This is a genomic window from Ruegeria sp. AL1, assembly GCF_056540905.1.
The window spans coordinates 169833-225911 of record NZ_JBQFXP010000008.1 but is presented as its reverse complement, the minus strand read 5'-3'; the positions used below and the strand labels follow the sequence as shown (position 1 = coordinate 225911).

Genomic DNA, 56079 nt, shown 5'->3' with positions numbered 1-56079 from the left:
GTCCTACTGTTTTTCAAAAGGCCGCCCCCTTGGCGCCTCACTCATGATGCTGGGGGTAAAGCAAGGCGATCCCAGGCCACCACTGACGATGATCGCGGATCCGACTGACATGCCCTCAGCGCCAGTTGCAGGCAGAAAACGGGTGAAACGACCCTCGCGCACAGAAGTAGCACGCGAGGGGAATGCATTGTTCAAAATGCGTTATTCTGCCGGGACCGCCTCGACTTCAGCGGTCAGAGGATGGCTGAGCTTGTTCAGCATCTCTTTCGGGCAAACCTGCAGGAAGTTGGACTTCTCGACGTCCCAATGCTGCAGGATATCTGCGGCTTTGCGGCTGTTGGTTTCGGCGTGATGGGTTTCGATCAGCGTCTTCAGCTGATCGACCCAATGATCGACCGTCACCGGACAAGTCACCAGCGTCTCCATGTTCATCAGCGCCTCGGCCTTGCCATCGGGGTCGTAGAGATACGCCATGCCTCCGGTCATACCCGCACCGAAATTGGCCCCGATATCGCCAAGAATAACGGCGACCCCACCGGTCATGTACTCACATCCGTTCGAGCCACAGCCCTCGATCACCACTTTCGCACCCGAGTTACGCACAGCAAACCGTTCACCCGCGCGCCCGGCGGCAAACAAGTGGCCGTCGGTTGCACCATACAGCACCGTGTTGCCGATGATCGTGTTGTCGTCGGCCTTGAGCGGGCTGACCTGTGGCGGGCGCACGACGATCATACCGCCCGACAAGCCCTTACCGACATAGTCATTGGCGTCGCCCGAGACCTCAAGCTTGAGCCCCGGCGCGGCAAACGCGCCCAGCGACTGACCGGCCGAGCCCTGCAGCTTCACATGCAGGTGGTCGTCCTGGAACGTGTTCCGCATCCCGAAATTCTGCACGATATGGCTGGACACCCGCGTACCAACCGTCCGGTGCGTGTTTTGAACCGCGTAGGACAGCTGCATCTTTTCACCGTCTTTCAGGAATCGCGCCGCATCGCGGACAATCTCGGCGTCCAGAGTATCGGGCACCGCGTTGCGATCCTTGTCGCGGTTGTAGACGATGTCATGCGCGCCATCGACGGTAATCAGCAGCGGGTTCAGGTCCAGATCGTCCAGATGCGCCGAGCCACGGCTGACCTGCGCCAGCAGATCGGCCCGGCCGATGATCTCATCCACCGAACGCGCGCCGAGGCTGGCCAGCAGCTCCCGCACTTCCTGCGCGTAGAAGGTGATCAGGTTGACCACCTTGTCGGCGTTGCCAGTGAACTTGGCACGCAGGCTCTCGTCCTGCGTACACACGCCGACCGGGCAGGTGTTCGACTGGCACTGACGCACCATGATACAGCCCATCGCGATCAGGGCGGCAGTGCCGATGCCGTATTCTTCGGCACCCATCATCGCGGCCATGACGATATCGCGCCCGGTCCGCAGGCCACCATCAGTCCGCAGGGTGACACGGTCGCGCAGGTTGTTCATGGCCAGAACCTGATGCGCCTCGGTCAGGCCCATCTCCCACGGAAGACCCGCATATTTGATGCTGGTCGCGGGCGACGCGCCGGTGCCGCCGTTGTGACCCGAAATCAGGATCACATCAGCCTTGGCCTTGGCCACACCGGCAGCAATCGTGCCAACGCCCGAGGACGCCACCAGTTTCACCGTCACCTTGCAGCGCGGGTTGATCTGTTTCAGGTCATAGATCAGCTGCGCCAGATCCTCGATCGAGTAGATATCGTGGTGCGGCGGCGGCGAGATCAGCGTCACGCCCTTGGTCGAATGCCGCAGACGCGCGATCAGGTCGGTGACCTTCATGCCCGGCAACTGACCGCCCTCACCGGGTTTCGCACCTTGCGCCACCTTGATCTCAAGCTCTTCACACTGGTTCAGGTATTCGGCGGTTACACCAAACCGGCCCGAGGCCACCTGTTTGATCTTGGCCGACGGGTTATCACCATTGGGTTCCGGCACGAAATGCGCCGGGTCTTCGCCGCCTTCACCCGAGTCGGACTTGGCACCGATCCGGTTCATCGCCACGTTCAGCGTCTTATGCGCCTCGGGGCTGAGCGCGCCCAGCGACATGCCCGGCGTGACGAACCGTTTGCGGATTGAGGTGATCGACTCGACCTCTTCAATCGGAACCGGTTTGCCCAAAGGTTTGAAATCCATGAGGTCGCGCAGGTGGATCGGCGGGTTCGATTGCATCTTAGCCGAATACTGCTTCCACAGCTCATATGAGGCCCGATTACAAGCCATTTGCATCATATGCATCGAGGTCGCTTCCCACGCATGGGTCTCACCCGATTTGCGCGCCTTGTAGAAACCGCCGATGGGCAGCACGTCCAGACCGCTGTCCCAACCCTTGGCGTGGATCTCTTCGGCCTTGGCTTGAATGCCGGTGACACCGATGCCGGAAATCCGGCTGGTCATGCCCGGGAAGTACTCGGCCACCATCGCACGGCTGAGGCCCACGGCTTCAAAGTTCAGACCGCCACGGTATGAGGAAATCACCGAGATGCCCATCTTGGCCATGATCTTCAGCAGACCCTGATCAATGGCCTCGCGATAGCGCGCCACGTTTTCGGTCAGTGTACCGTCCAGCAGCCCGCGATCAATGCGGTCAGCCAGCGAATCCTCGGCAAGATAAGCGTTCACAACGGTCGCGCCACAGCCGATCAGAACGGCAAAGTAATGCGGGTCGACGCATTCGGCGGACCGCACATTCAGCGAACAGAAGGTGCGCAGCCCTTGACGGGTCAGATGCGAATGCACGGCACTGGTCGCCAGGATCATCGGCATTGCCACCCGACCCGCGCCCGAGTTCATGTCGGACAGCACCAGATGCCCCGCGCCCGAACGCACGGCCTCTTCCGCTTCGGCTCTAACACGGGTCAAAGCGGCGCTCAGAGCACCGCGACCGGGCTCAAAACTACAGTCGATTTCCGCCAGCGGAGAATTGAACGTCTCGACCAGCTTGTCCCATTGCGCGTTACCCACAAAGGGGCTGCCCAGCACGACAATCTCGGTCTGGCTGCTGTCTTCGTCCAGCACGTTTTTCAGGTTACCGAACCGGGTTTTCAGCGACATCACACGGTACTCGCGCAAGCTGTCGATGGGAGGATTGGTCACCTGGCTAAAGTTCTGCCGGAAGAAATGGCTGAGCGGGCGGTATTGCTTGGACAGAACCGCTGAAGGCGTATCGTCACCCATCGAAGCCAGCGATTCCTTGCCGTCCTCGGCCATGGGCGACAGGATTTGTTCCAGTTCTTCCACCGAGTATCCGGCTGCGATCTGCCGCTTGCGCAGCGCCTCGCCCGAGAAGATCGGCGTTTCCGTCACGCCGGCTAGCGACTCATCCACATCGTGAATCTTGCCGACCCACTCACCAAACGGAAGCGCGCGCGCCAGCTTGTCCTTGATCTGCTTGTCGCGATAGAGCTTGCCGCGCTTCATATCCACGGCCAGCATCTGCCCGGGGCCCAGCGCGCCTTTTTCGGTCACCGAAGCCTCATCAATCGGCACCATCCCCGCTTCGGACCCGGCAATCACCAGACCATCGCCGGTGACCACATAGCGCATCGGGCGCAAACCGTTGCGGTCCAGACCGGCGCAGACCCAGCGGCCATCGGTCATCGCCAGCGCTGCGGGTCCGTCCCACGGCTCCATCACCGAATTGCAGTAGGAATACATGTCGCGCCACGCCTGCGGCAGTTCCACCGCCTGCTTGGACCAGCTTTCGGGCACCAGCATGGTTTTCGCCATGGGCGCGGACCGGCCCGCCCGCACCAAAACCTCAAAAACCGAGTCTAATGCGGCAGAATCTGACGATCCACCGGCGATGATCGGCTTAATGTCTTCCGCATGATCGCCAAAGGTGGCACTGGCCATGCGGATCTCATGGCTTTTCATCCAGTTGATATTGCCCTTCAGCGTGTTGATCTCACCGTTATGGGCCAGCATACGGAACGGCTGCGCCAGCCACCATTGCGGGAAGGTGTTGGTGGAATAGCGCTGGTGATAGATCGCAAACGCCGATTCAAAGCGATCATCCATCAGATCGGGATAGAAAACCGCGACCTGTTCGGCCAGCATCATGCCTTTGTAGATGATCGACCGGCAGGATAGCGAGGCCAGATACAGACCGGAAATCCCGGCCGCCAAAGCCGCTTTTTCGATGCGGCGACGGATGACGTAAAGCTCGCGCTCAAAGGTCTCTTCGTCCACGCCCTTCGAGTTCGAGATCAGAATCTGTTCGATCTCTGGACGGGTCGCATTGGCCTTGTCGCCCAGACAGGTCACATCGACCGGAACATGCCGCCAGCCATAGATATAATAGCCCATGCGCAGAACTTCGGTTTCTACGATGGTCCGGCATTGTTCCTGCGCACCAAAATCGGTGCGCGGCAGAAAGACCTGACCGACCGCAATCAACTCGTCCAGATTGGGTTCATGCCCGGTGCGGCGGATCTGGTCATAGAAGAACTGAACCGGGATCTGCACATGGATACCCGCGCCATCGCCGGTCTTGCCATCTGCATCCACCGCACCCCGGTGCCAGATCGCCTTGAGCGCGTTGATCCCCGCATCCACAACCTTGCGGCTTTTCTTGCCGTCGACCGAGACCACAAGACCCACACCGCAAGAGGAATGCTCTTCTTCTTCAGAATAGAGACCGTTTTCGGCCATCCACTGGCGCTTGGTTTCCTCGGCTTTGACCCAATCGGCATCATATTTGGTCATTGGCTGTCTCCTTCTTCCGAGGGTGCAAACATGGCCTCAACTTGCGCTTTGGTCATTTGCTTGCGTTCACCTGCGAACGCGTACCCATTGGGTTTCTTGTCGATATAAAGTTCCAGTTGCAGATCATGGCCTGTGTCTTCAAACAGGCCCGCCGCCATTTGCGTCTGTCCGTGCATCTCGCCCGGCAGGGTGATCCGGTACCAAAGCGCCGACCCGCATTCGGCACAGAAGGCCCGCTCGGCCCAGTCGGACGAGGCGAAGGTTTTCACCGGGCCCAAAGCGGCATATCCCTCTTGCGCCTGAAACGTCACCAGCATGGAACTGGTCCAGCGGCGGCACTGATCGCAATGGCACGCGCCCAGCGCGTCCTGCGCGGGGGTGGCGGTCACGGTGACCGCGCCACACATGCATTGGCCTTGCAATTCGGGCATCCAAGCCTCCTGATCGCTGGGATTATTCGGCGGCTATGGCTGCCTTGGCGTTGAACCGGTCGATGATCGCATCGGCACAGTCGCGCCCGTCGCGGATCGCCCACACGACCAGAGACGCCCCGCGCACGATATCTCCGATGGCGTAAACGCCGTCCATCTCGGTCTCGCCAGTCTGAAACGCGGCTTTGACGGTACCCCAGCGGGTTACGGGCAGATCAGGCTCGCCGAAAAGGGTGGGCAGGTCTTCGGGCTCAAAGCCCAACGCCTTGATAACCAGATCGGCGTCTTCGACATAATCTGCGCCTTCGATCACTTCGGGTGCCTGACGGCCCGAAGCATCGGGCTGTCCCAGACGCATTTTCTGCACCATCACGCCGGTGACCGTGTCATCACCGGTAAAGCCCTTGGGTGCGCTGAGCCATTCGAAGATCACGCCTTCCTCTTCGGCGTTCTGGGTTTCACGCAACGAGCCGGGCATGTTGGCCCGGTCGCGCCGATAGAGACATTTGACCGAGGTCGCCCCCTGACGGACGGAGGTGCGCACGCAGTCCATAGCCGTGTCGCCGCCGCCAATCACCACGACCTTTTTGCCTTCGGCATTCAGACGGCCATTGTCAAAATCTTCAACCGCATCGCCAAAGCTTTTGCGGTTTGAGGCGGTCAGGAAATCGATTGCCTTCTCGACCCCGTCCAACCCGCTGCCGGGCATGGACAGATCGCGCGACTTGTAGACGCCTGTTGCGATAATCACCGCATCATGCTTGCCGCGAATATCTTCAAATTTCGCCGCGTCCACGTCGCAGTTCAATTCAAACGTCACACCGCCATCGGCCAGCAGATCATTGCGACGCTGGACCACATCCTTTTCCAGTTTGAAGCCGGGAATACCATACATCAAAAGCCCGCCTGCGCGGTCGTGGCGATCATAGACAGTGACCTGAATGCCTGCCTTGCGCAGCATGTCCGCAGCCGCCAACCCGCCGGGACCGCCGCCGATGATGCCCACGCTTTCGCCGCGCTCGGTGTCCGGCTGCACAGGTTTAACCCAGCCTTTGTCCCACGCCGTATCGGTAATATACTTCTCGATAGACCCAATCGTGACCGTCCCATGACCCGATTGTTCGATCACGCAGTTGCCTTCGCACAGACGATCCTGTGGACAAATGCGTCCGCAAATCTCGGGGAATGTGTTGGTCGCCTGGCTGGTTTGATACGCCTCTTCCAGCCGACCGGTTGCGGTCAGGTTCAGCCAATCCGGGATATTGTTGTGCAGCGGACAGTGCGACTGACAATAAGGCACACCGCACTGGCTGCACCGGCTGGCTTGCTCGGCGGCTTTCTCGGCAGCATATTCGGCATAGATCTCATCAAAGTCTTCCGTGCGATCATTGGCGGCACGCTTATCGGGCATGACACGGTCGATCTGCACAAATTTCAGCATCGGTTGCTTGGCCACGGGTCAGACTCCATGAATTGGCTTGGTCGAGCCTCTTTAAGAGATGATAGTTTCGATTAAAAGTCAATTTCACTGACCTAAATTGAAAAATATTTAGATTTTCCCTCTGCTCGACCAAAAATATGTGAATTTTTAGTTCCGATTCGGACCTACTTGCGTCCTTTCCTTTTCCACACTGCGCTTATACCCATTGATCACAAAGAACACGTGACGGCAGCACGGGCAGTTTTAATGAGTCTATTTCAGTTGATTCTTGCGGCGATTATTCAGGGTGTTACCGAATTCTTGCCAGTCTCCTCTTCGGGGCATCTGATTCTGTTGCCCAGCCTTACAGGGCTGGACGATCAGGGGCTGGCCATTGATGTAGCTGTCCATGTGGGAACACTGGGCGCGGTCATTCTTTATTTCTGGTCAGACGTACGACAGGCAATTGCAGGACTGCCCGCCGCACTTATTGGACGTACCGAGACCCCGCAGGCGAGGTTGGCGCTTGGCCTGATCGTCGCGACGATTCCCACAGTGATCGTCGGTGCAATCCTGTATGTCACCGATCTGAGTCAAGCCATGCGGTCCATGACAGTGATTGGCTGGACCATGCTGGGGTTTGGCCTGTTGCTGTACTGGATGGACCAGCAAGGCCCCCAAACCAAGGACGCAGAGGACTGGGGGCCAAGGGACGCCATCATAATGGGCCTGTGGCAGGTTCTGGCCCTGATCCCCGGCACGTCGCGGTCCGGCATCACCATTACCGGGGCCCGCCAACTGGGCTACACACGCGAAGATGGGGCTCGCATCGCAATGCTGATGTCGATCCCGACCATTCTGGCCTCGGGCACGCTTTTGTCGGTTGACGTCATACACGAAGCGGACGCCCAACTGGCCAGAGACGGAGCGATTGCCGCCCTGTTTGCCTTTGTCTCGGCCCTGCTTGCATTGACCCTGATGATGCGCCTGTTGCGCAGCATCAGCTTTACGCCTTATGTGATCTATCGCGTGATATTGGGCGTCATTCTGCTGATCATCGCCTACAGCTGATCAGATCCGCAGGTTCTTGGCTGAATTCTGAATGTCGTCATACTGACCCGACGGGCGGAACTTCCACAGATAATCGGGCAGCACGGATTCCATGGTCGCAGGCTCGATACCAAGATCGGCAAAGCCCTTGGCCTCTTCCGACACCACGTTGTCCTGACGCAGATTTTTGACCTGGTCCCGAGTCAGAATGCTGTTCGGGAACAGCTGAAAGCTGACAAATTTTGCAATATCCAGAACACCTGCCATGATCTTTGCGATCCCGAACGGCATTCCCACAATGACCCGACGCCGGTGAATGACCTCCAGCATCTGCTCCATCAACGCCCGGAAACTTTTGACTTCCGGCCCGCCCAGTTCATAGACACCAGCCGCCTGACCCAAAACGCCAAGAACAGCGGCTTGGGCCACGTCATCCACATAAACAGGTTGAAACCTTGTGTCAGCCCCGACCAAAGGCAGAAAGGGGCCCATCCGGGTCATCGTCGCAAAACGGTTGAAGAACTGATCTTCGCTGCCGAAAATCACCGACGGGCGCAATATCATAGCATTTGGCATATGGCTCAGCACGCCGGCCTCGCCCTGTGCCTTGGATCGCGCATAGTCACTGTCCGCCTCGGCATCCGCGCCAATGGCAGAGACATGCACCATGCGCTCGATCCCCTGCCCGGCAGCGATCCGGGCAACCCGCTCGGCCCCTTCTGCCTGGACGGCACCAAATTCGTTCTTACCCAGCTCATTCAGCACACCGACACAGTTCACAACCGCATCGGCCCCGTTCATTGCCGCCGCCACCGAGCCATCGTCGCGGATATTGCACAAAACCGGTTCGACCTGTCCGACCACCCCATAGGGTTTCACGAACATCGCCTCGTTCGGCCGCCGGACCGCAACACGTACGCGCCATCCCTCATTCGCCATCCGCCGCGCAATGTAACGACCGACAAATCCCGACCCGCCGAATATGGTGACCAGTTTGGACATATGAGGGCTCCTACCCGAGTGCTTCCTGATCGATCTAGCGCCACACCGTGCTTCAAACAAGGCGCAATAACGCCGCGCAGAGTTGAAAATGTCGGTTGGCTCGGACACATCCGGGCATCGGTCAAAAAACTTTCAAAATTCTTCCCGAATCTGGTTGACGCTTCCCTTCAGTGGGCTTAAACGCCCCTCCACGACACCTGCCCAGGTGGCGGAATTGGTAGACGCGCTAGCTTCAGGTGCTAGTGTCCGTATGGACGTGGAGGTTCGAGTCCTCTCCTGGGCACCAAAACATCCCGCTTTATTTCCTTAATGTCAAATGGTTGAGCGATATTGTACTTGTCGTGACCTCACGAAGTGCTCCGTTCCCTGACTGCCATAATTTACTATTCCCCAGCATTCCTAAGAATCACGAAAGCGATGCAGTCGCAGACAGCGCCATGCAATAGTGTTTACTTATTTAGTTACGTTATCAACCAATTGCCGAAAATGCATCTTCCGGGCACCGCTTCTTCCCGATCGTGCGGCTCGTGACCGGTTATTTCCGAGGATATTTTACTCGGTGACAGAGTGTTGCAGGATCATCAAGGATTGCACCGTAAGCTGCGGGCAAATCGTCGAACTCGGTTTCGCCGGAAATCAATGTGTCAAGCACGGGATCAGCCAACAGATCCATCGCCTTTCTCAACCGCCTGCTATGAGTCCAACGTGGTGCCATATGCGCCGGGACGCGACCCACTTGGCTGCTGACGATGCGCAAACGTTTCTGGTGGAATTGCGCGCCAAGTGGCACCGTGGTGGGGTGGTTGCCGTACCAGCTGGCCTCGACAATGGTTGCCTCGGTACCGGCAACGGAAAGTGCGGTGGTCAACCCCGCCGAGGTTGCCGAGGCATGGATGACCACATCCGCATTGTCCTGCGCGGACTCGGGTGTCGCAAATGCGCATCCCAACTGTTGCGCGAGGGTCTGGCGGGCGGGGTCTATGTCAACCAGGCACACCTCGGTTCCTGGAAATTTTGCACACAGATACGCCGTCAGAGCGCCGATCACACCGCCCCCGACAACTGTGATCCTGCTGCCCGCGCTGACGCCCGCATCCCAGAGGATATTAAGCGCGGTTTCCATGTTGGCCGCCAGCACGGCACGCGCAGGCGGCACGGATGGATCGACTGATATTACGGCTTCGGCAGGAACACAGAATTGCGTTTGATGAGGATGCAGCGCAAACACAATCTCGCCCGCCCGCGCACCTGATTGTATTCTGCCAACCGTCGCATAGCCATATTTGACGGGGAACGCAAAGCTGCCGTCCTGGAACGGAGCCCGCATGGTCTCAAACTCGCTGGGCGGAACCTGGCCTCGAAAGACCAGCCGCTCGGTTCCTCGGCTGATCGCGGAATACATGGCGGTGATCCGCAGAAGGTCGGGCCCCTCCGGGCACTCAACCTCGCGGATTTCTGCGGTCTCGGCGGCCGTGATCCACAATGCACGTGCACGCTTGTCCATCATCTTATCGCCAGTTCAGGTTTCACTTTGGCCTCCGTTTCAGCATGGCTGGGCCGAGCAACCTGAGGCGCCATAAGACATAAGATACAGGGATTTCATTGCGCAAAAGATCATGATTTCACTTTTTAGACTATTGTTTTCCCAGCTCCGAACTCATCAGGCGGGGGACCCGACATAAGCATGGCGGGCTGTGCGGCAAGGCAGAGGGTACGGCGCGATCTGCGCATGTGCAGGTTCGAATGTGCAGTCAAACAATACGTCCGAGCCAAGACCGTAGACACCTGTTTTTGGCCGCAATGCCTGCGCCAGGGTGGCAACAGGGGAAGTTGTCAGCCCCTGTGGTCCGGCGCCGATCAGCAAAGGTGCAACCGCAACGTGCAGGCGGGTCAGCAGTCCGGCCTCGAGGAACTGCGCGATCGTGATCCCGCCGCCTTCGATCAAAATGCGGTTTAGACCGCGTTGCCGAAGAGCTCCAAGAATATGGGACGGAGAAATCCAGTGTGTGCGCGGCAGGTTGATTACCTCGACATGTTCTGGTCGCGGTCTGTTTACCGACTGGATGACGATGCAGCGCGCCTGGGTGTCCTGCATCAGACCAATGTCGTCAGGCATACGGCCACTGGGATCGATTATCACCCGCGCGGGGTTTGTTCCATTGACCATGCGCACGGTCAGACGCGGGTTGTCGTGCAGGGCCGTTTTCACACCAATCACCACCGCATCCGACAGGGCCCGCAGACGGTGCAGATGCATCAGACCATCCTTACCCGAGATATCCTTGGCATCCCCTGACTCGGTGGCGATACGACCGTCCAGAGACTGCCCGATCTGCGCCACAACCTGACCGGACGATTGCGGCTGGGCCAACGTGCCATAAAGGGCAAGCGCCTGCTTTTCGCCCGTGCTCCAGTCTTCGCTGCAAAGGCAACCCTGTCCTGCGCGCACGGCAAGGATACGGTTCCAGACCTTGTGGGTCACATCAACGTCACGCATGGATTTCTCCGCATTCTGAACATTGCATTCCTTGGTCTTTCATTGTGGGACCACCAGCAAATCCGTATGGCCGATCAGGACGGTTGTGTCGTCAATCGCGCTGCGTCGATCCCGGCCCCAGGATTGGGCAAAAGGCGCACCGGCCTCACAAGCGGCAGTTTCGATCCCGGCCAAAAGCGCATCGTGCAGCGCCGCGTGCGCAGGGCCAAGCTGCCACGGGCTTTGCGCCATCTCGACCTCATACCCTTGCGCCAAGCAGAGCCGTGAAAAGGTTGAACCAGCATCCGGGCCGAGGGCAGGGCCCACGCCTTTGTCCTGTTTTTGATGACGGTTAAACGCGCATGTAACTGCATCGTCGCGGGCATCAACGGGCGACCAGCGCATATCGCCATTATAGTTCAACGCAGTGTAGATCGGTATGCCCGCGTGACCGGCCCTGACACACAGAGCCGAAAGCCAATCTTCGGGCATCAGATCGAACAAGGCTGACGCTGTTATCAGCCCCACCCCTTGCAACGGTAAGGCGTCGATATCAGCCAGTTCGCCCTGCACGGTTTCCGAATTGGGATGGCGGGCCTTGGCCAGTTTCAGCAACCCAGGGTCATTGTCAAAAAAACGCCAGGGCAAATCAGGGTACCCTGCCGCAGCGAAAGCCCGCGCCGTTGATCCGGTGCCGCTGCCCAGATCGAGGATTGCTTTCCCGCTGTCTGCAATAATGGCAGCGCGGGACAACAACGCCGCGTCCCGCGCGCTGTGATCTGCCGGTTCGCGCAGGCTCAGCCAATCAGGTTCAAAGCTGGTCTCAGATGTCTGCTTCATACCATCCACGCGCCACATGGCTTTCGTGCAATTGCACCCGGATACGCCGAACCCGGCCATTATCGCCAAGCCCGCTTGTCTTCACCACTGTCCTGAGTTGATCCCAGATGTGATGGCACAGGAATTCGGTCGTGGTGATCTTGCCTTTGAACGCGGGGATGTCGTCAAGGTTGGAATAGCGCAGCGGTGCAAGCGTTTGTGCAAGCGCTTCGGTGGCCAGTCCGATATCGACAACCAATCCATTCTCATCCAGATCTTTCGTGTAAAAGGCAGCATCAACCACAAAGGTCGCGCCATGCACGCCTTGGGCAGGACCAAAGACAGGTGAAGGAAGGGAATGTGCGATCATCACATGGTCGCGGACTTCAACAGCAAACATAAGTGCTCCGGTTTGTTATGTGGGAAAAACTGCAGGTCACGGGGTAGCCTGCGCAATCACGTCGGCAATTTTTCGGGCGGTGTCGTGCCAGCTTGGCAAAGCTGCCGCACGCGCGGCAGAGGCCCGGCCAGTCTCGGTTGCCAGATCGGGGTTCTGCAAAAGGGCACGCAGTTTCCTGGCAAAGGCTGCGGGTTGATCAGGAGGCACCAGACATGCCGCATCTCCCACCGTTTCAGGCACAGCACCGACGGCGCAGGACACTACGGGCAGGCCGTGAAGCATGGCCTCGCTCAGTACCATCCCATATCCTTCGTATCGGGTCGCCAGCGCAAAAATGCTGGCCCGGGTATATGCCGCTCTGATCTCGGCCTCTCCAACTTCACCCATCAAATTGATGCGTTTGCCCAATCCGGCATGGGTAATCTGTGCCGTCAACGCGGCAGTATAGTGTGCGTCCTGAGGCCGCCCTATGATCTGAGCCTGCCAGACCAAATCGTCTATCAATCTCAAGGCCTCGATCAGAACATCATGCCCCTTGCGGGGCGACAATAGGCCCACGCTGAGGATAAGCGGCGGTGTCGCAGCCGCGCGCTCTGTCTTGGGACGATCGAACCCGGGCGTGGCGACCGTGATGCGGTCCGGAGAAACGGAAAACTCTGCGCTCAGTGTCTGGCCGATATGCCCGCTGGTCACGATCACATGCGCCACGTGTTGCAGAACCTCGGTTTCATTGCGGATCAACTGGGTCGCACATGTGCCATCGATCCCTGTTTCCAAACCCAGCGGGTGATGCACGAGAGCAATGACAGGTGCCGGAATTTCGGCCACCCTGTTCGGGTCCATCGCACCCAGCGCCAGCCCGTCCACGATGATCGGGTTCCCGTCCGGCACAGCCATCAATGCAGCCAGCGCCGTGTCCATATCTGCCGGGGTCGGGTTGGGAAAACTGCCCGGCAATTCCAGATGTGACGTCGCGCATCCGATTTCGTTGAGCAGATCCAAAACGGTTGCGTCATAGATATACCCGCCGGTGCGTTGATCCTTATCTCCGGGAATTGCGAACACGGCAGGCATTATGTGTTCTCCACTGATTTGGCCGCAACCGGGTGCGAGGCAGGTACGAACAGGAATCCAATCGCGGGCAATGCCGCCACCAGCATGACAGCACCATAGCATATTCCCATGGCGATCCCGGCCTCGGACGAGGCACCCAGCAGCGGAAAAAGCGCCGCAGCCGCGCCTTCGCGCCATCCCCACCCGGCAACTGAAATCGGGACCAACATGGCGCAAAGAACCAGTGGCAGAACCGTAAAGCAGGCTTCCAGCGGCAAGATGGTGCCGGTCGCCCTTGCGCTGGCGTACAAGCCCAGAATCAACAATGCAGTTGCAAGTATTGCCTGCGCACCCACTTCGGGGCGGATCATCAAACGCAGACAGAACCGGGTAAACTCCGCCGTCGACCTTATGCGAAGAGACCAAGCAGCGACGGTTCCCGCTAACCCAAGACCCAACACCAAGACCCACCCCGTGCCACTCGGCCAGACAACGCCGCCCGGCAATATCACGGCCGCGGTCATCCCCAGGGCAAGTACCAGCAGCATGGCGGCCTGCCCCATCAGGCGCTCGGCCAGCACGGAGTGCGCGGCGCGTTTCAGATCTCCGTGGTGGCGGGTTCGAACCGCACGGCTGACATCCCCGACCACCCCACCCGGCAGAACGGAATTGGCGAGCAGCGACAGGTAATACTCCTTGAGCGCCGCGCCAAAGGTCAGCTCCAGTTCAAGCGCGCGGGCGGTGATCTGCCATCGGCGCGCCATCGAAAAGGTGCTGAGGCTGAGGGACAGAATTGCGACCAAGACCCAACCCGGATCAGCTGCGCGCAGGCGCGACCAGACGACATCTGTCGCGCCCCACCACAGCACGCCACCCAGCAGTATCAGCGATCCAAGAAATCGAATGATCCGGCCTGTCATTGATTGACCTCCGCCAAGAGGTCCGAAGAGGTGAACGCCGTCAGAAAATCATCCCGAAACGCGTCCATCCGGCGCACCGGCCCGTTCTTTGAAGGTATGATGCCGTCGGTCCAGCCCCATGTATCAATCATCGCCAGTACACGCGACGGGCCGATGATATGGACCGGCACATCGTGATTGTCGCTGCCAGCCACAAAACCAGCCGCCTGATGATCACCCGCAATGATAACCAAAGGCGCGCGCGGTCCCAGATCAGCGACATGGGAAAAGACCGCTTGCAAGCTGTAATCAACCGCGCGCCGATATGCGTCACGCACGTCGTCGCGGTTCTTCCAAAGCGCGCGTGGGGTTGGCCCCGCCGCTGCCATCTCGTCAAACTCCCCACCGTCACCAATTTCGTCCCACGGGATCATGTGCGGGATTGGTGTCCATGGTGCATGAGACGAGATCAACGCGATCTGCACAAAATCCGGGCGTGAGCCGGCAGGCAAAAGGCCTGGATAGGCTGCCAGGGTGAACTGATCGGGCATGGTGACCCAATTGAACCGCTTTCCCTTGTACGGAATGTCAGCCGCCGCAAAAACATGATCAAACCCCATGACGCGGCTTTCCGGCCATGCCAGCGTGATCGCAGGCATGACAGCCGATGTGCGGTACCCGGCATCCTGTGCAAAGTGAAAAAGCCATCTGCGACCGCTGGCGATCATGGCATTGTAACGACCATTGCCCGAGGTCCACAGGCCAGTGCCCAGCGCGCCGTGTGCCAACCAGCTTTGACCGCCTGCTGTAGGAGCGGTCAGCCATCCGCTTTTGACCGCCAGTCCGCTTTGGGCGATGGCGGCCTCGGCGCGATGCAAGGTCGGTAGATGAGTCCGGGCATAAAGCGGGTTGTCGAAACTTGCGCGCCCATAGCTTTCGATCCAGACAAGCAAAACGTCGCGCCCCTCAAGCCGGTCTAGCGGGTTTTCAATGTGCCGCATCGGATCCGATTGCGCATCACGGCGGAACCGGGACAGATCTGCCGCCGTCGCTTGCATGTCGATGCCCCGTTTGACGACAAGCCGGGTTGCCCAGGCGGTGCCCGGCGGGCTTTCCTCGAACCGCCAGAATTTCAGATGGTGCCCGACATCCGCAACCATCCATGTACCCGCAATCAGAACGCCCGACCCCGCCAGCCACCGGGCCCAGGCGGGAACAGGTAGAGCAGCCCATGCGCCAAGCCCAAAACGCAGCACGACAAAAAGCAAAACCACGAGCGCCAGGCACGTGATCGCCAGAGCGATTGTCGGCAGCGCGCCAAAGCTGTTCTGCAAAAGGTCAAATCCCGCGCTGATCAGGAATGTGTCAATGATCGGATTGAACGTCCGGTTATAGGCGGTGTACGTGCCATAGTCGGCCAGTTTCAACAGCACGAGGATCACCAGAGCACCTGCCAAAGCCGTTGCCAGTCCCCGCAGCCTGCCCAGCGCGATCAGCAACAACAGGATCACCGGAAGCTCAAGCGGCCATCGGTTCACCGCCGACCAGGTCATCGTCCCCGGGTGGTTCGGCAAGACCAGAATGCAAAAGACCAACCCGGCGCCAAGGATAAGAGGAAAAAGCAACCTCATGAGGGGCGGCGCAACAACCAGCGTGCGTCCACACCAAAGGAAAAGCACAACGCCATGGACGCGCCGATTGAGATCGGCAGGATCAGGCCCGCAGGGGTCCAGGGGCAGACCAGCAGCAGCAACGCCGCGATTTGCACCACGCAGATCGCCTTGCGCCGAAACGACTCGGGCAGGTCGCCGCGCAACCGTGGCAGTACCCAGCCTGCGGCGACAAATGCGTAGCGCGTGAACCCAAGGATCAGAACTTCGGCCTGCGTCGTTCCCGACAGCATCAACCAAAGCGCCAATACCGCGCCAAGCGCTGCATCCGTCTCCATGTCGAAACGTGCGCCGAATTCGGATTGAAGCCCGGACCGGCGCGCCAGCCAACCATCCAGACCATCCATTACAAAGGCAACAAGTCCGACCCAGAAAACCAGCCACGGCGATACGGCATCCAGTACAAACAACGCGCCAAACAAAAAGGCCACCATCGCCGCGCGCAGTAACGTGACCGTGTTGCACAGTCCCAGCACGTCATGCGGATAGCGATGGGATAATCCCAACCCGGTGATGACAGAGGTCGCGAAAAAAGCACTTAGCACCCACAACGTGGATGGCAGCGTCAGTGACGCCAGCAAGGCCAGGCCTGCGCCCATGATGATAACCTGCCCGACAAAAACGGAGACAGGCGAAAGCATGTGGCCGAGGGTCAGTGGGCTTGCAATTCGGCGCTCCTTCATAACAGTCTCTGACCCTTTGTTTTGCTTGCTAAAAAGAAATAGTGCAGATTTCGCTGCTGGCTAATTTGATAACAGATCGGGCGCGTGTTTATTCAGAACCTCGCGAAACCGTGATCGTGGCTGTCAAAGGCAAATGGTCGGACGCGGCGCGCAGAATGGACGAGTTGCAAACGCGTATGTTCATGATTGCATCGGATCTGTCTGTCAAAATTCGGTCCAGAGGCAGGATCGGCCATTGGGCGGGAAACGTTGCCCGGGCCGGGCCTTGTAGATTGCATCCGATCAGGCGCGGATGAAACATCAGCCCGCCCCATGGCCGCCACTCATTGAGGTCCCCCAGCACAACGGTTTGCATCCGGGGGCGGCGATGCAGATACTGACCGATGATCCGCATCTGCACCATACGCAGGGGCTGAAACAGAGACAAATGGGCCGAGATCACGCGGACCGGTATGCCATCTCGCAAGGTTTCAATGACAACCGCGCCGCGATGGCAATGCCCGGGCAAATCCAACACATCCTTGTGCGTCACGTCATAATGCGGGCTCAGAAACAGGATGGTGCCCAGAAACCCGTCGCTGTCAGGCCCCCATCTCATCGTGTCGATGTCATGCTGATAGGTTAGGCCGGTGTCGTCAGAAATGCGCGCAACGTCCAGAATACGGCCATGCGGGCGGCATTCCTCATCTGCTTCTTGCAGCGCCAGGATATCCAAACCCAACGGGGCAAGGTCACCAGCGATCGCCCGATGAATCCGTTCAGGATCGACACGGGTGTCTTGTCCTCTGGCGCGGTGAACATTCCAGGTTGCGCAGGTCAACTGGGTCAGACGCATTGAGTTTACTTTATCGGAGCGAATAAAAGACTATATCGATACAGCAACTTAATTCGACAACCTGAAAAGGGCCAGCCATGCGTAAACTTGCCTTGAGCGTTCTGCTCGCGTCCACTCCGCTTGCCGCCGCAGCCGAAATGGCCAGCTATGAACTTGACCCGGATCATACTACGGTTTTTTTTACTGTTGAGCATATTGGCTATGCCAAAACACTTGGGGTTTTCGGCAAGGTTGAAGGCACATTTGACTATGACACGGAAATCCAGGAACTGGCGAATGTTCAGGTCACAATCGACGCCGGCAGCGTCAACACGTTCCACAAGGCACGGGATGGGCATGTAAAGCACAAAGATTTTCTGCATGTGTCCGAATTCCCCGAGATCACGTTCGTCGCGACCTCGGGCTCTGCAAAAACTGAAACATCCGGCACCGTCACCGGTGACTTGACCATCCTTGGCGTATCACAGCCCGTGACGCTGAATGTGACGCTCAACAAGTCAGAGGCCTATCCCTTCGGGCACAAACGCCATGTATTGGGCTTGTCCATTGATACAGCCATCCAGCGCAGCGATTTTGGTATGAGCTATGCTGTCGACAACGGGCTGGTCGGCAATGAAGTGGATATCAGAATTGAAACCGAAGCCATGCAGATCAAATAAGCGCTGCGCCGCGCGCGGTTGACCGGTGCACGGACTCGCTGCCGATGTACCGCGACACCAAAGTCAGGACGGTAGGGAAAACGCGCGCCTGTCCGGTTCGAAGGTCAGGTTGGCGCGCCGCGCCAGCTTGCAACACGCGTGAATGAGCTTCTTATGATTATACATAGCCGATCTGCCCCTGATTGAAATCATTCGGTGATCGCCAAACCCATCCACCAGAAAAAACTGTTTCACGCCCGCTTCCTGCCCAAATACGATGTTGCGAAAATGCAGGTCAGCCGCGACCAGATTCTGGTTGAAATAGGTGTTTACAAACTCGTTGAGCGGATCAAGTGCGTCCGCCATCTCATTTCTGGCAATGATCTCTTTCAAAGTCGGCGCCAACTTGCCATTGTCGCCGCTCACAGCATTCCACAATGCACCCACCCCAGCCGAGGTTTCGACCAGCCCCAGAAACCTGGGAATTGGAAGCGGCGCGGCTTCGTGATCCCAATTCTCATTGACTTTCCGCCAATACGCGGCCTCTTTCAAAATAACACGTTGTTCGCTGGTGGCGTAGACTTTGCGCAAAGTCTGTTTTGGACGCGATAACCGGTCGTAACGTTCTGCATATCTTGGAACTTTCAACACAACGGCATTGTTCGCGCCCGTAAGACCCGCATCCTTGCCCTGTATCAAAAAGATGTCACGCTGTTTGCCGCGCGCCACCGGTTCATATGCGCGCAGATCAAAAAATCTGCGGCCCTTTGTGAAACGCTTCATGCACGAAGCCTTACCAAACGGGGTATTCACAAAACATAAACAAGCGCGTGACGGATGATCGAGATTGCGTGAACACAGAAGAAGAACAGGAAATGTGTTAAAATCGGAATAAGACGTTTCCTGAATATGTAACCCGAGCTTCTGACCCTCATCCGCAAGTCAGATTGCCCGGCACGAGACAACGAATACGGAGGAAGAGAATTGCGACTGTTAAGACTTCTATCTTCTCTCAGATATGTATTTGCTGTGCTCGCGGTGGCAGGGTTCGCCTTCCTCGGCTTTCAGTCTTTTACGTTTTCCGGCGGCGACATCGCTGCACCCGATATTGGCGTCGGTTCCGCAATTCCCGATGCGACCGAACAATCGCCGGAACCAGAGCCTGAGCTCGCCGCACCCTCAACCTACGTGGTCGAGGTCGTCCTTCCCGTCGTCAGTTCGCTTCTTTCGGTCCTTGGATTCCTTAGTCAGATGTATTTCACCAACCGGTCCGACCTGCGCGAGCAACAGAAATTCAATCTTGAGCTTCAAAAAGCGGCGGCAGCGCAGTCCTCTCGCGGCAAACCCAAAAAGAAGATCAAGGCCCGTCACATGAAAACAGCGCCGCGCGACGGGCGGCTCATCGAGATTTACGCCGGTAAACGTTGGTGGCCGGTCCGGTATCAGGACTGTCGGTGGATGCGCGACGATCCCGATTTTGGCAACGAACCCGACTTCTGGGAGATTGATGGCCTCAGGGGTCCGATCCGGATCGAACTGCATCAAGCCAAGGCGTGGCGGCAGGCCCGGGCTGGCTGAGATCAACGCTCGTTAAGGGCGGCAATAGGGAATGTCGCAACTCAAGTCATTCGAGAAGCGCACCGACTGCCCGTTGATTTCGACGATGAACCCGGATGCTGCGTACCACCAACGGCCTTCCCCCACACCGGGCTGGGCCGCGTCGCATTGCTTGCCAAGATAAAAGGTTGCGCCGTTTGGTGTTTTGACAACTGCGCCATGCTGATTGCAGGCAATCGACAATTCCAGCGGGATGTTATGTTCGGTCGCAAATGCAGATGTCCCCAGAACCGCCAGAAATAGGGCGCAGGTTTTCAGATTATTCATTTTTCAATCCTATGGTTGGTTCAAAAAATTTGGCTTTGACGCTTCACAGATTAAGCAAGCTTCGTCGCACCGGAAACCCTTGACTGAAAAGACCCCTACCCGCCAATCGGAGATATTCCACCAGCAAATGCCGCCAGAATAGGTGCGGCCAATGCAAAACCTGCGCGGAATATATCACTGCCCCCTTCTGACAGGCCATGCGTCGCGCGCCAGTCGTTGACGTCGAATTCATCGGTATCAGACCCATCCCGCCGCGCCACCATCGCAAGTGTCTTGACCCGACCATCCAGAATAACGGCCACCGGCAGGAAGTAGCTGAGCATCAACAGGCAAAAATAGGTGCCGGTAAACAGAGCTGACGCAGTCACCAACGCGCTATATTCGCTTTTGTCAGCATCCGAGATCAGCGGAAGGGGCCAATACATCCAACTGGTTGCGAAAAACATGCCGAAGGTCAGGATCAGGCTGGAAAGATACAGTTGCTGCCGCATATGACGCAGGCTGCGTGCCAGTTCATCTGCCGATTTTTCAATGTCGCCGGGCGCGCGCGAAGCAAGGCACAGGATCATGCCGACAATCAAAGACCCCACGGCAAGTCCGGCCAGCGCGTTGATGATATCCAGAACGCGCCGGAACAAGGTGAACACCGGAATATCTCCGCACCGGCCCAGCAGCCAAATGTCGTCCGGTGTTCGGCACCCCGGCAACTCGCCCCGCGCCAGCGCCATTTCGAAAACGGCTTTACCGACCTGATGGTAAATCTGGGGTGCCTCGCCCGTTGAATGCTGTTGCACCGTCGGAATGATCGCCAGCGCAAGAACCACTAGAACGGTTACGATAGACGCGATTTTGGTCCGCCGCTCCAACGGGCGCATCAGGTTGCGCGCCAGAACGGCCACTGGCAACAACGCCAGCGCCGAAAAGAACCAGGAAGCGGCCAGAAACCGAAACCGCCCAATGGATTCAAACCAGGTAGGTTCGGCAACCAGGATCGAAACCGGAACCTGAAGATCAGCAGCAATCATATGCTGCTGGATCAACTCATGCGTCACAAACACCGCAACTGGCAGCAACACAATCGCAAAATAGCGCAACTCCACCCGGCGCTCGGACATCTCCAACCCTTTGCATTGTCACCCAAAGTCACATCGAGTCTAACATGAAATGCGAATGTTAGTATTGAATTGCAGTGAGAGGCGCGCCTCAAGAGCAGGACGTTTCGTTGCCAAAATCCCAGCACCTGTGCTGCCGTGCGGAAAAGCGCTGCAAGCTGACTTGTCTTTACCTTCTGTTCAGGCCAATTCGGACCGAACGGTTTTACGCCTGCGTAACGCTGCCACCGCACCCATTCCACCGATCAACAGCCACCCGCTTGCCGGAAGCGGCACCGGAGCCGGAGTCGTGTACGTTCCGGCGGCGTTACCATAGGCTTGCGCAAAAATGGTCCCGCTGGAATCGGTGCCGAAGTTAATGTTGTGGGATCTGTTGATATTCAGGAAATCTGTCGATGTAATCGGCGCCGTACTGCCCAAACTGGAATTGAAAGCTGTCACCAGGCTGAACTCTCCGATCGCGTATCCGTTTATCGTGCCTGAATAGCTTGCCCCTCCGGTCCTGGCAAAAATCTGCTGTGCATTGAAGTTGCCAAGCCCCCAGTCGTTGTAAACCGCAAGCGATGCATTGGTAATGTTAACGACGTTGCTTCCATACCGCAGCGTTCCCAAAACGCCGTCATAGACTGTGAATGTCCCGCCGCTGGAATGGGTCCGTGTCGAGGACGGGCTTGCGGCGCTGTCGAAGGTATATTGGAATGTCACCTGATCGTTTAAGCCACCACCGAATTCGGTTGCATTGACGGTGGTTGAGAATTGATGTGTGACCGTCATGGCCGCCGCCTGCAATGCACCGATGACCAAGAAAAATAACGCACCAAGCGCGATACTTGCCAGTTTGTTTGCAGCCATGTCCCCGACCCCTAAAATCATTAACACATATAATAATTCCAATTGTTGCAAAAATGCCAGGAGCTGTCAATTTTGCGCTTTTCGACGCTGGTCTGCATCGAAATAGAGACGCCAAGCTACGCCAGAGTAACGCATAACGGCATGGTTTAGTTTGACAATTATGTCAGGCAATCAACTCGACATGTGCCTCGGGAAAAGCCGTCAGAACGGAATTGGTCTCTTTGGGCGATAACAAACACAGTGCGGTGGACAGTCCATCCGCCAGTGCTGTCTCAGGGGCAGAGACCGAAACGGTCCCGCGTATTGGTGCATTGCCTCGCGGATGCAGAATATGACCTTGATCGTCCGAAAGCCGCATTGCACCGGGAGAAGACGTTGCAACCGCACGGTCAGTCAGAGTGATGCGTCTTGCGACCTTTCTGTGCGCGTTGGCCAAGCCAATGGACCATGGGGAGCCGTCACTGCGGCGACCCAGGGCTGCGACCTCACCCATATCCACCAGAACGTTGCGCAAGCCATAAGAGCGCAGCAGCGCCGCGATGCGGTCCGTGATTGCGCCCTGCGCGATGCCATTCAACGTGATCGCAGACAGACCCGGCTGCGGCAGGCGAATGGCGTCCGTGCCGATCTGTACCTTGTCCCAGCCGATGCTTTGCTGCGCCATGTTGACCACGTCTGCAGACGCACCCGCAGCGAGCGCCATCCACAAGGGTTGAACCGTCGGATCAAACACACCGCCCGAGGCCGTGTGAATGACCGAACACAGGCTGAGAACGCTCAGAAAGTCCGGGGCCGGACCAGACAAAACCCCGTCACGGTTCAAAAGGCTGATCTGCGAATTGGGTCGGTAGAGGCTGAAGATATCTTCCAACCGGCGCAGTTCGGCTTCGACGGCGGTAAAGATCGGGGCAGCCTCAACGGCAGAGAGACCTTCCAGACGCAGGCTGGCCCGCGCGCCAAGTGCCACGCCGGACCAGTGGGCCGATGTGGCTGCCGTGGCCGGAAAGGCTGTGCAGGCGGCCGAGATGGTCAGGAAACGGCGGCGGGACAGGCGTGTCATGCGGGGGTCTCCAGCTTGAGGTCCAGATCGACGGGGCCCAGGACCTCGGCATCGGGAATGTCCGACAGAGGCAGGGCACTGCCGCCATAGTCACTGATGAACGCCTCGGCGGCAGTCGGGTCGGCAAAGGGTACAACCTCACGCGCGCCCATGCCGCCCTGCACGTTGGCTCCGACCACGAAGGTCGCGCCATCGGCGGGAATCCAGTTCGAGATACCCGGCTGCCGCCAACTGGGGGCGACGCTCATGTCACTGACATAAACGGCGGTGATCTTGGCGTCGCGTTCGGGGCTTTTGAGATAGGCCACCATGTCGCGGACCTGAGCAAAGAACAGCGGCGCAGGGTAGCCCTCCAGATGGATCTGCCCCTTGGGCCCGCCATGTTCGGCGATGCTCATCTGGCAGAAGAAACTCAGCGCGTCAGGGGTCAGGTCCACAGCGTCGGGGGCCTCGGCGACCTCTTCCTTACAGGCACTCAGCGCGATCAGGGCAATCAGGCACAGGCGTTTCATGGCTCGACCCTCCGGAACGCGAGGCGTGCAAGGGCAAAGCCAATCACCGGCCAGATCAAAAGCGATGCAGGTGCCGCCCAGACCGGCAGCGCTTGCGCGGCCCCGGTCATGCCCGAGGCCATGGCGACGCCTTCGGTTGCGGCGATGTTCCACAAACGGAATGCGTCGGCCGGGTTGGCCACCATCACCCACGGAAAGACGGATTGGGTGAAGACGCCGCCCTTGTCCATGACGACGGCCCCCAACAGGCCCAGATCATAGAGGACGACAAAAACCAGCCAGAGCCCGGCCGACAGACCCGCCGCCGCCGTGGCCCCCTTAGCCAAAGCGGACAGCAGGTATCCCAGCGCTAAAAAGACAGCGCCCAGCAGGATGGATGTGAGGATCAGGCGCGCCAAGGCCATCAGGCTTTCAGGCCCCGCGCCACCAAAGAAGGCCGCCACCGCGCCTGCGGTGCCGAAACCGACGGTCATGGCAAAGGCCAGCGCGGCCAGATGAGCGGTGAACTTGCCCAACAGGATTTCTCCGCGCCCCGCCGGGTAGGAGAGCAGCAGCGAAAGACTGCCGCGATCCACGTCGCCTGCGATGGCATCAAAAGAAATCATCAGCGCCAGCAAAGGCGCAAGATAAACCGACAGCGTGGTCATAGACGCGACCGAAACGGTCAGCATATCGACCCCCAGCGTGCCAGTTGGTGCGCTGCCTGCAAATGTCAGCGCCAGCGCGAACAGCACCATGATCAGCGTCGCGACCAGCAGCCAGCGGTTGCGGCGCAGGATCAGCATTTCGGTGCGGGTGATGGCGAGGAAGCGGGTCATTGCAAATCCTCCTGTGCATAATGGCGATAGAGGTCTTCCAGCTTGGGCGGAGTCATTTCCACATCCGCCACCGCGTCGCCCAATCCCGCGATGCGGCGAAGGGCCTCCATCTTGTCTTCAGGGGTGCAGAGCAGTTCCACAGACGCCCCGTTGATCCGATTGCCGCCCAGTTCGGCGGCCAAGGCGTCAGGGTTGGCACTGGCGCGCACTTTCAGGCGGATCGGCAGACCGGCCAGCGCAGACAGGTTTGTCAGCGTGTCGTCGGCCACCATCCGGCCCTTGCGCATGATGGCGATGCGGTCGGTGCGGGCCTCAACCTCGGTCAGGGCGTGAGACGCAATCAATACGGCGGTGCCTTGTGCAGCCAGCTCATCAATGATGGCATACAAATCCTGCCGCGAGATCGGGTCCAGCCCGCTCGTTGGCTCATCCAGCAATGCGACTTTCGGCTGACCCAGCAGCACCTGTGCCAGACCCAGACGTTGGCGCATCCCCTTGGAATAGGCCCCAATCCGGCGGTCCAAAGCGTCGCTCAGGCCAACCCGCTCCAGCAGGCCGGGTACGTCTGCCTTTGCGCCCGAAAGCTTGGCAAACAAGGTCAGTTGCTCGCGGCCCGTGAGCGCCGGATGGAAGGACACCGCCTCGGGCAGATAGGCCGTCTCGCGCCGCGCCTGTGCGCTGCCGGGGGTGGCCCCCCCGATCCGAATGGCTCCGCCATGGATCGGCGTCAGGCCGAGGATGGATTTGATCAGCGTCGACTTGCCTGCGCCGTTATGGCCCAGCAGCGCAACGCGCTGACCGGGGGCAAGAGACAGGGTGATGTCGTCAAGAACGCGGGTCTTGCCACGGTCCTTGCAGACTTGGTTAATCGTCAGGGCCTTATCCGTCATGAGGCACCTTTTTCATAGCTGGGGGTTCAGGGGCTTGCATCAATGGGTTGCTGTCCATCACACCCCCCGGCAACAGCGCCGGGAAGGCCGATTGCGACCAGCGCACCAGCTGCACGGCAGGCGAGCCGAGCAACAATTTGGCTGCGGGTTGGGTCCACAGCACGTGGTCCATTGAATCGTTGGGGCGATACGGGGCATCGGCCACGCCGTTGCCATCCACATCATAGGCGGCGAAATCGGACCAATAGTTTCCGCGCCCGTCTTCTGACCACTCGACCCATTTGGTCGAGACGTATTTCACCTGCGTCCGGTTGCCGACAAAGGCGTTGCCGACGATCCGGTTGCGTTCACTGCCAGCGGTAAAGTGGATGCCGATGCCGCAACCCTGGAACCAGTTGTCAGTGAAATCGTTCTTGTTCGAATTATACAGGAAGGTGCACTTCTCTTTCGCACCTTTCACAACATTGCCGGTGATGACGCTCTTGTTGGCATAGTTCAGCATCACGCCATGTTCGCGGTCGTCAATCGAGACGTTGTCGGTGACTATGACATTCGATGTGAACATCACCGCATAGCCCAGATCGTTGCCGATCGAGACATTGTTGCTGACCTCAGAATTGTCGGCATACATGTAATGGACAGCAAAACGCAGGTCGCGGAACAGGTTGCCGGTGAACAAATTCTTCTTCGAAGAATTCACGAAAATCCCGTCGCGGCCAAACTGAATGTCATTGTCGGCGACTACGGCACCGGGCGCGTTCCAGACATAGACCCCGTTGCCGCGCGCGTTCATGTGACGGTCCTGCCGCCCTTCGATCCGGTTGCGGCGCACGATGCTGTCCTTGGCTCCATGGATGTCGATGCCATAGAGATTGCCCAGCAACACATTGTCCTCGACCACCGGCGCGTGGGCCGTTTTGGTCAGCTGGATGCCGCTGTCGATCCCGTCATGGCTGTCGCCTGATCCGATCACCGTCAGCCCGCGCACGATCACGCCCGGCCCGGTCACGGTGATGACGCTGCCCTCACCTTGTCCGTCAATGGTGGCCAAGCCCTGCCCGTCAATCGTGACGGGCCGGTCCAGAACAAGCGTTTCGGTGTAAACACCGGGGCTCAGGCGGAGGGTGTCCCCATCCGCCGCCTGCGCCAGTATCTGATTGATGGCCCCCGCCCGGTTGGGCACATCCCAGTCCGCCGCCCAAAGGGGCGAGCCGAGCAGGAGCGGTATGAGCAGGGACCAACGCATCGTTACGCGCTCCGCGGCTCAACGAACATCCGGCCGCGCATTTCCATGTGCAGCGCGTGGCAGAACCACTGGCAATAGAACCAGTGCACGCCCGGACGGTCGGCAATGAACGTGACCGAGGCGGTGGCCTGCGGTGCAACCTCCATGGCGACGCCGAAATTCGACAGGCAGAAGCCGTGGGTCACGTCGTCCACATCATCCAGGTTGGTGACATAGACAGTGACTTCGTCGCCCTGTTTGACAGTGAACTTCTCCATGCTGAATACAGGTGCGACCGAGGTCATGTAGACCCGCACCTTGTTGCCATCCCGGATGGGTTCCTCGGCACCGTAATCCAGATCGACGCCATCGGCCTCGGCCTGTTTGCGCGCATCTTCCCACATCGGGTCGTTGCGATCCCAGACATTGACCGGGTTCACCTTGGACCGGTGCACAAGGATCGAATCGTGCGGTTCCGCAAAGGTCGGGCCGTCATGGACCACCTTCATCTTGTCGCCCGAGATGTCGATCAACTGCTCGTTTTCGGGCTTCAGCGGCCCAACGTTCAAGAAGCGGTCTTTCGAGAACTTGTTCATCGAAATCAGCCACTTGCCATCCGCCTCGGCGGTTTCACCCATCGAGGTCGAGTTGTGGCCCGGCTGATACTGCACGTCCACCTTGTCGAGGATCGGGTCAACATCCGAGCCGCCATATGCTTCGATGGCTTTGGCGATGTCCCATTTCACCACCTGGCTGTCCAGGAACAGGGTCGTAAAGGCGTGACCTTTGCCGTCAAACGCGGTGTGAAGCGGGCCAAGGCCCAGCTGCGGTTCGGCTACGATGGCCGAACGCGGATCGGCGTTGTCGGCAAACAGCGCATCCAGTTTTTCAACGTCGATCACGGACACGGTCGGCGACAGCTTACCGTTAATCATCACATGTTTCTTGTCAGGGGCGACGTTGACACCGTGCGGCGAGTTCGGGATCGGGATGTAACGGGTCAGGTTGCCGCCCGCCTCTTTGCGGCCATCCACAACCTTGACGCCGTTCAGCTCCTGATAGTTACCGGCAGCCACGGCCTCTTCGATGGCCTTGAGGTTGAATACGACCACATGGTCCAGCTCACTCTCGGTCATCTCGGCCAGGTTCATCCCCATTTCCGAGTTGTACGAGGTCGAGAACGCGTATTTGCCCTGATAGTCACAGTCGGTGTTGTCGAGGTTGCCCGACACCATCACCTGCCATGCGATCTCCATTGTGTCGCCGTCAATGGCGGTAAAGATGTTCACGTATTGCGACGGATCATCGAGGATCTGGCCATCGTTGACCAGCGGTGCTTCGTGTTCGCCATTGGCAAAGACATAACCGGTGCGCGGGTATTTCTGCGGACGCAGGCCGTGGATGTCATGCGCGTTCGGGATCTCGATGATCTTGTCGCATTTCATCACATCACAGCGCACACGGGCCACGCGGGTGTTGGCTTTGTCGTTCATGAACAGATAGCGGCCATCATAGGTGCCATCGGTGAAGGACATATGCGGGTGGTGCAGGTCGCCATTGTCATAGGTGACCTTGCCGTTTGCGGCCAGAAACTCCTTGGTTTCGGGCAGCAGACCTTCGGTCAGAACCTTCAGCGATTCATTGGTCTGACCCCAGCCGGTGGCCGAGCAGCGGTTGAACACCGGCACCCGCATCAGCTCGCGCATCGAAGGCACACCCAGAATGCGCAGCTCGCCAGTCTGGCCCGAGGACCAGAAGCCGTAATATTCGTCCAGCTCACCCGGCTCAAGATGCGCATTCGCGGCGGCACTCGCCTCGCGCGCGGTCATCAGGGTCGAACCCAGCCCGGTCCCGGCAATCACCGCGCCGGTTGCGGTTGCGCCCAGCATCCCGCGGCGTGTGATGTTCAGTTTCTTGTCATGTTCCGACATGATCGTCCCTCCTTTTAGGAAACGGTTTGCGGTTTGGCGTTCGGATGGTTCGCCGGTGGTTGTCCGAGTGGGGTCTTCATCTGGACCGACCCTGTCTTGGCCCGCCGTTTCAGCTGGCGGATAACGACGGGACATTTGTCCTCGGACTGATAGAGCACCTGACAATGCAGGCAGGTGACGCACTCGTTTGGATTGATCTCACCGGTGGGGTGGATCGCCTGAACGGGGCATTCGTTGGCGCAGGTCTGGCAAGGCGTGCCGCAATCCTTGTAGCGGCGCAGCCAGTCGAACATGCGAATACGGGCAGGGATCGCCAGTGCTCCGCCCAAGGGGCAGAGGTAGCGGCAGTAGAACCGTTCCACGAACAGCCCGATCCCGAGCAGGGTCAGCGCAAAGACCACAAACGGCCAGTCGCGCATGAATTTCAGGATGATCGCGGTCTTGAACGGCTCGACCTCGGCATAGGTCTCGGCCAGCGGGATCGAGACAAAGCTGATCCCGAACAGCACCAGAAAGATCATGTATTTCGCAGGCCAGAGGCGTTCGTTCAGGCCCCAAGGTAAGGTCCATTGCGGCACCTTGAAGGCCCGCGCGATCTTGTTGGTCAGTTCCTGCAACGCGCCGAACGGGCACAGCCAGCCGCAATAGGCCCCACGCCCCCAGAACAGCAGCGCGGCAGCCACGGCGAACCACTGGATGAACACCAACGGGTCCAGCAGGAAGGCATCCCATGAAAAGCCTGTGCGCAGGCTGCCCGCCAGCGCCATCAGGTTCACCACACTCAACTGCGCATTGGCATACCAGCCGATGAAGAACAGCGTCATGGTCAGATATCCGATGCGGAACCAGTAGAAGACCCGCGCGTTCATGGTGGCGTGGAACTGGAAGAAGAAGGTCGCCGTCAGCACCAGCAGCATGACGCCCAGCACCCCGATCTCGACCGTGCGGTCCTTCCAGATGCGTTTCCAAAGCGCGGCCTTGGCCGCCGCTTCGCCGGTGGCGTCATCGACGACCACAGGGGCCGCGACGGGCAGCAGATACTGCTCGGGCAGTTTGTAGCCCAGATCGAAGGTCAGGAACGTTTTCTCGACCGCACCCACGGCCCGCTGCGCCAACAGTTGCAGGCGGAAGGGCTCGGCGGGGTCGAACTCGGCCTCGGCGGGGATTTTGAAGATGTCCAGTTCCGTAAAGCTTGGGGCATCGGGCGCTGCAACCTCGCCCAGACGACGCTGCTGCTTGTCAAAGAACCGCACCGAGTTGTCGCCTTGGATCAGCTGAATTCGGTCGAAAATCCCGCCCCGGACGTAGCCAGAGCCCTTGAAGCTGTAGGCCCCGCGCCCCAGCACCAGAATGGCCTGTTCGCCTTCGTCCAGCCATTTGACCATATTCTGATATTCGGCCTCGCCCAGCAGCGACTTGCCGATCGACGGCACCGAGACCAGCGCCATATGCATGTCGATATAGGTGTCATCAGGCTCGCCGGGTTCGGGGCGCTTGATCGCCCGCTGATCGCCCGTCGCCTCAAACGCCGCGTTGACCTGCCCGATATCCAGCGTCAGCCGCCGGACTGAGCCGTCGCCCGACAGCGTCGTCCAGTCATAGATGGCGTCCTGCGCCATATCGACCTCGCGCTTGGGCCCATCGGCCTGCGCCGGTGCCAAGCCGCCTAGCCCCAAAGCGCGCGCGACCTTGATGCCGCCGCGCACAAGGCTGTCGTCGATCACCATGATCGTGACGGTGGCCCCCGAGATGATATCAAGGTCATGTCCTTCGCCGCCGGTTTCGGCCTCAACCTTCAGGTCCAGACCGGCATAGCCTTCGGTCAACTCCACCATGCGGGAATTGGGAATACCGATTAGGACAATCGGTTCGGAGTGTTTGACCAGCTGCACCCCGGTCAGCACCGCGTCGTCATCGATGGCCGCGACCACATGAATGGGCTTGCCGGAGTACCCGGTGGTGCCGACGAAGTCGGATGTCAGGAACGCCCAGGCCACGGTCTCCCCACCTTTAAGAACGGGCGCAACCGGCACATCATCGCGCACCGGGCCAAAGGCATCGGCACCGGGGGCCAGATCGGCGGGCTCAATCTCGGGCAAGAAGCTGGCAAGGCTGTCGGCATGGGCGCTGATCGCCATCAGGCAGGACAGGGCAAGGGCCAGCAGAAAATGGATTGCGCGACTTACGACCACGGCGCACCTCCGATAGTTTGGGTGAATGCCATGGACGCGCGCAGGGCGCGTTCGGTTGTGATTTCGGGCGCGCATGGGGGCCCTCGGGTCTCGGGCCACAGCCGATGAGTTTGGTACAAAACGGAAGATGTGCCGATTTTCCCATGTACAAAATGGAAGATTCCGGCCTGCGCCACCTCTGGCAGCTCGGGCATCGGCGCGGCGCTGGTCACGGCGCACAGCGCGCAATCGGCGCATTTCGAGCAATACGCGGTCGGGTCTTCGGCACCCTCCTCAAGGTCAACCTCGACCCAGACCGCGCCGCCTTCCGAGCAGATCTCCACCCAGACACTCTCACCGGGACTCGCCAGCGCCGGTGCAATGGTCTGCAACAAAAGAAGGAGTATACCCGCCAACCCGGCTGCCGCGCGAACCGCGCGGTCAGGGAGATTGTGCAGAGGGGTCAGGGCAGGCATGGAGTCTCCGACTCGGGAAGCTATGCCTTGGTGGTAGAGGATTTGACCGAGTCGCCACTTGACTTAGGTCATTTATTTTCGAACCGGCCAAAAATTAATCAAATTCGAAAATTTACATTTATAATCAATCGTCTGCTTCATCCATCAATCCGCGCACCCAGCGTCCCGCCAGCCAGGCCGCTGGGACACCCAAAGGGATGGACCACAGGATTGCAGGCACCGGACCGATGGCACCAAAACCTGCGCCGTGCAGGATCAGCCCGGCCAGAAACAGGTTGATGGCCACAGTCAAAGCCGTGGCCGGATAAAGCAAAATGGCCAGTTTCCAGACCGGCCATTTGCCCTCAGTGACTGGTGCCTTCCGAGAAGGTGATTTTGTTCCAGACATTGTACTTTCCAGACGGTTTGCGCATCGGTAGACGCCGCACTTCCTCAAGCGTCTGCGCGTCATAAACGATCACCGCGCCGTCATCTTCCCAGATCGACACCAGCGCATGGCTGCCATCTTTGGTGAACTCTACATGCGCCACGGTCTTGCCCGGCGCAGGGCGCAAGGTCTTCACGATCTCAAGGCTCTGCTTGTCAATCACATGCATGGCGTCTTTGTTGGGGCCAAAGAACACATCGGCCCAGACATACGGCGAATTCTCATGGCTGCGCATGAAGAAACCCGGCCCTTCGGTCTTGATCCGCTTGACGGTTTCCCATGTCCCCATGTCGATCACCGACACCATGCCATCGGTCAGATGCGGCGTCGCCATCACGGTGGTATCCACATGTTTCCATGTGATCCCCGAACCCAAATGCGGCATCCCCGGCAAGTCCAGATCAGCCACCTTGTGCCCGATCACCAGGTCGATCACCTGTCCGCCCTTGCCATCGCGCGAGGCACCCATGACGTATTCATAGCTCTGGTCGAAAAAGAAGTCGTCCAAATAGTCGGGCGTCGTGATCTTGCGCACCGGAAACGGATCGGGGTTCTTGAACTGCCCCTCAATGCGAAAATCATGCCCCAACCCGAATTGCGGAGGGTTGGCGCCGTAAAACACCTCCCAAATCTCGGGCACATCTTTCAGTGCCAGCACAAAGCTCTCGCGGGGCGGCGCCTGATAGACGGCAGAGACGCGGCTGGGAACGCCTTGTTTACTTTTTACTTCAATGACTTTGGCCACCGACAGATCCTCTGTCGACAGCAGCGTCAGCGAGTTCGGCAGGTAATTCGCCACAGCCACCCATTTGCCATCGCCCGACATGGCGATGTTGCGGCTGTTCAAACCGGCACGCACGCGGCCCACCTGCTTCAATGCCCAGATGTCATATTTCTGCACCCAGCCATCGCGCGACATGATGAAGACATAGCGCCCATCGGGGCTGAACTTCGGCCCGCCATGCACGGCAAAAGGCGTCTCGAACCGGTCCAGAACTTCGAACGTATCCCCGTCCAATACGCTGACATGATGGTCACCCGTTTCGACAGCCAGAGTGATATTCATCGGATCGCTGTCCCAGACCGGCGCATCGACCGCCACGTAATCCTCATCCAACGTGCGGCTGGCCATGATATCGGCCTCACCCCAATCCGGATCGGTCTCCAGCGGCGATTTAAGCCACCCCGCCAATTCCTCGATCTGCAACGCATCCAACTCGTGCGAGAACGCCGGCATCTGCGTCACCGCGCGCCCCTCGGCAATCACGGCGGCCACCCTTGGCCCGCGCATCCGTTTCAAAGTCTCGGGGATCAGCGCGGGCCCAACCCCGCCCAGCCGGTTCTCACCGTGGCACGCGGCACAATGCTCCGCGTAATCCGACGGCGCATCCGCCCAGGCTGCGCCCACACTCAGAAGACAGGCCAGCCCCCCGATCTTCATCTTTTCAAAAATACTCTCGCCGGAGGCTCCTGCCCTCGCCGCACGCGTAACGGCCGGGCCAGCAGGACCAAGGATTTCAAAAGAACTGATGTGCCGGATCATGACGTTTCCCCCGGAAAGGCGTGACCTGCAGGCGTTCGCCCGCCTCATCCACGCCGATTTCTTCGTTTGACAGATAGCAGGCCGGATCTTCGGCCCACGGATCGCCGGTCAGTTGCAGCGCCCGGATGCGGGTATTGCCGCCGCAGACGTCCTTGAGCTGACAGGCCCCGCAGCGCCCCTTCAGCGGGCGCGGACGGGTGCGCAGCATCGCCAGCATCGGGTCATCGCTGGTCCACAGCTCGGAAAACGGTGCCGTTTTCACATTCCCAACCGTGTAATCCGACCAATAGGTATCCGGATGCACCCGGCCCAGATTGTCGATATTGGCCACACCCAGCCCGCTGGAGTTTCCACCCCACGCGGCAAGATGTTCTCGCACATGCGCCGCTTTGTCGGCGTCGAAATGCGCCCGGACCCAGTTCAGGAAATACCCGGCATCGGCATCATTGTTGCCGGTCACGATGTCCAGCGGGCGGCCCCCGGATGCCGCCTCCCACGCGCGTTCCAGTAGCAAATCCAGACCTGTGCGGGTGCGCAGATGCTCGGCATCTTCGCCCCGGTTCTTATCGCCGCGCCCGGCATAGACAAGGTGGGACAGGTAGAACTTGTCGACACCCTCATCATCACACAGCTTCAGCAGATCGGGCAGATGATGTTGCGTTCCTTCAGTCAGGCAAAACCGCAGGCCAACCTTGATGCCGCGTTTCTTGCATTCACGCACGCCCCGCAAGGCGTCGGCAAAGGCGCCCTCGACACCTCGGAACCAATCATTCGTGGCACCGATCCCGTCCAGCGAGATGCCCACATAGTTGAACCCCACATCGGCGATCATGTCTGCGGTCTCGTCGTAGATCCGGGTGCCGTTCGTGGACAGCGCCAGCATCGGCACCAGTGCCCGCGCCCGATTGGCGATGTCGAAAAAGTCAAACCGATCCAGCGGCTCCCCACCCGAGAGGATCAGGGCCGGGACGCGAAATTGGCCCAGATCCTCAAGGGTTGTCATGGCTTGCTCGTGGCCGAGTTCGCCGGGGAAGGCCACATCCGCCGAGACGGTGTAGCAATGGCGGCATTTCAGGTTGCAGCGCCGGGTCAGGTTCCAGATCACCACTGGCTTCACGGGACCGGGGCGGCGTTTGCGCTCCGGGGTCGGTTTGACCAGCTGGTGCATGTATTCGGTCAGGCGGAACATGTCTCAGCCTTTCGTTTTCAGGCGCAGCCCGGTCTTTTTCAGGATGCGTGTGGAATAGAGGATGTCTTTGGCCCGGCAGGCCTCACCGAGGATGGCCGCGATTTCTGCGCGTTTCTCCTCGACCTCGGCCCGGTCGGTGCCATGGACCATGGCAAACAGGTTATAGGGCCAGTCGGGCAGCGCGCGGGGGCGTTCATAGCAATGGGTGACAAAGGGCAGAAGGCCGATCTGGGTGCCCATCTCGGCCACTTGATCATCCGCCACATCCCACACGGTCATGCCGTTCGACGTCATGCCCAGCTTGTAGTGATTGGGGGCCGCCGCAATGCGCCGGATCACGCCGCGCGACTTCATGTCGGCGAGACGGAACATCAGGGTGTCTTCATCCAGACCCAGCCCCTCGGCCACCTGCGCGTAAGGCGCGGGCACCAGCGGCAGGCCGGTTTGCAGCGCCGCGATAATCTCTCTGTCTTTTGCGTCGATCATGCCGCCACCCGGAAGCCGATGAAAAATTCCTGAAGTTTGGGAAATTGCAGGACTGCGATCCCGGTTTCCCGTTCGATGGCCTCGGCCGCGGTTGCGATCCCCTCGGGTGTTTCGGTCGCCAGAACGAACCACATATTCAGCCGGTGCGTGCGCTCATAATTATGCGCGACCTCTGGATGCGCATTGACTTTGGTCAGGACGGTTTCGAAATCCTTGGGAGGTACGGCCATCGCGCACAGACAGAAGGCCCCACCCATGGCGGCGGCGTCAAAAAACGGGCCGAACCGGGTGATAACGCGGTCCTCTTTCATGCGGGTCAGACGGTTCAGAAGCTCGGTTTCCGCGATCCCCAACTCCTCAGCAATCGCTGCATAGGGGTGTGAGATCAGCGGCAAATCATCCTGCATCCGATTCAGGATCGCGCGGTCGGTGTCGTCCAGTATCATGCCGCCACCTCTTTCGGTTGGATCAGCGCGCCGGTCTGTTTGAAACACCGGGTCGAGAATAGAACCTTGTGCCGCGCACCAGCCAGTTCCGGCAGGGCGGCGGCATTGGCCAGAACTTCAAGCGCTTCGGGGCGTGAGCGGGCGTGGATCATGGAATAAAGGCGATAGGGCCAGACGCCTTCGACCGGGTTGCGCTCATAACAGAGCGTCACGCCTGGATGAGCGGCCAGCGCCGGACCTGCGGCGCCAACCTGATCGGCCGGCATATCCCAGACTACCATCGCATTGGCGGACCAACCCAAAGCGCGGTGGCGCACGATGACGCCGAGGCGCGAGATGATCCCGGCCGCGTGCAGGGCCTCGATCCGTCCCATCACATCGACTGTGCTGCGGCTCAGCGACCGGGCCAGTGCTGCATAGGGTTCTGCGACCAGCGATAGCCCGGAACTGAGCGCCTGCAGCAGCGGCCGGTCGCCGTCCTTCATGGCTGAACAATCCACTTTGCGGGGGCCGGGGACATTGCGGGTTTCGCCCGACATCCGGAAGCCCAGATCGACGTTGAATGGGCGCACCAGCCGTAAGTCCAACACGCGCAATCCGGTGCGGCGGCTGATCCGTGCAAGCGTTTCGTTCACATGCGCGCGGTCCGGGCCGGTGGCCACGAACCACAGGTTCCAGTCGTCCTCGCGCTGGTAATTGTGGTTCACGCCGGGTTCCGCATCGATCAGGGCTGCGACCTCTTCCAGCCGCGCGTCAGGGGCGGCGACTGCGGCAAGGGTGCTGGCGGAGACCGCGCCGGGCGCGATGGTCGCGCCCACCCGGGTGATGCGCCCGGTTTTGCGCATCCGCGCCAGCCGGTCGAGCACTTCGGCCTCGTCCAGACCAAGCGCATCGGCCAGAACCTGAAACGGACGCGTGGTTATGGGGAAATCGCGCTGGAACTCGTCCAGCAGACGGCAATCGATGGGGTCAGTGATATGTTGCATCGGTTACAGCCCCGTTCTGTGTGCACGCGCGGTGAAGAAGATGCCCGAGGGGCTGTCGGCCTCGATCTCGCGCAGTTTTTCAAAGCTCTGCGTGTCGTAGACCATGACCTTGTTGGCATCGCGCACGCTGATCCAGACCTCATGGCCGCGTGGCGTGAACTCCATATGCAGCACGGCGGGGCCCGGTTTGAATTCGTGGATGATCTCTTTGCTGACGGAATCGATCACCTGAATCGTGTCGTTCAGCGGGTGGGCGAAATTCACCCAAACCTGCCGCCCGTCAGGCCGCGCCATGGCAAAGACCGGCTGGCCATGGGTCTGGGTACGCCCGGTTTCGGTCAGGGTGTCGGCGTCGATCCACAGAACCTCGTGATGGCCGACGGCGGGCAGGACGAACTCGCGCCCCGTCAGCGCCCAGCCCTCCAGATGAGGCATCTTGTAGACCGGCATTTCCTCTTGCCCACGCCCATAGTTTGGCAGCACGCGGATGGGTTCGGGCGTCTCGGCCCACAAGTCCAGCGCGGTCAGACCGTCCTCGCCAAAGAGGCCGGTGATATAAGTGCGGCCATTGGCGGTGATCAGCGCATCATAGGGGTTCTTGCCCATATCGGGGATCTTGGTGATCGCGGGGTCGCCTTTGGCGAAATCGGCAATCCAGGTTTCGCCCGTGTCCCACATGGTGAAGACGAACCGGAGACCGGGCGCATCGACCAGACCGATGGTTTTGCTGTCGGTGGGAATGTCGGCAACCATTTCCAGCGTGTCCGCGTCGAACACGCGCACGCCGCCGGGTTCATAGTTCGATACGGCGACCAGTTTTCCGTCATCCGAAATCGCGCCGCCAATGGCATTGCCTGCCTGAACGACGCGGTTCACGATCTGGCGGGTGACGATATCAACCTTGGTAAGCCCACCGTCACGGCCAAAGACATAGGCGAACCGTTCGTCGGGCGAATAGACCAATGAGGCATGGGACAAATCGCCCAGCCCTTCGATCCGGGCAAGTGCTGCGCGGTCTGATTGATCGACCAGCAGGACCGAGCCCTTGGCGCGTTCGATCACAAGGCCCAGGTCTCCGGTCGCTGTGGGCTCCGCCTGTGCGGTGGTCATCAGCAGCGTGGCGGCGAGGGTGAGGATAAGCTGTTTCATTGGGCCTCCTGTGCCAGCAGGTAACGGGCGATCCATTCGGCCTCTTCTTCGCTGATCAGGGGCCGCCATGGGGGCATCGCGGTGTCGGGGATGCCGTCGAGGATCACGCCGGTCAGAACCTCGGCGTCATAATGTTCAAGGGTTTGGGACCGCAGATCGGGGCCAAGGCCGCCCTTCAGCGACAGCCCATGACACGAGCCGCAATCCTGATGCACAAGCCGTTTTAGGGCGTTGGGGTCGAGCGTGTCGGCGGCGAAGGCTGTTGTAGCCACAAGCACGGCGGTCGTGAGCAGAACTGAGGGCAGCGACCGGCCGCGGGGGTGCGAGAAGCGCCCGCCCGGGGGGGCGGTCGGGCGCTGCCCGGCGGTGCCGCCGGGCACAGCATATCTACATCCAAGCTTAGCCATGAGCCTGCTCCAATAGCTCAGCCACAGGCTGTTCCGCATAAAGCGAAACCACCTTGCCGATGATGAACAGGGTAGGCGCTTTCAGGTCAGCCCCGCGCACATCCGCGGCCAGACGGTCCAGCCGCGAGACCAGACGGCGTTCATCTGGCGTGGTAGCCTTTCCGACGGCCAGAACCGGGGTCGAGCCAGGCAGGTTTTCGGTCATCAGCCCCATCGCGATCTGGCCGATATTGGCAACGCCCATATAGACGACCAGCGTCGAGTCGGGGTCGGCCAGGCGTTTCCAGTCCAGATCCAGCACCTTGTCGGCCTGCCGATGCCCGGTGACATATTGCACCGAGGTCGCCAACCCGCGATGGGTCAGCGGTACGCCGGTCGAGCAGGACGCGCCCTGCGCGGCCGTGATCCCCGGCGCGTATTCGACCGGGATACCGTTTGCCATCAGATACGCGGCCTCTTCCGAGCCACGGCCAAAGATCATCGGATCGCCGCCTTTCAGCCGCGCAACCGTGTGACCGGCGCTGGCCTCTTCAACCAAAATCTCGTTGATGCGATCTTGCGGCACCGTATGGCACTTGGGCGCCTTGCCCACCGGGATCAGCCGCGCGTCATCCGCGTGCAGGTTCAGAATGTCGGCCGAGACCAGACGGTCGTAAACCACCACATCCGCCTCTTGCAGCATCCGCAGGGCGCGCAGGGTCATCAGTTCGGGGTCGCCGGGGCCTGCGCCAATCAGAAAAACCTTACCGCTCATGTGTGAACTCGCTTGGTCTGAATGTTCCTTGAGCCCGAAGGTCCTGCGCGATCCGGTGACGTTGCTGGGTGAGCCGGGCGTGTCATGGGGTCAGACTGGCGCAATCCAAAACAAACCTCCTTGACTAAAGTTAAGGAGCGCGGGTTTTGCGCCCGCGCTCCTTTATCGTGCCTGTATGACTGCCCCAGGCTCAGGGTTCGACGGTGATCATTCCGATCATGTTCTGCGTCTCCCAATGCGGTCCGCACAGGTAGTCTTGCGGCCCGGGGGTGAGAAAGGTCAGATCAACCGATTCCTCAGGAAACAACCGGTCACTTTCGGGTTCGCTGCCATCTTTCAGCAGAACCGAATGGCTGGTGCGTTTATCGACGTTCACCCAGCGCACGGTGGTGCCTGCCTTGACTGTCAGTTCAACCGGGCAGAACAGGTACTTGTACATCAGCACCACCTCGGCATCTTCGACAGCAGACGAGGGCTGGCCGAACAGTTCGACATAACGCTCTTCGGCCTCGGCGCAGGTGGCGGCGATGTCGTCATCCGCTGCCAGCGCGGGGGAGGCCAGAAGCAGCAGGGCAGGAAGAAGGTTTTGGGGTTTCATCGACCTCTCCTTGGGTTGGGAAGGGGCCGGACTGTCCGGCCCCGATCCGTTACTGTTTGACCACGTTGATGAAGGCGCTGTCATCATCCAGCGCCAGGCTGGTATCCAGCGTCACATGGTGGAACCGTGCAGCGGCAAAGTCATCGTGGATGGCAAAGCCGACCGTATAGGTCTGACCGGGTTCCAGCGGCACATCACCTGCTGCGCCCGAGTTCAGCGGCCGGGTGAAGACCACCGTCCAGGTGCCGCCCTCCAGGCTGGCCGAGGCGGCGATTTCACCGTCATTGACCACGCGCTGTTCCAGCAGATAGCCGTTGGTGGCGCTGCCGTCGGCATAGACACGCATCAGGTCCAGATAGGTGCCGTCGGCCAGATACTGCTCGATCTGTTCGGCCGCGTGCAGCTTGTCCCAGCCGCCCATCGGTTTGCCACGGCGGCCTTTGGTGTCGACCTCGGTGCGGCTTTCGCTGATGTACTTGGTCACGGTGTCCTGCGTTGTCATGCGGCTGGTGAAATCACCGTTGGCGGCAATCGCCTCGGCGCCGGGATCAAAGGGCATGTAGGTGTTGTCGGCGTGGCACGAGGCCCAGCAGCCCACCTGATCACCCATTTCGATCCCCGTTCCGGTGATCATCATCGCCACCTTGATCTGGTTATCGGGGTCCATCTTGCCGCCATCGACGAATGGTGCCGGGTTGTGGCCCGCATCCGGCCATTGCAGTCGGATATACAGGTTCTCGTCATCATGGGCCGCTTGAACCGTCGCGTCGATCACGCCGCGCTTACCGGGGATCGGCGTTGGTTCCAACTCACCCCCTGCAACGATCTTGTTGCCGATCGTGTCCAGTTCCTTGGCGTGGCAGGTCGTGCATTGATCACCGCCTTTGGTCAGAGGACGCGCACCACCGTGGAACTTGCCGTTTTGTACCCATTCAAACGAGGCCTGACCGGGGTAGAACAGTTTCAGGTCGGTGCCTGCCACTGCAGCCCAGTCGATATTGGTCGCGACATCGCCGCCGGCTGAGGGCGTTGCGGCCTCTTGCCCTGCGGCCTTGGCACGTTCCTCGGCCACGGCGGCATCCACAGCGGCTGCGATCTGCGCCTGCACGGCTTCTTGCTGCGCTGCGCGGGCGGCTTTCTCAGCCTCGGCTTCAGCCGCTTCCTTGGCTTCGATCCGCTCAAGGCTGGCCAGATATTCGGCCGGGATTTCGCGGATAAAGTCGGGGTTCGGGGCTTCGAGCTGCTCCAGATACTCTTCCTCGGCCCGGTCGCGGGCATCCGAGTGGGCAATCCCCTTGTGGCAGTCGATACAGGTCTGACCCACGGTCATCGCGTTCAGGTGCTGCTGACGTGCACGGGGTTTCTGGAACTCGGGCATCATCGATTCGAAATCGTGACAGTTGCGGCATTCCCGCGAGTCGGTGGCCTTCATCCGCTCCCATTCATTCATCGCCAGATGCACGCGCTTGGCTTCGAACTTCTCGCGGGTGTTGATGGTGCCGACCATCTTGCCATACAGCTCTTTGCTGGCCTTGATCTTGCGGATGATCTTATGCGTCCAGTCCTTCGGCACGTGGCAATCGGAACAGACGGCACCGACGCCCGACCGGTTCACGTCATGGATCGTGCCGGTGTATTCTTCGTAGACGAAATCGCGCATCTCGTGGCACGAGACGCAGAATTCCTTGGTGTTGGTCGCTTCCATGGCGGTGTTGAACCCGCCCCAGAAGATGATGCCGGCAGCAAAGGCCGCGGCGATGCCGGCCACGGGCATTCCCCACAGGAAATACCGGCGCCAGATCGGTTTTTTCTTTTCCGGTTCCGAGGTCATATCCGGTCTCCGTTGGCTTTCTTCTCTGGCCTTCGGTGTCAGGCCTGTGGATTTGGCTGATGTGTCAAACGTGGAAAGGGCGGGCGAGGGGCCCGCCCTTTCCGGTGTCAGGTGCTGAACCCGTCAGGTGACGTGGTTCGAACGGTTGTAGACGTTGAACTTACCGGTCGGTGCGAACAGGCCCTTGATGCGCGCTTTCTCTTCCAGCGTCTCCGCATCGTAGATCACGATCTCACCGTTGGGCTCTTTCGAGTCCGCCAGGTTCCAGTTGGACACCCAGACCTCGGTTCCGTCTGCGTTGAACTCGAAGTGGACGGCGGCGTGGCCTTCCTGTTCGGTCAACTGGATCGTTTTCACGATCTCACCGGTTTCCTTGTCGATGACCTGCACCGATTGCTGAATCTCGGGCTCGGGGTGCTTGGTCTGGTCCGCCCACACATATTTCGAATTCGGGTGGGTACGGATGAACAGGCCGGGGCCGTCGGTTTCAACTTCGTAGCAGACCTTCCAGGCGTCGTCCGGACGGTTCTCGGGGTCGTTGCCCCAGACGGTCACGGTGCCCACGCCAAGGTGAGTCGTACCGGCCACAGGTCCGCAATTGGGATCGTTCCAGTTGGCGCCGGGGCCAGGGTGCGGCAGGGCAGCAACGTCGATCAGCGATTCCAGCTTGCGGGTCTTGGTGTCGACAACAACCATCTTGTTCGACGCGTTTGCGGCGATCTGGAAGTAGCGGCCTGTCGGGTCAAAGAACCCGTCATGCAGGAACTTGGCGGTGTCGATCTTGTCGATGCGCAGGTTGTCGATATCGGAATAGTCGACCTGCCACATCTGGCCCAGCTCTTTCACCGCAACCAGCCAGCTTGGCTCGTTCGGGGTGGTGTAGATCGCGGCCACGCGGCTTTCTTCGACATAGTCACCGTCGATATTCACACCACGGGTCGAGACAACCTTGAGCGGCTCCATCGTTACTGCATCGACGATCGCGAAGTGCGGCGGCCAGTAGCCCCCACCGATCACGTATTTGCCGTCGCCGGAAATGGCCACGTCACGCGCGTCATAGGCGATCTTGACTTCGGACACCAACATCTTGTCCGGCGTCTGCCAGAGGTCGATCTTGGTCATCTTGCCGTCGCGGCCCATCGTGTACCAGAAACGACCCGGATTTTCGGGTTCTTCCAGCTTGTGGTGTTCAGACGCCTTGATCACGTGCACCGCATAGCCGGTGGGGATGTGAACCAGCACCTCTTTGGTGTCACCGTCGATGATGGCAACTTTACCCACGTCACGTTCGATAACGACAAAGAAGTTTTCCCAGTTGCGGCCGTGCAGCGGCTCGGTCGGATAGTCGGCTTCTTCGACATAGACCTTGCGGGTCGCCTTCATCTGATCCAGCGACATTTCAGGCGGTTTCGGCGGCTCCATCATGATGTAGGTCGCCATGTCCCGGATCTGATCTTCGGTCATGATGTCCGAGAAGTTGTTCATCCCGCCTTCGGTACCCCAGGCGATGATCTTCTCAAGGCGCTCCTGACCCAGTTGCAGGGTCCCGCCTTCGGTCACCGTGCCATCGGCTGCGGTTTTCTTCCAGTGCGGCTCCAGCCCTTTGCCGGTAGCCCCTTTACGCAGGACGCCGTGGCAGCCCGCGCATTGTTCAAAGTATAGCTGCTTGGAGGATTCAAAGGCTTCATCGCTCAATGTTGGCTCTTGGGCCAGGACCGGTGCGGCCGCAGAACCCAGCAGCATCGCCAACCCAACACCAAGAGTGCGGCTGGCTTTCGTGTAGCTGATTCCAAGTGACATGATCACTCTCCGTTTGCTGGTGAGGCATGGACTAGGGTGAGACATCACGCGGATGTCATCCTTGACGAAAGTCAACGGAAGGTGTGCAAACTGCGCTGCGGGGTGAAAAATCTGCCCAATAAAATAAGGGTTTTTGACGTATGTTTTCGGCGTCTTGACCTTGGTTAAGTCTGCGCAGACCGATCCCCGCTAGGCTGCATGCCAAAGCCATCAAGGCCGAGGAGAGCGGGCATGTCGGCAATCATCGTACGGGTATTTGGCGAAGGGTTTCGGGTGTTTTTCTTGTCTGCCGGGCTATACGGCCTGTTCGTGGGCGGCGTCTGGGGTATCTGGCTGATGATGCAGACCGGAGCGGTGCCCTACAGCGATCCGTCCTACGCCATGACCCCGCCGATGTGGCACGCGCACGAGATGATCTTTGGCTATGCCACCGCCGCGCTGGGCGGGTTCTTTCTGACCGCCGTGCCGAACTGGACCGGAGCGAAAGAGGCGCAGGCGCAGTTCATCACGGTGGCCGCCGGTCTGTGGCTGCTGGGTCGTCTGGCGATGTGGTTCTCGGGCCTGTTGCCGCCGGTTCTGGTGGCGGTGCTTGATCTGGCCTTCGTGCCGATTCTTGCGGCGAAGATCGCGACTCAGCTGATCCGTCGGCCAAAACCGCAGAATATGGTGTTCCTGCTGCTGCTCAGCCTGATCTGGATTTCCAACCTTCTGACTCATCTGGAATGGATGGGCGTCACAGGCCATAGCCTTGATATCGGCCTGCGCGCAGGGTTGCTGACCTTATGTTCGATGATCGCAATTCTGGGCGGGCGGATCACCCCGGCCTTCACCCGCAACGCAATGAAACGCGACGGCGCGCCCGAGGCGGCGTGGCCCGTCTCGGTGGCGGCGCTGGACAAGGCCGGAATGATCATCGCCCTGCTGCTGCCGCTGAGCGCGTTGCTGCTGGGCCTCAGCCCGCTGACCGGAGCGGTCGCGCTGTTGCTTGGCGTCGTACAGATCCTGCGGATGGTACGCTGGCGGTCGGTCTGGGCGCTGCGCCAGCCGATCCTGATCGCGCTGCATGTCGGGCTTGGAATGCTGGCCTTGGGTCTGATGCTGTGGGGCCTGTCCCTGCTGGGCATCGGCAACGAAATCGCAGCGCTGCATGTACTGGGCATCGGCTGCGTCGGCGGTATGACCCTGGCGGTCATGAGCCGCGCCGCGCTGGGTCATAGTGGGCGGACGCTGGTTGCGCCGCCGCCGATGGCGGTGGCCTACGGGTTGATGGCGCTGGCGGCGATTCTCAGATGGGTGGGATCGGATCTGACCACTGGCTATCTGACCGTGATGCTGGTGGTGGACGGGCTGTGGATCGGGGCCTTTGCGCTCTATCTGATCGCCATGTGGTCGGCCCTGACCGGTCCACGCACAGCCTGAATATTCATATATTCCGTGGCCTTAACCATTCCCTCACGCAGTCTTGACTTTCGTTAAGGAAGCCCCGCGGCCCAACCGCCATTGTCACCATACGAACTAATCTGCGCAAAGGAGAGCGCAATGCGAGAAGTCATGACAAAGAGCATGGCTCGCAACATATTCTATGGCGGGTCACTGTTCTTCATCCTCATCTTTCTGGCCCTGTCGGCCCATTCGCACTTGTACATCGTGAATTCCGAGAATTCGGCAAAGCTCGATGAAAGTGTGGTTCGGGGCAAGCATGTCTGGGAAAAACACGCCTGCATCAACTGTCACTCGATCCTCGGCGAAGGGGCCTACTTTGCCCCCGAGGTCGGCAATGTGATGACCCGCTGGGGTGTCCTGGACGACCCGGAATCGGCCTTTGACTCGCTCAAGGGCTGGATGGAAGCACAACCGACCGGCATTCCCGGTCGTCGGCAGATGCCCAATTTCAACCTCAGCGACGACGAGCTGCGCGATCTGACAAACTTCCTGATCTGGACGGACAATATCGACGCGCAGGGCTGGCCGCCCAACGAGGCGGGCTGAGAAAGGGACAAGGACAATGAAATACGAATCCCAAAAAATCGCCTACGCCTACTTTGCCGTAGCCATGGGCCTGTTCGCGATACAGGTGATCGGCGGCCTGCTGGCCGGTCTGATCTATGTATCCCCCAATTTCCTGAGCGAGCTTCTGCCGTTCAACATCGTGCGGATGCTGCACACCAACTCTCTGATCGTCTGGCTGATCCTTGGCTTCTTCGGGGCGGCCTACTTTCTGATCCCGGAAGAAGCAGAACGCGAGATCCACTCGCCCAAGCTGGCCTATCTGCAGCTGATCATTCTTGTGGTCGGCACTTTGGGCGTGGTTGTGACCTATGTCTTCAACCTGTTTGAAGGCAACTGGCTGCTGGGCAAAGAGGGGCGCGAGTTCCTTGAACAGCCCAAATGGGTCAAGGCGGGCATCGTCGTGGCCGCGCTGATCTTCCTTTACAACGTGTCGATGACCGTGCTGAAGGGCAAGAAGACCGCCATCACCAACATCCTGTTGTTGGGTCTGTGGGGTCTGGCGCTGCTGTTCCTGTTTGCCTTCTACAACCCCGGCAACCTGTCCTTGGACAAGCAATACTGGTGGTACGTTGTCCACCTGTGGGTTGAAGGCGTGTGGGAGCTGATCATGGCCTCGATCCTGGCCTACCTGATGCTCAAGCTGACCGGTGTGGACCGCGAGATCGTCGAGAAATGGCTCTATGTCATTGTCGCTGCAGCACTGTTCTCGGGCATCCTTGGCACTGGCCACCACTATTACTGGATCGGTACGCCGGGCTATTGGCAGTGGATCGGGTCGATCTTCTCAAGCCTCGAAGTGATCCCGTTCTTTGCGATGATGGCCTTTGCCTTCGTCATGGTCTGGAAAGGCCGCCGGGACCACCCCAACAAAGCCGCTCTGCTGTGGTCGCTGGGCTGTGCCACATTGGCCTTCTTCGGTGCCGGTGTCTGGGGCTTCCTGCATACGCTGCACGGGGTGAACTACTATACCCACGGCACGCAGATCACTGCAGCCCACGGTCACCTGGCCTTCTACGGTGCCTATGTCTGCCTCAATCTGGCGATCTTCAGCTATGCAATGCCGATCCTCAAGAACCGCGATCCCTATAATCAGGTTCTGAACATGGGCTCATTCTGGCTGATGACCAGCGGCATGGTCTTCATGACCTTCGTGCTGACCTTCGCCGGTACCGTTCAGACGCACATGCAGCGTGTTGTAGGCGACTACTTCATGGATGTGCAGGATCAGGTCGCCATCTTCTACTGGATGCGCCTTGGCTCTGGCATCGTCGTGGTCCTTGGTGCGCTGCTGTTCATCTACTCGATCTGGGTTCCCCGGAAAGAGATCATTGAACCCGGCGCAGCCGAAACCCCTGCGGAGTGATGACTATGGACGGCTCCATGAAACTGACTGAGGGGGCGGCTGACGCCCCCTTCTACCTCGCCCAGGGCGATGAATGCGATGTCTTCTGCGCCGCTTACACCAACGACCTGCCGGTTCTGCTGAAAGGCCCGACAGGCTGCGGCAAAACCCGCTTTGTGGCCCACATGGCCGCCAAGCTTGGCCGCCCGCTCTATACCGTGGCCTGCCACGATGACCTTGCCGCTGCTGACCTGATCGGGCGCTATCTGCTGAAAGGTGGCGAAACCGTCTGGGTCGATGGCCCCCTGACCCGCGCGGTGCGCGAAGGCGCGATCTGCTACCTTGATGAGGTGGTCGAAGCCCGCAAGGACGTGACTGTCGTGCTGCACCCGCTGACCGACGACCGGCGCATCCTACCGATCGACCGCACCGGCGAGGAGCTTGAGGCCGCGCCCGGCTTCATGCTGGTTGCCTCGTATAACCCCGGATACCAGAATATCCTGAAAACCCTGAAACCCTCGACCCGGCAGCGGTTTATCTCGCTGGAATTCGACTTCCCCTCGCCCGAGATGGAGGCCGAGGTTGTCGCCCAGGAAAGCGGCCTGCCGTTGGAACGCTGCAAGCCGCTGATCCGGCTTGCGAACAAGTTGCGCGGGCTCAAGGGTCAGGACCTTGAGGAAGGCGTCTCAACCCGTCTGGTTGTCTATGCCGCGACGCTGATCGCGCAGGGCATGTCCACCGACCGCGCCATCCTCGCCGCTATGGTTGAACCTCTGACGGATGACGAGGACATCAAACGCGGGCTCCTCGATCTTGTCACGGCTGTCTTTGGGTGAGGCCGGCCGATGGTCAGGATCGATTTTGAGCCATGGGAACCCGAAGAAACGATCGGGAAACTGTGGCACACCCTTGCCAGCCGCCTCGATGCACCTTTGGTGCATGATGGAGCCGCGGTCGACCTCTCAGAGGTCGCGGGGCGGCTGGCCGTCCTCTTCCGAGGACTTGGGGGTAGCCCGGGCGTTGAATTGCGCCCGGTCTCACCCGAGATTTCACGCCACCGCCTGAGTTGGCGTCGCAAACTGGCAACCGAGGCCGAGTTGATGCCGCGCGCGTCCTTCGACGGCGAAGTTCTGCGCCTGCCCGACCGGCTTGCCGTATTCCCTGCGCGCGAGGCCAATGGCGCGCTTTATGTCTGGCTGGCCGCCGCTGCCGCCCATGCCGGAACACGAATTGACGAAGATGATCCGCTGCGCGCCGATCTGCGCGCGTTGATGGCAGCGCAGGACATGGTCGCAGCGACGCTGGACGACGCCCCCGGCTTGCGTCCGCTTTATGTCGAGCTTTGCAAAGGTGTCCTGCACCACCGCGACATTCCCGGCCTGCCGCCGGTTGAGGCTGCGGTTGAGGAACTGGTTCGCCATATGCTGGGCGACTCCGCGCCGCTGTCTGAGAAAGCTGAACAGCTACTGGCGCTGGACGATGACCTGACCGCCCCGCGTGGCTATCAGCCGATGCGCCCGGTGCCCCTGTGGCCCGAACTGCGCGCCGTTGGCTTTTCCGAACATAACGAAGTCGAGAACCCTGACACCGAAGGTGAGCCCGAAGAATCGGGTGAGAAAACCCACCGCGCCCGCCGCCGTAAATCGGATCAGGCGAACCGCAGCGACAGTTTCATCCTGCATAAGTTCGAAGCGATCCTCAGCTGGGCCGAGTTCCTGAATATCAACCGTCGCATCGACGACGACGATCCAGACAACGCCAAGAAGGCCGCCGATGATCAAGAAGAAATTGGGCTGGGCCAAATCTCAAAAGCCCCGCCCACCAAGCTGAAACTGCATCTGGACCTCGCACCCGAGGACGTGAATCGCGAGCGTCTGTCTGGCCGCATTCTCTATCCCGAATGGGATGTGCGCACAGGGCAATACCTGCCCGATCACGTCAATGTTCTGTTGTCCGACGCTGACATCCGCGAAGACGCTGCCGAGTTTGGCAAAGACCCCGCCACCGCCCGCCGCATCCGCGCCGTCAAACGCCAGTTCGAGGCGTTACGTCCGGGCCGCGTGATGACACGAGGCCATCTGGACGGTGACCAGCTGGACATAGAAGCCGCCGTGCGCGCCGAGACCGACCGCCACGCCAGCGGCGAAGGCAATGAACGCATCTGGATGCAATCCCGCCCCGAGGCGCGCGATCTGGCGGTCTCGATCCTGCTGGATGTCAGCCGCTCCACCGAAAGCGCTGTCACAGGCCGCGCCGTGATCGACATCGAACGCGAGGCGCTGGCCGCTTTGGCGTGGGGCCTGAACGCCTGCGGTGACGATTTCGCCATCCATGCTTTCAGTTCGCTGAAACGCCAGCGCGTCTATGTGCAGCGCTGCAAGCAGTTTGATGAGCCGATGGGGTCAACTGTCGAACAACGCATCGCATCCCTCCGTCCCGGCCACTACACAAGACTCGGCGCTGCGATCCGCCATTGCTCCGCCGATCTGGCAGAGCAATCCCGAAAACGTCGCCTGTTACTGGTCATCACTGATGGCAAGCCCAACGATCTCGATCACTATGAAGGTCGCCATGGCATCGAAGACACCTGCATGGCCGTCCGCGAGGCCCGCCGCGCCGGGCAATCGGTTTTTGGCGTCACCATCGACAAAACCGGCAAAAGCTGGTTCCCGCGTATGTTCGGGCAGGGCGGGTTCGCCGTCATCCCCGACCCGCACCGCCTGACCATGGCGCTGCCGCAAATATACCGCCAACTGGTCGGCGCATGACCGACAGCTCGCTGATCGATGAGCTTCCGGGCGAGTTGTTGATGTGGGTGCTGATCATCTCGGAATTGCTGGTCTTCGGCGCGGGCCTGATCGCGTTCATGGGCGTGCGACTGACCGACCCCGCAGGCTTCGCCGAGGCGCAATCGCATCTCTACCGCACCGGCGCGGCGCTCAATACTGCCGTCCTGATCACATCCGGCTACCTCGCCGCTCGGGCCCTGCATTTGCGGCAAACTGCCCGCCGTGCCGCTGCCCGTCTGGCGCTGATCGCGGCGGCTGCGCTGGGTGTTGTGTTCCTGATCATCAAAGGCGCGGAATATGCAGGCAAAGCCGCGCAAGGTATCACGTATGAGACCCACCCGTTTTTCCTGTTCTACTATCTGCTCACCGGCTTTCACGCCGCGCATGTACTGGCCGGCATCGCCATCCTGCTGCTGGTCGCATGGCGCGACGATCCCCGGAACATCGAGGCCGGCGCGCAGTTCTGGCACATGGTCGATCTGGTCTGGATCATGCTCTTTCCCGTGATCTACCTGCTGGGATAAACACCATGCCCGCAGCTTCATCTTTTCAAAAATACTCCCGCCGGAGGCTCCCGACCCCTCTCACACGCGCGTGGCTTAAGTTAATAGCGCTCAGCGTCACATCAGCGATCCTGACAACGGCGCCAATCCCGTCGAACATCCTTGGCGCAGGTATCCTGATCCTCGCACTGGCCAAATCCCGCGTCATCCTTGCGCAATATCTCGACCTTGCGAAATGCCCCGCCTGGCTGCGCGGCTTTACCGTTGTTCTGACAGCCTTCGCCCTGCTGATCTTCGCGCTTTACCTGATCTGAACAAAGAAAGACGCCACCCCTGAAAGAGGCGGCGTTTTTCCAAGCGAGGGGGCGCTTTTGGTTATTGGGCCGCCATCGGCATCCGAGCGATCTGACAACGTTGCCACAAGGCCGACAACGCGCCGACCAGATGGTCGATATCCTTATCCGTATGCACGGGCGAGGGCGTGATCCGCAGGCGCTCGGTGCCTTTTGGAACCGTGGGATAGTTGATCGGCTGGATGTAGATGCCGAACTCTTCCAGCAGCGTGTCCGAGATGAACTTGCATTTCACCGGATCGCCCACCATCACCGGGATGATATGGCTGGGGTTGGGCAGATGCGGGATACCTTCTGCATCCAATCGGGCGCGCACCTGAGCGACGCGGGCTTTTTGCAGATCACGCTCGGTATTCGACTGCTTGAGGTGCCGGATCGAGGCCGCGGCACCTGCGGCAATCGAGGGCGGCAGGGCGGTGGTAAAGATAAAGCCGCTGGCAAAGCTGCGCACGAAGTCGCAGAGCGCGGCGGATGCAGCGATATAGCCTCCGACCACACCAAAGGCCTTACCCAGAGTACCTTCGATCACTGTCAGCCGATCCATCAAACCTTCGCGCTCGGCAATGCCGCCGCCGCGCGGGCCGTAAAGGCCCACGGCGTGGACCTCATCCAGATAAGTCATCGCACCGTATTTGTCGGCCAGATCGCAAATCTCTTTGATCGGGGCGATGTCGCCATCCATCGAATAAACCGACTCGAACGCGATCATCTTCGGCGCACCGGGTTCGGCGGCGGCCAGTTTCGCCTCAAGGTCTTCCAGATCATTGTGCTTCCAGATCACCTTCTGCGCGCGCGAATGACGGATGCCTTCGATCATCGACGCATGATTCAACGCGTCCGAAAATACGATCAGCCCAGGGATTTTCGCGGCCAGAGTACCGAGGGCCGCCCAATTCGAAACATATCCGGAAGTAAAGAGAAGCGCGGCTTCTTTTCCGTGCAGATCGGCCAGTTCAGCCTCTAGCAGCACGTGGTCGTGAGTGGTGCCCGATATGTTTCGCGTGCCCCCGGCCCCTGCGCCGCAGCGGTCCAATGCGTTATGCATTGCGCCGATCACAGATGGGTGCTGACCCATGCCAAGATAGTCGTTGGAACACCAGATACGCACGTCCCGCTGTACCGTACCATCGGTCTGACGCGCGTTCGGGAACGATCCGCAACGGCGTTGCAAGTCGATGAAAACGCGGTAATTTCCTTCTTCCCGCAGATCTTCAAGGCTCTGACTAAAAAAACGCTCGTAGTCCATCTTGCGTGCTCCCCGGATTACTGGCTTGACCTGAGAATAAGGCAGCGCAGAACGGCGGAACATGACAATTGTCAAGTTCAAGCGGTATTATAAGGGTGGTGTAATTGGTCGGGGTTTGGCATAGCCTGATGCAGGGATGGACAGTCCGTGCGTTCGGCGCGGACAGGAAGGAACGGGGGCGTCTTCATGTCTCATGAGGCACAAAAGTCAATCGCGCGTCAGTCGCTGCTGCTGCGCAGCCTGCCGGATCAGCATGTCGAAACGCTGCTCAGCCATGCGATCTGGCGTCAGTATGATCGCGGCGAAACGATCTTTCTGCAGGAAGAAACCGCACAGGCGATTCATGTTGTGCTGGATGGCTGGGTCAAGCTGTTTCGCATGACACCCACAGGGGCCGAAGCGGTGGTCAGCGTCTTCACCCGAGGCGACAGTTTCGGCGAGGCCGTTGCGCTGCGCAACGTACCCTACCCTGTTTCGGCCGAGGCGGTTTCCGCCTGTCAGGTCATGCACATCCCCAGCCCGATCCTGACATCCCTGATGAAAGAGGACCCCGAGATCGGCATATCGATCCTGGCCGCGACCTTCACCCATCTGCATTCACTGGTCGCCCAGCTGGAACAGCTCAAGGCGCAAACCGGCGCGCAAAGGGTGGCTGAATTTCTGCTGGGTCTGTGCAGTCTCGAGGAAGGCGGCTGCGATGTGGAACTGCCGTACGACAAGATGCTGATCGCCGGTCGTCTGGGCATGAAACCCGAAAGCCTGAGCCGCGCGTTTTCGCGGCTCAAGGCCGTGGGTGTCAAAATCAACCGCAACCATGCGGAGATCTCGGACATCACCCTGCTGCGTGACTATGCCGAAAGCGACCCCTCCGAGAATTGGGGACGCTAGCCCGGCAAGCGGAACCTGCCGGGCTGGATAAGACTCAGGCAGTTGCACCTTTGATGCGAAGACCCGTGCCAAGGCTGCCCGCGCACACGCCGACAACGATGGCGATCAAAAGTTCCATCGTTTCGACATTCGCGAATTGCCAACCGGCAAAAACCAGCGTCTCAAGCACGCCGACAATACCGCCCATCGCGGCACCAAGCCACAATTTCCGGGTCATCATCCCCAGGGCCAGACCGAGAATGCCGGGCAGGCTCAGGATATTGCCACCGATGGTTCCAAGTATCTCAAGCATCTTGTGTGCCCCTTAGTTCTTGCTGTCGCTCAGGAAGGTCCGGATATCATCCCCGGACGCAGCGGCGTGTTTCTGCAGGGCGTCACCGTTCGACGCACTCAAGCCTTCGGTCACTTTCTCATAAGTATCCAGATAATCAGGCGGCAGGCTGTGCGCGATCCCCTGGTGGCAATCGATACAGGTCATACCGGTGTCGATTGCACGCTGGTGTTCGGATGCGGCACGGGTTTCCTGAATGGTGAAGTCCATATAGTCAAAGTTGTGACAGTTACGGCACTCACGGCTGTCGGATTCCTTCATCTTTTTCCACACGGCCGAGGCCATGCTCAGGCGGTGATCCTCGTATTTCTCGGGGGTGCTGATGGTGCCTGCCAGTTCATGATAGACGTCTTTGACGGCCATGATCTTGGCTTTGATCTTGTGGTTCCATTCATTGGGCACATGGCAATCCGAACAGATCGCCCGCACGCCCGAATGGTTGTTATAGTGGATCGTTTCGCGATATTCGCCCAGATTGGTTTCCATCGTGTGACACGAAACGCAGAACTCTTCGGTATTGGTCAGTTCCAATGTCCAGTGGAACCCACCCCAGAACAGGATACCACCAAGAAAACCCGCAACCAGCAGAAAACCGGTGCTGAACAGCGCCGCCGGGGTCCAGAACCCGTTCCAGATGCGGCTGATCCAGCCGCGTTTTTCGGGGGAGTCGGCCATATCGGTGCTCCTTTCAGACTTACGTTGGATCAGTTGGAGGGCTGGAAGACGTTGTCGACCAGAGGCGGCGCGTCAACCTGCGGCACGTGGCACTGGTTGCAGAAATACCGGGTGCCGGCAATCTGATCCAATTCGTTACCATCGCGGTCCAGGTAATGCGTCATCGACAGAGTGGGCGCGTTGCGTTCACCGGCCTTGGTCCAGTCATGGCAGGACAGGCATTGATTGGTGCGCACATCGATCTGATACTGGTCGATCTTGTGCGGGATCAGCGGCGGCTGCTGGCGATAGTTTCGCTGAACACGGCCTTCGACATTGCGGTGTATCTGATCCAGCGCGACGGGTTCATCAACTTCCGCACCACGCAAAGTGTTGACATCGGCGGATTGTGCGAGCGCAAGCCCGCACACGAGCAAAGTAGGTATCAGGGCGGTAAGGCCTGTCACGATCGACTTGTTCATCTTGGCACTCCCTTAGATGTGTCTGGCGGCGCGCGCCTCGGGCGCGGCGATGGGATCGGGTGGCGCGACGAGATCCTCGTCGAACCGGTGAGTAAACTTGAAGACGTCAACGGCGCAGATATCGATACAGCGACCGCAGTTTGTGCAGTCCGGCGAAAGGATCAGCGGGGTGCTGTCCACCTTGCCTTTCAACGCCGGAGAGATGACGTGGTTTTCGGGGCAGACTGCATAGCAGTCCATGCAATCGTCACAGGCCGAGCGGTTGGTTGCGCTGACCCGCAGCATCGCTTTGTGGCCGACCAGCCCGTAGAAGGCACCAACCGGGCAGACATGGCCGCACCAGCCGTGGCGAGAAACCAACAGGTCGAACAGAAAGATCGCGATGACCATGGCCCAGACGAAGCCCATGCCAAAGATCAGGCCGCGATGCAGCATCGTGATCGGATTGACCAGTTCCCAGGCGATCACGCCGGTCAGGCCGGATACGATCAGAACGGTGACCATGATCCACAGGCGCGTGCCGCGTTTGGGTTGCCAGCCTTTCTGCAGGCCCAGCTTGCGGTGCAGCCAGTGCGCCCCATCCGTCACCGGGTTGATCGGGCAGACCCAGGAACAATAGACACGACCCCCGATCAGGGCGTAGACGACCAAAACGATGGCCGCGCCGATGGCAGCGGTCAGTTCAGGCCAGTGCCCTGCGATAAGGCTCTGCAGGAAGACAAACGGGTCGGTCAGGGGCAACACACCAAGGGTCAGAGACCCCGCCAACGTGCCTTGCACGATCCAGATCCCGAACCACGGCCCCACAAGGAACAGGGCCAGAAAAAACAGCTGGCTGGCGCGGCGCAGCAGCAGGTATTTGTGGGCCCCAACCCAGCCTTTGACCTGAACGGCTTCTTGTCCCAGCGGCAGATGTGTGCGGGCGGTCATTGCGTCACCCCCGGCAATTTAAAGCTGGGCTCAAATCCGCCCGGCGCGGCCAGATTGTCGGTGCCCGGCCCCGGCAGGCGGTCGGGCAAGTCGATGATGCCTTCAACGACCGGTGCGCCCTTGGCCTCTTTTTCTTCCCAGCCTTTGCGGTAGTGATCCGCGCTGGACCCGCGCGCCAGCCGGGCGGGCAGAACCTTGATCGCGGCCTCGGGCAGAACGCAGCTTTTCTCGCACATGCCGCAGCCGGTGCAGTGATCGGCATGGACAGTCGGTATGAAGATCGCGTGATGGCCCGAACGGGCGTTGTGTTCGGTTTCCAGCGTGATTGCCTCGTCAATGACGGGGCAAACGCGATAGCAGACATCGCAGCGCAGGCCGAGAAAGTTCAGGCAGTTTTCCTGATCCACCAGAACGGCCACGCCCATTTTAGCGTCGTCGATATTGTCCAGTCTCGGGTCCAATGCGCCGGTCGGGCAGGCGGCGACGCAGGGAATATCGTCGCACATCTCACACGGCACATCGCGGGCGGTGAAATAGGGCGTGCCGGTGGCGACCGCATCCACACCCAATTCGGCCAGTTTCAGAGTGTCATAGGGGCAATCACGTGCACACAGACCACAGCGGATACAGGCCGACAGAAAGTCTTGTTCCGGCAAGGCACCGGGGGGTCGCAATGCTTCGGCTGGCAATGCCCGTGCGTCCTGCGCCAGCCAGGCCAACAGGGACCCGGCTGCCACGCAGCCGCCCGCTGCGCGCGCCGAGTCCTGCAGGAACCGGCGCCGCTGCGGCGAGAGGGGAGAGCCAACACCAGACATGGGTCTTACCTTTGCCTTGCCAGCCTTTTACGCGCGCTCGACCTTACAGGCGCATTTCTTGAAGTCGGTCTCTTTCGACAGCGGGCAGGTCGCGTCCAGCGTCAGCTTGTTGGTCAGTTGATGCTCGTCGAAGAAGGGCATGAAGACCAACCCGCGCGGAGCCTTGTTGCGTCCGCGGGTTTCAACCCGGCTGGTCACTTCACCACGGCGGGTCGAGATCACGATCTCTTGCCCGCGTCGCAGACCACGATCACGCGCGTCGTCGGGGTGCATGTAGACCACAGCCGACGGATAAGCGCGGTGCAGTTCCGGCACGCGGCGGGTCATCGACCCGGTGTGCCAGTGTTCCAGCACGCGACCGGTGCACAGCCACAGATCGTATTCCGCATCCGGTTCTTCGGCTGCCGGCTCGTAAGGTGCAAAGATGATGTTCGCTTTGCCGTCCTTCTTGCCATAGAACTTCACCCCCGCCCCTTCGGGCACATAAGGGTCATAGCCTTCGCGGAAACGGTACAGTGTTTCCTTGCCGTCCACGACCGGCCAGCGCAGACCGCGGGCCTGATGGTAAACCTCGAACGGGGCCAGATCGTGCGCGTGGCCGCGCCCGAACTCGGCATATTCCTCGAACAGGCCTTTCTGTACGTAATAGCCAAAGTGTTCGGATTCGTCGTTGTCGAACCCTTCGGCGGTCTCCGACAGCGGGTATTTGTCGACCACGCCGTTGGCGAACAATACGTCATACATGGTCTTGCCGCGATGCTCGGGCATGGTGGCCAGCAACTCTTCGCCCCAGACTTCTTCGACGGTGAAGCGTTTCGAGAACTCCATGACCTGCCAGACGTCCGATTTGGCTTCACCCGGCGCCTTGACCTGCTGGCGCCAGAACTGGGTGCGGCGCTCGGCGTTGCCATAGGCGCCTTCCTTCTCGACCCACATGGCCGTGGGCAGGATCAGGTCCGCCGACAGCGCGGTCACGGTCGGATACGGATCCGAAACGGTGATGAAGTTCTCGGGGTTGCGGTAACCGGGATAACCTTCCTCGTTGATGTTCGGTGCGGCTTGCATGTTGTTGGTGCATT

General features: G+C 59.8%; 55 protein-coding genes and 1 tRNA gene (1 of these 56 cut by a window edge). 12 read left to right on the top strand and 44 right to left on the bottom strand.

Features of this window, described 5'->3' with window-relative positions:
• Positions 1 to 201: 201 nt before the first annotated feature.
• Genes gltB through ACRZ9X_RS14565 form a run of 3 tightly spaced genes read right to left on the bottom strand, consistent with a single transcriptional unit; the run spans position 202 to position 6621 of the window.
• Positions 202 to 4734 (bottom strand): glutamate synthase large subunit, encoded by a 4533-nt coding sequence (gene gltB / locus ACRZ9X_RS14575; RefSeq protein ID WP_480520067.1) that lies wholly within the window; start codon positions 4732 to 4734, stop codon positions 202 to 204.
• Positions 4731 to 5165: a GFA family protein gene (locus ACRZ9X_RS14570; protein WP_480520065.1), complete on the bottom strand. Its 435-nt coding sequence runs from the start codon at positions 5163 to 5165 to the stop codon at positions 4731 to 4733. Before ACRZ9X_RS14570 ends, gltB begins: the two co-directional genes overlap by 4 nt.
• 22 nt (positions 5166 to 5187) lie before the next feature.
• Positions 5188 to 6621 carry an NAD(P)-dependent oxidoreductase gene (locus ACRZ9X_RS14565; RefSeq protein ID WP_480520063.1) on the bottom strand — a complete coding sequence of 478 codons (1434 nt, stop codon included), beginning with the start codon at positions 6619 to 6621 and terminating at the stop codon, positions 5188 to 5190.
• Positions 6622 to 6852: 231 nt separating this feature from the next.
• Between ACRZ9X_RS14565 and ACRZ9X_RS14560 the strand changes: the two genes are divergently transcribed.
• Positions 6853 to 7656, top strand: a complete 804-nt coding sequence (locus ACRZ9X_RS14560; RefSeq protein WP_480520061.1) for an undecaprenyl-diphosphate phosphatase — start codon at positions 6853 to 6855, stop codon at positions 7654 to 7656.
• Here ACRZ9X_RS14560 and ACRZ9X_RS14555 read toward each other — a convergent pair whose 3' ends face one another.
• Complete coding sequence (locus tag ACRZ9X_RS14555; RefSeq protein WP_480520059.1) at positions 7657 to 8637, bottom strand: complex I NDUFA9 subunit family protein; 981 nt, start codon at positions 8635 to 8637, stop codon at positions 7657 to 7659.
• A 199-nt stretch (positions 8638 to 8836) separates the two neighbouring features.
• Here ACRZ9X_RS14555 and ACRZ9X_RS14550 point away from each other — a divergent pair.
• Positions 8837 to 8923, top strand: a tRNA-Leu gene (locus tag ACRZ9X_RS14550).
• A gap of 249 nt (positions 8924 to 9172) precedes the next feature.
• Here ACRZ9X_RS14550 and ACRZ9X_RS14545 read toward each other — a convergent pair.
• From ACRZ9X_RS14545 to ACRZ9X_RS14505, 9 genes are all read right to left on the bottom strand, one after another.
• Positions 9173 to 10144 (bottom strand): zinc-dependent alcohol dehydrogenase, encoded by a 972-nt coding sequence (locus ACRZ9X_RS14545; protein ID WP_480520058.1) that lies wholly within the window; start codon positions 10142 to 10144, stop codon positions 9173 to 9175.
• Between the two features lie 153 nt (positions 10145 to 10297).
• The gene (locus ACRZ9X_RS14540) at positions 10298 to 11134 is read right to left on the bottom strand and encodes a RibD family protein (protein ID WP_480520056.1); all 837 of its coding nucleotides are present in this window, start codon (positions 11132 to 11134) and stop codon (positions 10298 to 10300) included.
• A gap of 39 nt (positions 11135 to 11173) precedes the next feature.
• Complete coding sequence (locus ACRZ9X_RS14535; RefSeq protein ID WP_480520054.1) at positions 11174 to 11953, bottom strand: class I SAM-dependent methyltransferase; 780 nt, start codon at positions 11951 to 11953, stop codon at positions 11174 to 11176.
• Complete coding sequence (locus ACRZ9X_RS14530; RefSeq protein ID WP_480520052.1) at positions 11937 to 12332, bottom strand: 6-pyruvoyl trahydropterin synthase family protein; 396 nt, start codon at positions 12330 to 12332, stop codon at positions 11937 to 11939. Before ACRZ9X_RS14530 ends, ACRZ9X_RS14535 begins: the two co-directional genes overlap by 17 nt.
• Positions 12333 to 12368: 36 nt before the next feature.
• The gene (locus tag ACRZ9X_RS14525; RefSeq protein ID WP_480520050.1) at positions 12369 to 13406 is read right to left on the bottom strand and encodes a glycosyltransferase family 4 protein; all 1038 of its coding nucleotides are present in this window, start codon (positions 13404 to 13406) and stop codon (positions 12369 to 12371) included.
• Entirely contained in the window at positions 13406 to 14305 is a 900-nt protein-coding gene (locus ACRZ9X_RS14520) for a lysylphosphatidylglycerol synthase transmembrane domain-containing protein (RefSeq protein ID WP_480520048.1), read from the bottom strand. The genes ACRZ9X_RS14525 and ACRZ9X_RS14520 overlap by 1 nt, the downstream gene beginning before the upstream one ends.
• Positions 14302 to 15915 (bottom strand): sulfatase-like hydrolase/transferase, encoded by a 1614-nt coding sequence (locus ACRZ9X_RS14515; protein ID WP_480520046.1) that lies wholly within the window; start codon positions 15913 to 15915, stop codon positions 14302 to 14304. The genes ACRZ9X_RS14520 and ACRZ9X_RS14515 overlap by 4 nt, the downstream gene beginning before the upstream one ends.
• Positions 15912 to 16637, bottom strand: coding sequence for a CDP-alcohol phosphatidyltransferase family protein (locus ACRZ9X_RS14510; protein ID WP_480520044.1), 726 nt, complete (start codon positions 16635 to 16637; stop codon positions 15912 to 15914). The genes ACRZ9X_RS14515 and ACRZ9X_RS14510 overlap by 4 nt, the downstream gene beginning before the upstream one ends.
• An 88-nt stretch (positions 16638 to 16725) precedes the next feature.
• Positions 16726 to 17472 carry an endonuclease/exonuclease/phosphatase family protein gene (locus ACRZ9X_RS14505; RefSeq protein ID WP_480520042.1) on the bottom strand — a complete coding sequence of 249 codons (747 nt, stop codon included), beginning with the start codon at positions 17470 to 17472 and terminating at the stop codon, positions 16726 to 16728.
• A gap of 77 nt (positions 17473 to 17549) precedes the next feature.
• Between ACRZ9X_RS14505 and ACRZ9X_RS14500 the strand changes: the two genes are divergently transcribed.
• The gene (locus tag ACRZ9X_RS14500) at positions 17550 to 18131 is read left to right on the top strand and encodes a YceI family protein (protein ID WP_480520040.1); all 582 of its coding nucleotides are present in this window, start codon (positions 17550 to 17552) and stop codon (positions 18129 to 18131) included.
• 63 nt (positions 18132 to 18194) lie between these two features.
• Here the strand turns inward: ACRZ9X_RS14500 and ACRZ9X_RS14495 are convergent, their stop codons facing one another.
• Entirely contained in the window at positions 18195 to 18893 is a 699-nt protein-coding gene (locus ACRZ9X_RS14495; protein WP_480520038.1) for a YrbL family protein, read from the bottom strand.
• Between the two features lie 255 nt (positions 18894 to 19148).
• Between ACRZ9X_RS14495 and ACRZ9X_RS14490 the strand changes: the two genes are divergently transcribed.
• Positions 19149 to 19688, top strand: coding sequence for a hypothetical protein (locus tag ACRZ9X_RS14490; RefSeq protein ID WP_480520036.1), 540 nt, complete (start codon positions 19149 to 19151; stop codon positions 19686 to 19688).
• A 12-nt stretch (positions 19689 to 19700) separates the two neighbouring features.
• On the opposite strand, the gene ACRZ9X_RS14485 is transcribed toward ACRZ9X_RS14490, so the two are convergent.
• The 23 genes from ACRZ9X_RS14485 to ACRZ9X_RS14375 all read right to left on the bottom strand — a co-directional run bounded on the left by ACRZ9X_RS14485 (position 19701) and on the right by ACRZ9X_RS14375 (position 42657).
• Positions 19701 to 19994: a hypothetical protein gene (locus tag ACRZ9X_RS14485; protein WP_480520034.1), complete on the bottom strand. Its 294-nt coding sequence runs from the start codon at positions 19992 to 19994 to the stop codon at positions 19701 to 19703.
• A 95-nt stretch (positions 19995 to 20089) separates the two neighbouring features.
• On the bottom strand, positions 20090 to 21109 hold the full coding sequence (locus ACRZ9X_RS14480) for a hypothetical protein (protein ID WP_480520032.1): 1020 nt from the start codon (positions 21107 to 21109) through the stop codon (positions 20090 to 20092).
• Between the two features lie 177 nt (positions 21110 to 21286).
• On the bottom strand, positions 21287 to 21958 hold the full coding sequence (locus ACRZ9X_RS14475; protein ID WP_480520030.1) for a VPLPA-CTERM sorting domain-containing protein: 672 nt from the start codon (positions 21956 to 21958) through the stop codon (positions 21287 to 21289).
• Positions 21959 to 22121: 163 nt separating this feature from the next.
• Positions 22122 to 23018 (bottom strand): FAD:protein FMN transferase, encoded by an 897-nt coding sequence (locus tag ACRZ9X_RS14470; protein WP_480520028.1) that lies wholly within the window; start codon positions 23016 to 23018, stop codon positions 22122 to 22124.
• Positions 23015 to 23530, bottom strand: a complete 516-nt coding sequence (locus tag ACRZ9X_RS14465) for a nitrous oxide reductase accessory protein NosL (protein ID WP_480520026.1) — start codon at positions 23528 to 23530, stop codon at positions 23015 to 23017. The genes ACRZ9X_RS14470 and ACRZ9X_RS14465 overlap by 4 nt, the downstream gene beginning before the upstream one ends.
• Entirely contained in the window at positions 23527 to 24348 is an 822-nt protein-coding gene (locus ACRZ9X_RS14460) for an ABC transporter permease (RefSeq protein WP_480520024.1), read from the bottom strand. Before ACRZ9X_RS14460 ends, ACRZ9X_RS14465 begins: the two co-directional genes overlap by 4 nt.
• Positions 24345 to 25238, bottom strand: a complete 894-nt coding sequence (locus ACRZ9X_RS14455; protein WP_480520022.1) for an ABC transporter ATP-binding protein — start codon at positions 25236 to 25238, stop codon at positions 24345 to 24347. Before ACRZ9X_RS14455 ends, ACRZ9X_RS14460 begins: the two co-directional genes overlap by 4 nt.
• The gene (locus ACRZ9X_RS14450; RefSeq protein ID WP_480520020.1) at positions 25228 to 26484 is read right to left on the bottom strand and encodes a nitrous oxide reductase family maturation protein NosD; all 1257 of its coding nucleotides are present in this window, start codon (positions 26482 to 26484) and stop codon (positions 25228 to 25230) included. Before ACRZ9X_RS14450 ends, ACRZ9X_RS14455 begins: the two co-directional genes overlap by 11 nt.
• Before the next feature lie 2 nt (positions 26485 to 26486).
• Entirely contained in the window at positions 26487 to 28394 is a 1908-nt protein-coding gene (nosZ, locus tag ACRZ9X_RS14445) for a TAT-dependent nitrous-oxide reductase (RefSeq protein WP_480520018.1), read from the bottom strand.
• A 14-nt stretch (positions 28395 to 28408) separates the two neighbouring features.
• Entirely contained in the window at positions 28409 to 30532 is a 2124-nt protein-coding gene (locus ACRZ9X_RS14440) for a 4Fe-4S binding protein (protein WP_480520121.1), read from the bottom strand.
• A gap of 44 nt (positions 30533 to 30576) precedes the next feature.
• Positions 30577 to 31041, bottom strand: coding sequence for a DUF2946 family protein (locus ACRZ9X_RS14435; protein WP_480520016.1), 465 nt, complete (start codon positions 31039 to 31041; stop codon positions 30577 to 30579).
• Positions 31042 to 31165: 124 nt separating this feature from the next.
• Entirely contained in the window at positions 31166 to 31429 is a 264-nt protein-coding gene (locus ACRZ9X_RS14430) for a hypothetical protein (protein ID WP_480520014.1), read from the bottom strand.
• Complete coding sequence (locus ACRZ9X_RS14425) at positions 31386 to 32909, bottom strand: cytochrome D1 domain-containing protein (RefSeq protein ID WP_480520119.1); 1524 nt, start codon at positions 32907 to 32909, stop codon at positions 31386 to 31388. The genes ACRZ9X_RS14430 and ACRZ9X_RS14425 overlap by 44 nt, the downstream gene beginning before the upstream one ends.
• Positions 32910 to 32985: 76 nt before the next feature.
• Positions 32986 to 34200, bottom strand: a complete 1215-nt coding sequence (gene nirJ / locus ACRZ9X_RS14420) for a heme d1 biosynthesis radical SAM protein NirJ (RefSeq protein ID WP_480520012.1) — start codon at positions 34198 to 34200, stop codon at positions 32986 to 32988.
• A gap of 3 nt (positions 34201 to 34203) precedes the next feature.
• Positions 34204 to 34686 carry a siroheme decarboxylase subunit beta gene (gene ahbB / locus ACRZ9X_RS14415; RefSeq protein ID WP_480520010.1) on the bottom strand — a complete coding sequence of 161 codons (483 nt, stop codon included), beginning with the start codon at positions 34684 to 34686 and terminating at the stop codon, positions 34204 to 34206.
• On the bottom strand, positions 34683 to 35132 hold the full coding sequence (locus tag ACRZ9X_RS14410) for an Lrp/AsnC family transcriptional regulator (RefSeq protein WP_480520008.1): 450 nt from the start codon (positions 35130 to 35132) through the stop codon (positions 34683 to 34685). The genes ahbB (ACRZ9X_RS14415) and ACRZ9X_RS14410 overlap by 4 nt, the downstream gene beginning before the upstream one ends.
• Positions 35129 to 36118: a siroheme decarboxylase subunit beta gene (gene ahbB / locus ACRZ9X_RS14405; protein ID WP_480520006.1), complete on the bottom strand. Its 990-nt coding sequence runs from the start codon at positions 36116 to 36118 to the stop codon at positions 35129 to 35131. Before ahbB (ACRZ9X_RS14405) ends, ACRZ9X_RS14410 begins: the two co-directional genes overlap by 4 nt.
• 3 nt (positions 36119 to 36121) lie before the next feature.
• Positions 36122 to 37267: a cytochrome D1 domain-containing protein gene (locus ACRZ9X_RS14400; protein WP_480520004.1), complete on the bottom strand. Its 1146-nt coding sequence runs from the start codon at positions 37265 to 37267 to the stop codon at positions 36122 to 36124.
• Positions 37264 to 37674: a c-type cytochrome gene (locus ACRZ9X_RS14395; RefSeq protein ID WP_480520002.1), complete on the bottom strand. Its 411-nt coding sequence runs from the start codon at positions 37672 to 37674 to the stop codon at positions 37264 to 37266. The genes ACRZ9X_RS14400 and ACRZ9X_RS14395 overlap by 4 nt, the downstream gene beginning before the upstream one ends.
• Positions 37667 to 38428, bottom strand: coding sequence for a uroporphyrinogen-III C-methyltransferase (gene cobA, locus ACRZ9X_RS14390; RefSeq protein ID WP_480520000.1), 762 nt, complete (start codon positions 38426 to 38428; stop codon positions 37667 to 37669). The genes ACRZ9X_RS14395 and cobA overlap by 8 nt, the downstream gene beginning before the upstream one ends.
• A 190-nt stretch (positions 38429 to 38618) precedes the next feature.
• Positions 38619 to 39026, bottom strand: a complete 408-nt coding sequence (locus ACRZ9X_RS14385) for a plastocyanin/azurin family copper-binding protein (RefSeq protein ID WP_170714011.1) — start codon at positions 39024 to 39026, stop codon at positions 38619 to 38621.
• 49 nt (positions 39027 to 39075) lie between these two features.
• Positions 39076 to 40857 carry a NapC/NirT family cytochrome c gene (locus ACRZ9X_RS14380; RefSeq protein ID WP_480519997.1) on the bottom strand — a complete coding sequence of 594 codons (1782 nt, stop codon included), beginning with the start codon at positions 40855 to 40857 and terminating at the stop codon, positions 39076 to 39078.
• 123 nt (positions 40858 to 40980) lie between these two features.
• A complete protein-coding gene (locus tag ACRZ9X_RS14375) occupies positions 40981 to 42657 on the bottom strand; it encodes a cytochrome D1 domain-containing protein (RefSeq protein WP_480519996.1) in 1677 nt (558 codons plus the stop codon).
• Between the two features lie 231 nt (positions 42658 to 42888).
• On the opposite strand from ACRZ9X_RS14375, the gene ACRZ9X_RS14370 reads away from it, so the two are divergent.
• The 7 genes from ACRZ9X_RS14370 (at position 42889) to ACRZ9X_RS14340 (ending at position 49615) form a co-directional block, all read left to right on the top strand.
• On the top strand, positions 42889 to 44076 hold the full coding sequence (locus ACRZ9X_RS14370; RefSeq protein ID WP_480519994.1) for an NnrS family protein: 1188 nt from the start codon (positions 42889 to 42891) through the stop codon (positions 44074 to 44076).
• A 120-nt stretch (positions 44077 to 44196) separates the two neighbouring features.
• Positions 44197 to 44646 (top strand): c-type cytochrome, encoded by a 450-nt coding sequence (locus ACRZ9X_RS14365; protein WP_480519992.1) that lies wholly within the window; start codon positions 44197 to 44199, stop codon positions 44644 to 44646.
• A 16-nt stretch (positions 44647 to 44662) separates the two neighbouring features.
• Positions 44663 to 46030, top strand: coding sequence for a cbb3-type cytochrome c oxidase subunit I (locus ACRZ9X_RS14360; protein WP_480519990.1), 1368 nt, complete (start codon positions 44663 to 44665; stop codon positions 46028 to 46030).
• Positions 46031 to 46035: 5 nt separating this feature from the next.
• On the top strand, positions 46036 to 46845 hold the full coding sequence (locus ACRZ9X_RS14355; protein WP_480519988.1) for an AAA family ATPase: 810 nt from the start codon (positions 46036 to 46038) through the stop codon (positions 46843 to 46845).
• A 9-nt stretch (positions 46846 to 46854) separates the two neighbouring features.
• Complete coding sequence (locus ACRZ9X_RS14350; protein ID WP_480519987.1) at positions 46855 to 48777, top strand: nitric oxide reductase activation protein NorD; 1923 nt, start codon at positions 46855 to 46857, stop codon at positions 48775 to 48777.
• Positions 48774 to 49322, top strand: a complete 549-nt coding sequence (locus tag ACRZ9X_RS14345; RefSeq protein ID WP_480519985.1) for a cytochrome c oxidase subunit 3 — start codon at positions 48774 to 48776, stop codon at positions 49320 to 49322. Before ACRZ9X_RS14350 ends, ACRZ9X_RS14345 begins: the two co-directional genes overlap by 4 nt.
• 5 nt (positions 49323 to 49327) lie before the next feature.
• A complete protein-coding gene (locus ACRZ9X_RS14340) occupies positions 49328 to 49615 on the top strand; it encodes a cytochrome C oxidase subunit IV family protein (RefSeq protein WP_480519983.1) in 288 nt (95 codons plus the stop codon).
• A gap of 61 nt (positions 49616 to 49676) precedes the next feature.
• On the opposite strand, the gene hemA is transcribed toward ACRZ9X_RS14340, so the two are convergent.
• The gene (gene hemA / locus ACRZ9X_RS14335; protein WP_480520117.1) at positions 49677 to 50900 is read right to left on the bottom strand and encodes a 5-aminolevulinate synthase; all 1224 of its coding nucleotides are present in this window, start codon (positions 50898 to 50900) and stop codon (positions 49677 to 49679) included.
• Positions 50901 to 51086: 186 nt separating this feature from the next.
• Here hemA and ACRZ9X_RS14330 point away from each other — a divergent pair, with 186 nt between their 5' ends.
• Positions 51087 to 51788: a Crp/Fnr family transcriptional regulator gene (locus ACRZ9X_RS14330; RefSeq protein WP_480519981.1), complete on the top strand. Its 702-nt coding sequence runs from the start codon at positions 51087 to 51089 to the stop codon at positions 51786 to 51788.
• Positions 51789 to 51822: 34 nt separating this feature from the next.
• On the opposite strand, the gene ACRZ9X_RS14325 is transcribed toward ACRZ9X_RS14330, so the two are convergent.
• The 6 genes in view from ACRZ9X_RS14325 to napA are tightly spaced (at most 29 nt apart) and all read right to left on the bottom strand, a layout consistent with a single transcriptional unit that may run on beyond the window.
• Entirely contained in the window at positions 51823 to 52080 is a 258-nt protein-coding gene (locus tag ACRZ9X_RS14325; RefSeq protein ID WP_480519979.1) for a hypothetical protein, read from the bottom strand.
• A gap of 12 nt (positions 52081 to 52092) precedes the next feature.
• On the bottom strand, positions 52093 to 52794 hold the full coding sequence (locus tag ACRZ9X_RS14320; protein ID WP_480519977.1) for a NapC/NirT family cytochrome c: 702 nt from the start codon (positions 52792 to 52794) through the stop codon (positions 52093 to 52095).
• Positions 52795 to 52823: 29 nt separating this feature from the next.
• Positions 52824 to 53255, bottom strand: a complete 432-nt coding sequence (locus ACRZ9X_RS14315) for a nitrate reductase cytochrome c-type subunit (protein WP_480519975.1) — start codon at positions 53253 to 53255, stop codon at positions 52824 to 52826.
• 12 nt (positions 53256 to 53267) lie between these two features.
• A complete protein-coding gene (napH, locus tag ACRZ9X_RS14310) occupies positions 53268 to 54185 on the bottom strand; it encodes a quinol dehydrogenase ferredoxin subunit NapH (protein ID WP_480519974.1) in 918 nt (305 codons plus the stop codon).
• Positions 54182 to 55000, bottom strand: coding sequence for a ferredoxin-type protein NapG (gene napG / locus ACRZ9X_RS14305; protein WP_480519972.1), 819 nt, complete (start codon positions 54998 to 55000; stop codon positions 54182 to 54184). The genes napH and napG overlap by 4 nt, the downstream gene beginning before the upstream one ends.
• 27 nt (positions 55001 to 55027) lie before the next feature.
• Positions 55028 to 56079, bottom strand: partial view of a nitrate reductase catalytic subunit NapA gene (napA, locus tag ACRZ9X_RS14300; RefSeq protein ID WP_480519970.1) — the 3' portion only. 1441 nt of this gene lie beyond the right edge of the window; only the last 1052 of its 2493 coding nucleotides appear in the window; the start codon falls outside the window, past its right edge — the gene reads right to left on this strand; it ends in the stop codon at positions 55028 to 55030.

Bases quoted from the DNA above. Each gene is read 5' to 3' on its own strand.
- gltB (WP_480520067.1), bottom strand. From the start codon at position 4,734: ATGACCAAATATGATGCCGATTGGGTCAAAGCCGAGGAAACCAAGCGC.
- ACRZ9X_RS14570 (WP_480520065.1), bottom strand. From the start codon at position 5,165: ATGCCCGAATTGCAAGGCCAATGCATGTGTGGCGCGGTCACCGTGACC.
- ACRZ9X_RS14560 (WP_480520061.1), top strand. From the start codon at position 6,853: ATGAGTCTATTTCAGTTGATTCTTGCGGCGATTATTCAGGGTGTTACC.
- ACRZ9X_RS14555 (WP_480520059.1), bottom strand. From the start codon at position 8,637: ATGTCCAAACTGGTCACCATATTCGGCGGGTCGGGATTTGTCGGTCGT.
- ACRZ9X_RS14545 (WP_480520058.1), bottom strand. From the start codon at position 10,144: ATGATGGACAAGCGTGCACGTGCATTGTGGATCACGGCCGCCGAGACC.
- ACRZ9X_RS14540 (WP_480520056.1), bottom strand. From the start codon at position 11,134: ATGCGTGACGTTGATGTGACCCACAAGGTCTGGAACCGTATCCTTGCC.
- ACRZ9X_RS14535 (WP_480520054.1), bottom strand. From the start codon at position 11,953: ATGAAGCAGACATCTGAGACCAGCTTTGAACCTGATTGGCTGAGCCTG.
- ACRZ9X_RS14530 (WP_480520052.1), bottom strand. From the start codon at position 12,332: ATGTTTGCTGTTGAAGTCCGCGACCATGTGATGATCGCACATTCCCTT.
- ACRZ9X_RS14525 (WP_480520050.1), bottom strand. From the start codon at position 13,406: ATGCCTGCCGTGTTCGCAATTCCCGGAGATAAGGATCAACGCACCGGC.
- ACRZ9X_RS14520 (WP_480520048.1), bottom strand. From the start codon at position 14,305: ATGACAGGCCGGATCATTCGATTTCTTGGATCGCTGATACTGCTGGGT.
- ACRZ9X_RS14515 (WP_480520046.1), bottom strand. From the start codon at position 15,915: ATGAGGTTGCTTTTTCCTCTTATCCTTGGCGCCGGGTTGGTCTTTTGC.
- ACRZ9X_RS14510 (WP_480520044.1), bottom strand. From the start codon at position 16,637: ATGAAGGAGCGCCGAATTGCAAGCCCACTGACCCTCGGCCACATGCTT.
- ACRZ9X_RS14505 (WP_480520042.1), bottom strand. From the start codon at position 17,472: ATGCGTCTGACCCAGTTGACCTGCGCAACCTGGAATGTTCACCGCGCC.
- ACRZ9X_RS14500 (WP_480520040.1), top strand. From the start codon at position 17,550: ATGCGTAAACTTGCCTTGAGCGTTCTGCTCGCGTCCACTCCGCTTGCC.
- ACRZ9X_RS14495 (WP_480520038.1), bottom strand. From the start codon at position 18,893: ATGAAGCGTTTCACAAAGGGCCGCAGATTTTTTGATCTGCGCGCATAT.
- ACRZ9X_RS14485 (WP_480520034.1), bottom strand. From the start codon at position 19,994: ATGAATAATCTGAAAACCTGCGCCCTATTTCTGGCGGTTCTGGGGACA.
- ACRZ9X_RS14480 (WP_480520032.1), bottom strand. From the start codon at position 21,109: ATGTCCGAGCGCCGGGTGGAGTTGCGCTATTTTGCGATTGTGTTGCTG.
- ACRZ9X_RS14475 (WP_480520030.1), bottom strand. From the start codon at position 21,958: ATGGCTGCAAACAAACTGGCAAGTATCGCGCTTGGTGCGTTATTTTTC.
- ACRZ9X_RS14470 (WP_480520028.1), bottom strand. From the start codon at position 23,018: ATGACACGCCTGTCCCGCCGCCGTTTCCTGACCATCTCGGCCGCCTGC.
- ACRZ9X_RS14465 (WP_480520026.1), bottom strand. From the start codon at position 23,530: ATGAAACGCCTGTGCCTGATTGCCCTGATCGCGCTGAGTGCCTGTAAG.
- ACRZ9X_RS14460 (WP_480520024.1), bottom strand. From the start codon at position 24,348: ATGACCCGCTTCCTCGCCATCACCCGCACCGAAATGCTGATCCTGCGC.
- ACRZ9X_RS14455 (WP_480520022.1), bottom strand. From the start codon at position 25,238: ATGACGGATAAGGCCCTGACGATTAACCAAGTCTGCAAGGACCGTGGC.
- ACRZ9X_RS14450 (WP_480520020.1), bottom strand. From the start codon at position 26,484: ATGCGTTGGTCCCTGCTCATACCGCTCCTGCTCGGCTCGCCCCTTTGG.
- nosZ (WP_480520018.1), bottom strand. From the start codon at position 28,394: ATGTCGGAACATGACAAGAAACTGAACATCACACGCCGCGGGATGCTG.
- ACRZ9X_RS14440 (WP_480520121.1), bottom strand. From the start codon at position 30,532: ATGGCGATCAGCGCCCATGCCGACAGCCTTGCCAGCTTCTTGCCCGAG.
- ACRZ9X_RS14435 (WP_480520016.1), bottom strand. From the start codon at position 31,041: ATGCCTGCCCTGACCCCTCTGCACAATCTCCCTGACCGCGCGGTTCGC.
- ACRZ9X_RS14430 (WP_480520014.1), bottom strand. From the start codon at position 31,429: ATGTCTGGAACAAAATCACCTTCTCGGAAGGCACCAGTCACTGAGGGC.
- ACRZ9X_RS14425 (WP_480520119.1), bottom strand. From the start codon at position 32,909: ATGAAGATCGGGGGGCTGGCCTGTCTTCTGAGTGTGGGCGCAGCCTGG.
- nirJ (WP_480520012.1), bottom strand. From the start codon at position 34,200: ATGTTCCGCCTGACCGAATACATGCACCAGCTGGTCAAACCGACCCCG.
- ahbB (WP_480520010.1), bottom strand. From the start codon at position 34,686: ATGATCGACGCAAAAGACAGAGAGATTATCGCGGCGCTGCAAACCGGC.
- ACRZ9X_RS14410 (WP_480520008.1), bottom strand. From the start codon at position 35,132: ATGATACTGGACGACACCGACCGCGCGATCCTGAATCGGATGCAGGAT.
- ahbB (WP_480520006.1), bottom strand. From the start codon at position 36,118: ATGCAACATATCACTGACCCCATCGATTGCCGTCTGCTGGACGAGTTC.
- ACRZ9X_RS14400 (WP_480520004.1), bottom strand. From the start codon at position 37,267: ATGAAACAGCTTATCCTCACCCTCGCCGCCACGCTGCTGATGACCACC.
- ACRZ9X_RS14395 (WP_480520002.1), bottom strand. From the start codon at position 37,674: ATGGCTAAGCTTGGATGTAGATATGCTGTGCCCGGCGGCACCGCCGGG.
- cobA (WP_480520000.1), bottom strand. From the start codon at position 38,428: ATGAGCGGTAAGGTTTTTCTGATTGGCGCAGGCCCCGGCGACCCCGAA.
- ACRZ9X_RS14385 (WP_170714011.1), bottom strand. From the start codon at position 39,026: ATGAAACCCCAAAACCTTCTTCCTGCCCTGCTGCTTCTGGCCTCCCCC.
- ACRZ9X_RS14380 (WP_480519997.1), bottom strand. From the start codon at position 40,857: ATGACCTCGGAACCGGAAAAGAAAAAACCGATCTGGCGCCGGTATTTC.
- ACRZ9X_RS14375 (WP_480519996.1), bottom strand. From the start codon at position 42,657: ATGTCACTTGGAATCAGCTACACGAAAGCCAGCCGCACTCTTGGTGTT.
- ACRZ9X_RS14370 (WP_480519994.1), top strand. From the start codon at position 42,889: ATGTCGGCAATCATCGTACGGGTATTTGGCGAAGGGTTTCGGGTGTTT.
- ACRZ9X_RS14365 (WP_480519992.1), top strand. From the start codon at position 44,197: ATGCGAGAAGTCATGACAAAGAGCATGGCTCGCAACATATTCTATGGC.
- ACRZ9X_RS14360 (WP_480519990.1), top strand. From the start codon at position 44,663: ATGAAATACGAATCCCAAAAAATCGCCTACGCCTACTTTGCCGTAGCC.
- ACRZ9X_RS14355 (WP_480519988.1), top strand. From the start codon at position 46,036: ATGGACGGCTCCATGAAACTGACTGAGGGGGCGGCTGACGCCCCCTTC.
- ACRZ9X_RS14350 (WP_480519987.1), top strand. From the start codon at position 46,855: ATGGTCAGGATCGATTTTGAGCCATGGGAACCCGAAGAAACGATCGGG.
- ACRZ9X_RS14345 (WP_480519985.1), top strand. From the start codon at position 48,774: ATGACCGACAGCTCGCTGATCGATGAGCTTCCGGGCGAGTTGTTGATG.
- ACRZ9X_RS14340 (WP_480519983.1), top strand. From the start codon at position 49,328: ATGCCCGCAGCTTCATCTTTTCAAAAATACTCCCGCCGGAGGCTCCCG.
- hemA (WP_480520117.1), bottom strand. From the start codon at position 50,900: ATGGACTACGAGCGTTTTTTTAGTCAGAGCCTTGAAGATCTGCGGGAA.
- ACRZ9X_RS14330 (WP_480519981.1), top strand. From the start codon at position 51,087: ATGTCTCATGAGGCACAAAAGTCAATCGCGCGTCAGTCGCTGCTGCTG.
- ACRZ9X_RS14325 (WP_480519979.1), bottom strand. From the start codon at position 52,080: ATGCTTGAGATACTTGGAACCATCGGTGGCAATATCCTGAGCCTGCCC.
- ACRZ9X_RS14320 (WP_480519977.1), bottom strand. From the start codon at position 52,794: ATGGCCGACTCCCCCGAAAAACGCGGCTGGATCAGCCGCATCTGGAAC.
- ACRZ9X_RS14315 (WP_480519975.1), bottom strand. From the start codon at position 53,255: ATGAACAAGTCGATCGTGACAGGCCTTACCGCCCTGATACCTACTTTG.
- napH (WP_480519974.1), bottom strand. From the start codon at position 54,185: ATGACCGCCCGCACACATCTGCCGCTGGGACAAGAAGCCGTTCAGGTC.
- napG (WP_480519972.1), bottom strand. From the start codon at position 55,000: ATGTCTGGTGTTGGCTCTCCCCTCTCGCCGCAGCGGCGCCGGTTCCTG.